The 50,322-nt window shown below is 63.0% G+C and carries 43 protein-coding genes and 1 tRNA gene (1 of these 44 cut by a window edge); 27 read left to right on the forward strand and 17 right to left on the reverse strand.

Translation table 11 applies throughout. The features are described 5' to 3' along the window. On the reverse strand, nucleotides 1–583 hold the 5' portion of the coding sequence (locus tag LPA36_RS16730) for an ABC transporter permease (RefSeq protein WP_228878716.1). The gene continues 233 nt to the left of window position 1, outside the view; the window shows 583 of its 816 coding nt (coding positions 1–583); the start codon lies at nucleotides 581–583; its stop codon lies off the left edge, out of view. Further along, nucleotides 580–1,311 carry an ABC transporter ATP-binding protein gene (locus tag LPA36_RS16735; protein WP_228878723.1) on the reverse strand — a complete coding sequence of 244 codons (732 nt, stop codon included), beginning with the start codon at nucleotides 1,309–1,311 and terminating at the stop codon, nucleotides 580–582. Before LPA36_RS16735 ends, LPA36_RS16730 begins: the two co-directional genes overlap by 4 nt. A 100-nt stretch (nucleotides 1,312–1,411) precedes the next feature. On the opposite strand from LPA36_RS16735, the gene LPA36_RS16740 reads away from it, so the two are divergent. Next, the gene (locus LPA36_RS16740; RefSeq protein WP_228878726.1) at nucleotides 1,412–3,859 is read left to right on the forward strand and encodes an AsmA family protein; all 2,448 of its coding nucleotides are present in this window, start codon (nucleotides 1,412–1,414) and stop codon (nucleotides 3,857–3,859) included. Nucleotides 3,860–3,964: 105 nt separating this feature from the next. Here the strand turns inward: LPA36_RS16740 and LPA36_RS16745 are convergent, their stop codons facing one another. Then, nucleotides 3,965–4,462: a hypothetical protein gene (locus LPA36_RS16745; protein ID WP_228878737.1), complete on the reverse strand. Its 498-nt coding sequence runs from the start codon at nucleotides 4,460–4,462 to the stop codon at nucleotides 3,965–3,967. Between the two features lie 440 nt (nucleotides 4,463–4,902). Between LPA36_RS16745 and LPA36_RS16750 the strand changes: the two genes are divergently transcribed. The 3 genes from LPA36_RS16750 to LPA36_RS16760 all read left to right on the forward strand — a co-directional run bounded on the left by LPA36_RS16750 (nucleotide 4,903) and on the right by LPA36_RS16760 (nucleotide 9,124). Beyond that, nucleotides 4,903–6,513, forward strand: coding sequence for a sensor histidine kinase (locus LPA36_RS16750; protein WP_228878871.1), 1,611 nt, complete (start codon nucleotides 4,903–4,905; stop codon nucleotides 6,511–6,513). A 60-nt stretch (nucleotides 6,514–6,573) separates the two neighbouring features. Further along, complete coding sequence (locus tag LPA36_RS16755; RefSeq protein ID WP_228878740.1) at nucleotides 6,574–7,065, forward strand: response regulator; 492 nt, start codon at nucleotides 6,574–6,576, stop codon at nucleotides 7,063–7,065. Between the two features lie 64 nt (nucleotides 7,066–7,129). Continuing rightward, entirely contained in the window at nucleotides 7,130–9,124 is a 1,995-nt protein-coding gene (locus tag LPA36_RS16760; RefSeq protein WP_228878743.1) for a hybrid sensor histidine kinase/response regulator, read from the forward strand. A gap of 88 nt (nucleotides 9,125–9,212) precedes the next feature. Here the strand turns inward: LPA36_RS16760 and mscL are convergent, their stop codons facing one another. The 4 genes from mscL to mfd all read right to left on the reverse strand — a co-directional run bounded on the left by mscL (nucleotide 9,213) and on the right by mfd (nucleotide 15,708). Continuing rightward, the gene (gene mscL, locus LPA36_RS16765; protein WP_228878745.1) at nucleotides 9,213–9,662 is read right to left on the reverse strand and encodes a large conductance mechanosensitive channel protein MscL; all 450 of its coding nucleotides are present in this window, start codon (nucleotides 9,660–9,662) and stop codon (nucleotides 9,213–9,215) included. A 126-nt stretch (nucleotides 9,663–9,788) separates the two neighbouring features. Beyond that, complete coding sequence (locus LPA36_RS16770; RefSeq protein ID WP_228878748.1) at nucleotides 9,789–10,832, reverse strand: threonine ammonia-lyase; 1,044 nt, start codon at nucleotides 10,830–10,832, stop codon at nucleotides 9,789–9,791. A gap of 57 nt (nucleotides 10,833–10,889) precedes the next feature. Next, nucleotides 10,890–12,116, reverse strand: coding sequence for an acetylornithine deacetylase (argE, locus tag LPA36_RS16775; protein ID WP_228878751.1), 1,227 nt, complete (start codon nucleotides 12,114–12,116; stop codon nucleotides 10,890–10,892). A gap of 115 nt (nucleotides 12,117–12,231) precedes the next feature. Then, nucleotides 12,232–15,708: a transcription-repair coupling factor gene (mfd, locus tag LPA36_RS16780; protein WP_228878753.1), complete on the reverse strand. Its 3,477-nt coding sequence runs from the start codon at nucleotides 15,706–15,708 to the stop codon at nucleotides 12,232–12,234. 118 nt (nucleotides 15,709–15,826) lie between these two features. Here mfd and ispD point away from each other — a divergent pair, with 118 nt between their 5' ends. Then, complete coding sequence (gene ispD, locus LPA36_RS16785; protein ID WP_228878755.1) at nucleotides 15,827–16,537, forward strand: 2-C-methyl-D-erythritol 4-phosphate cytidylyltransferase; 711 nt, start codon at nucleotides 15,827–15,829, stop codon at nucleotides 16,535–16,537. Nucleotides 16,538–16,570: 33 nt separating this feature from the next. Next, nucleotides 16,571–17,050, forward strand: coding sequence for a 2-C-methyl-D-erythritol 2,4-cyclodiphosphate synthase (gene ispF / locus LPA36_RS16790; RefSeq protein WP_228878758.1), 480 nt, complete (start codon nucleotides 16,571–16,573; stop codon nucleotides 17,048–17,050). 162 nt (nucleotides 17,051–17,212) lie between these two features. Here the strand turns inward: ispF and LPA36_RS16795 are convergent, their stop codons facing one another. The 4 genes from LPA36_RS16795 to ompR all read right to left on the reverse strand — a co-directional run bounded on the left by LPA36_RS16795 (nucleotide 17,213) and on the right by ompR (nucleotide 20,716). Next, nucleotides 17,213–17,737, reverse strand: coding sequence for a carboxymuconolactone decarboxylase family protein (locus tag LPA36_RS16795; RefSeq protein WP_228878761.1), 525 nt, complete (start codon nucleotides 17,735–17,737; stop codon nucleotides 17,213–17,215). A gap of 75 nt (nucleotides 17,738–17,812) precedes the next feature. After that, entirely contained in the window at nucleotides 17,813–18,361 is a 549-nt protein-coding gene (locus LPA36_RS16800) for a peroxiredoxin (RefSeq protein WP_228878763.1), read from the reverse strand. Between the two features lie 224 nt (nucleotides 18,362–18,585). After that, a complete protein-coding gene (locus tag LPA36_RS16805; RefSeq protein ID WP_228878765.1) occupies nucleotides 18,586–19,935 on the reverse strand; it encodes an ATP-binding protein in 1,350 nt (449 codons plus the stop codon). Nucleotides 19,936–19,981: 46 nt separating this feature from the next. Then, complete coding sequence (ompR, locus tag LPA36_RS16810; protein ID WP_006048917.1) at nucleotides 19,982–20,716, reverse strand: osmolarity response regulator transcription factor OmpR; 735 nt, start codon at nucleotides 20,714–20,716, stop codon at nucleotides 19,982–19,984. Between the two features lie 227 nt (nucleotides 20,717–20,943). On the opposite strand from ompR, the gene LPA36_RS16815 reads away from it, so the two are divergent. Then, nucleotides 20,944–21,276, forward strand: a complete 333-nt coding sequence (locus LPA36_RS16815; RefSeq protein WP_228878875.1) for a hypothetical protein — start codon at nucleotides 20,944–20,946, stop codon at nucleotides 21,274–21,276. Nucleotides 21,277–21,574: 298 nt separating this feature from the next. Further along, nucleotides 21,575–22,813, forward strand: a complete 1,239-nt coding sequence (locus LPA36_RS16820) for a DUF1501 domain-containing protein (RefSeq protein WP_228878768.1) — start codon at nucleotides 21,575–21,577, stop codon at nucleotides 22,811–22,813. 33 nt (nucleotides 22,814–22,846) lie between these two features. Here the strand turns inward: LPA36_RS16820 and LPA36_RS16825 are convergent, their stop codons facing one another. Continuing rightward, complete coding sequence (locus LPA36_RS16825) at nucleotides 22,847–23,683, reverse strand: squalene/phytoene synthase family protein (protein ID WP_228878771.1); 837 nt, start codon at nucleotides 23,681–23,683, stop codon at nucleotides 22,847–22,849. A gap of 193 nt (nucleotides 23,684–23,876) precedes the next feature. Here LPA36_RS16825 and LPA36_RS16830 point away from each other — a divergent pair. Further along, nucleotides 23,877–23,963 (forward strand) — tRNA-Leu (locus LPA36_RS16830). 107 nt (nucleotides 23,964–24,070) lie between these two features. On the opposite strand, the gene LPA36_RS16835 is transcribed toward LPA36_RS16830, so the two are convergent. Together LPA36_RS16835 and ppk2 are read right to left on the reverse strand one after the other, a co-directional pair. Next, a complete protein-coding gene (locus tag LPA36_RS16835) occupies nucleotides 24,071–25,732 on the reverse strand; it encodes a SulP family inorganic anion transporter (RefSeq protein ID WP_228878774.1) in 1,662 nt (553 codons plus the stop codon). 112 nt (nucleotides 25,733–25,844) lie between these two features. After that, nucleotides 25,845–26,660: a polyphosphate kinase 2 gene (gene ppk2, locus LPA36_RS16840; protein ID WP_228878777.1), complete on the reverse strand. Its 816-nt coding sequence runs from the start codon at nucleotides 26,658–26,660 to the stop codon at nucleotides 25,845–25,847. A gap of 382 nt (nucleotides 26,661–27,042) precedes the next feature. Between ppk2 and LPA36_RS16845 the strand changes: the two genes are divergently transcribed. From LPA36_RS16845 to LPA36_RS16895, 11 genes are all read left to right on the forward strand, one after another. Continuing rightward, on the forward strand, nucleotides 27,043–27,723 hold the full coding sequence (locus LPA36_RS16845; protein ID WP_228878780.1) for a hypothetical protein: 681 nt from the start codon (nucleotides 27,043–27,045) through the stop codon (nucleotides 27,721–27,723). Nucleotides 27,724–28,211: 488 nt separating this feature from the next. Further along, nucleotides 28,212–29,663: a sensor histidine kinase gene (locus LPA36_RS16850; RefSeq protein ID WP_228878782.1), complete on the forward strand. Its 1,452-nt coding sequence runs from the start codon at nucleotides 28,212–28,214 to the stop codon at nucleotides 29,661–29,663. Next, nucleotides 29,660–30,283 (forward strand): response regulator transcription factor, encoded by a 624-nt coding sequence (locus LPA36_RS16855; protein WP_228878785.1) that lies wholly within the window; start codon nucleotides 29,660–29,662, stop codon nucleotides 30,281–30,283. The genes LPA36_RS16850 and LPA36_RS16855 overlap by 4 nt, the downstream gene beginning before the upstream one ends. A 163-nt stretch (nucleotides 30,284–30,446) precedes the next feature. Beyond that, complete coding sequence (locus LPA36_RS16860; RefSeq protein ID WP_228878789.1) at nucleotides 30,447–30,833, forward strand: response regulator transcription factor; 387 nt, start codon at nucleotides 30,447–30,449, stop codon at nucleotides 30,831–30,833. Between the two features lie 215 nt (nucleotides 30,834–31,048). Next, nucleotides 31,049–31,426, forward strand: coding sequence for a hypothetical protein (locus tag LPA36_RS16865; RefSeq protein WP_228878790.1), 378 nt, complete (start codon nucleotides 31,049–31,051; stop codon nucleotides 31,424–31,426). A 16-nt stretch (nucleotides 31,427–31,442) separates the two neighbouring features. Next, complete coding sequence (locus LPA36_RS16870) at nucleotides 31,443–32,771, forward strand: efflux RND transporter periplasmic adaptor subunit (protein ID WP_407674293.1); 1,329 nt, start codon at nucleotides 31,443–31,445, stop codon at nucleotides 32,769–32,771. Nucleotides 32,772–32,784: 13 nt separating this feature from the next. Then, nucleotides 32,785–36,012, forward strand: coding sequence for an efflux RND transporter permease subunit (locus LPA36_RS16875; RefSeq protein WP_228878793.1), 3,228 nt, complete (start codon nucleotides 32,785–32,787; stop codon nucleotides 36,010–36,012). A 1-nt stretch (nucleotide 36,013) separates the two neighbouring features. Continuing rightward, the gene (locus tag LPA36_RS16880) at nucleotides 36,014–37,546 is read left to right on the forward strand and encodes an efflux transporter outer membrane subunit (RefSeq protein ID WP_228878794.1); all 1,533 of its coding nucleotides are present in this window, start codon (nucleotides 36,014–36,016) and stop codon (nucleotides 37,544–37,546) included. Then, nucleotides 37,543–38,826, forward strand: a complete 1,284-nt coding sequence (locus LPA36_RS16885) for a paraquat-inducible protein A (RefSeq protein WP_228878797.1) — start codon at nucleotides 37,543–37,545, stop codon at nucleotides 38,824–38,826. Before LPA36_RS16880 ends, LPA36_RS16885 begins: the two co-directional genes overlap by 4 nt. Then, on the forward strand, nucleotides 38,810–40,429 hold the full coding sequence (locus tag LPA36_RS16890; protein ID WP_228878798.1) for a PqiB family protein: 1,620 nt from the start codon (nucleotides 38,810–38,812) through the stop codon (nucleotides 40,427–40,429). The genes LPA36_RS16885 and LPA36_RS16890 overlap by 17 nt, the downstream gene beginning before the upstream one ends. Beyond that, entirely contained in the window at nucleotides 40,426–41,016 is a 591-nt protein-coding gene (locus LPA36_RS16895; RefSeq protein WP_228878800.1) for a PqiC family protein, read from the forward strand. The genes LPA36_RS16890 and LPA36_RS16895 overlap by 4 nt, the downstream gene beginning before the upstream one ends. Nucleotides 41,017–41,094: 78 nt before the next feature. Here the strand turns inward: LPA36_RS16895 and LPA36_RS16900 are convergent, their stop codons facing one another. Then, complete coding sequence (locus tag LPA36_RS16900; RefSeq protein WP_228878804.1) at nucleotides 41,095–42,018, reverse strand: transporter; 924 nt, start codon at nucleotides 42,016–42,018, stop codon at nucleotides 41,095–41,097. 303 nt (nucleotides 42,019–42,321) lie between these two features. Here LPA36_RS16900 and LPA36_RS16905 point away from each other — a divergent pair, with 303 nt between their 5' ends. Continuing rightward, nucleotides 42,322–42,579 carry an RNA-binding protein gene (locus tag LPA36_RS16905; protein ID WP_228878806.1) on the forward strand — a complete coding sequence of 86 codons (258 nt, stop codon included), beginning with the start codon at nucleotides 42,322–42,324 and terminating at the stop codon, nucleotides 42,577–42,579. A 19-nt stretch (nucleotides 42,580–42,598) separates the two neighbouring features. Next, a complete protein-coding gene (locus tag LPA36_RS16910; RefSeq protein WP_228878808.1) occupies nucleotides 42,599–43,621 on the forward strand; it encodes a hypothetical protein in 1,023 nt (340 codons plus the stop codon). A 149-nt stretch (nucleotides 43,622–43,770) separates the two neighbouring features. Here LPA36_RS16910 and LPA36_RS16915 read toward each other — a convergent pair whose 3' ends face one another. Beyond that, a complete protein-coding gene (locus LPA36_RS16915) occupies nucleotides 43,771–44,355 on the reverse strand; it encodes a hypothetical protein (protein ID WP_228878810.1) in 585 nt (194 codons plus the stop codon). A gap of 100 nt (nucleotides 44,356–44,455) precedes the next feature. Next, on the reverse strand, nucleotides 44,456–44,893 hold the full coding sequence (locus tag LPA36_RS16920; RefSeq protein ID WP_267478576.1) for a YMGG-like glycine zipper-containing protein: 438 nt from the start codon (nucleotides 44,891–44,893) through the stop codon (nucleotides 44,456–44,458). Nucleotides 44,894–45,677: 784 nt separating this feature from the next. Between LPA36_RS16920 and LPA36_RS16925 the strand changes: the two genes are divergently transcribed. The 5 genes from LPA36_RS16925 to LPA36_RS16945 form a co-directional block, all read left to right on the forward strand. Next, nucleotides 45,678–47,057: a glutamate decarboxylase gene (locus tag LPA36_RS16925; protein WP_228878813.1), complete on the forward strand. Its 1,380-nt coding sequence runs from the start codon at nucleotides 45,678–45,680 to the stop codon at nucleotides 47,055–47,057. Further along, nucleotides 47,051–47,281 carry a DUF2964 family protein gene (locus LPA36_RS16930; protein ID WP_228878815.1) on the forward strand — a complete coding sequence of 77 codons (231 nt, stop codon included), beginning with the start codon at nucleotides 47,051–47,053 and terminating at the stop codon, nucleotides 47,279–47,281. Before LPA36_RS16925 ends, LPA36_RS16930 begins: the two co-directional genes overlap by 7 nt. A gap of 462 nt (nucleotides 47,282–47,743) precedes the next feature. Next, on the forward strand, nucleotides 47,744–48,331 hold the full coding sequence (locus LPA36_RS16935) for a BPSL1445 family SYLF domain-containing lipoprotein (protein WP_228878816.1): 588 nt from the start codon (nucleotides 47,744–47,746) through the stop codon (nucleotides 48,329–48,331). Between the two features lie 296 nt (nucleotides 48,332–48,627). After that, nucleotides 48,628–50,040, forward strand: coding sequence for a DUF3300 domain-containing protein (locus LPA36_RS16940; RefSeq protein WP_228878819.1), 1,413 nt, complete (start codon nucleotides 48,628–48,630; stop codon nucleotides 50,038–50,040). A 12-nt stretch (nucleotides 50,041–50,052) separates the two neighbouring features. After that, on the forward strand, nucleotides 50,053–50,322 hold a 270-nt coding region (locus LPA36_RS16945; protein ID WP_228878822.1), incomplete at its 3' end, for a DUF2950 family protein.

A 50,322-nucleotide genomic window follows, 5' to 3' on the forward strand; every position in this document is an offset into this window, starting at 1 on the left:
TCTGGTTGAGCGTCGGAATCATCCCCGCGCGCACGGCCTGGCGCGCCGGACCCTGCGCCGCTTCCCAGCGTGTCGCGCCGAGCGCAAGTGCCATGTCGACGCGATCGCGGCGCGCCGTCAACTCCTCCATCATGCGTTCGATGCCAAGCGAGACGCCCGTCAATGTATTGCCGAGAATCATCCCGAGAATCGGAATCGCATATTGCGGCTCGTACCACGGATGAATGCGGATCACGACGAAAAGCCCGACTGCCGCCACGAGCCACGAACTGATCCAGATCGACACGATGCTGTCCGCGCGTTGACCCGCGTAGGTGCGCAGCCCGCGCTGCGCGCCCGCGAAGCCGGCAATCAGCGTCATCAGGATCATGAGCGGCAGCACCACGAACCAGCGGGCGTACGCGAATACCCAGCCGAGCACGTAACCGATCGCGAGCAGCTGGACGATCGTGCGCACGGCCGCCCACGCGAGCTTGCGTTCGAGATCGAGCTTCAGCGCGACCGATACCGCGCCGTTCACCACGATCAGGAGCGCCGCGATGCCGACGTCCCACAGGCTCAGGTTCTGCAGAGTCTGGCTCATTGCGCGCCCTCCCGGCGATCATCCTGCAGGTCCGGTAACGCAGCGGTCCGGGCGGCTTCGCTGAGCACACCCGCGTGCATCGTCAGGTGACGGTCGCTTACACGTGCCGCCTGGGCCGGATCGTGCGATACCCATACCGAAGCGCGCGCTGCGTCGCCTGAGGCGAGCCATGCCCCTACAAGCGCCTCGATCGCGTGCGAGGATTCGGGGTCGAGCGATGCGGTCGGCTCGTCGAGCAGCAGCACCTCGGGCGCGAGTTGCAGGACGCGGATGAGCGCCGTGATCTGCGCCTCGCCGCCGGACAGATCGCCGGCGGACTTGTCGAGGAAATCGTGACCACGGCCCGCCTGTTCCGCGAACGAAAGCGCGCGTTCACGATCGAACCGCACGTCGCGATAAGCGACCAGCGTGTACGGATAACGCAGGTTGTCTTCGACCGTGCCTTCGAGAACGGCCGGCCGCTGGCGGATATACGCGATGTTGCGCCGGTATTGCGTCATCGTGATCCGCGATACGGGCTTGCCATGCCATTCGATGCGACCTGCATCGAGCGGATCGAGGAGGGCGAGCGCGCGTAGAAATACGCTCTTGCCGGAGCCCGACGGACCCGTGATGGCGACGCGGTCGCCGGCGGCGAGCGAAAACGAGGTCGGTTGAAGCAGCACCTGGCCGCGTTGCGCGTCGCGGCGGGTCAGGCCGAAGGCCTCTACGATCGGAATGTCCGTCATGATGTTTCGGGCGGCGTGTGGCGGTGCATCATGATAGACGGAGCAGGGCGGGCACGGTGTGTGCTGCGCGATCGATAAAGAAAAATGGAAGGGAACCCTCATGGCGGTATCGCGACGGACCGGAAAAATCTTCGCCTGGGTGCTGGCGGTGCTCGCCGTGCTCATTGCGGCGCTGGTGGTTTTTATCCTGACGTTCGACTGGAATCGCGCACGTCCGTATATCAACGAAAAGGTCAGCGAGGCGATCGGCCGTCCATTTGCGATCGAAGGCGATCTGAAGGTGGGCTGGCGTCATCCGGTCGGTGAAACCAGCTGGCGCGCGTGGGTGCCCTGGCCGCGCTTTTCGGCCGAACACATCACCGTCGGCAATCCCGACTGGACGAAGCAGCCGCACTTCGCGACGCTCGATGAAATCGATTTCCAGGTCAAGGTTCTGCCGCTGCTCGCACACGACATCGTGATTCCCGCGATCAATCTCGTGAATCCTTCTGTCGATCTGGAGCGGCTCCTCGACGGCCGCAACAACTGGACGTTCAAGATCGCGTCATCGTCGAGCCCGTCGGAATGGAAACTCGAACTGCACGATATCCAGTTCGCAAAAGGCAATATCGTGTATTCCGACCTGCAGAAGAAGGCCGACGTGCAGATGGTCGTCGATACGCTAGGGGAGCCGATTCCGATCGGCGACGTAATGAAGGCGCAGGAAGAGGCGTCGCGTAATGCGTCGGCACAGGTGGTCGGCAAGCAGGGCGCCAGCAAGCTCGCGAAGCAGGTTGAGGCGGCGTCCAGCGCATCGGCGGCTTCTGCGGCGTCGGAGGCGTCTTCTGGATCTGCGGCGGTTCCGGAACCTGCGGGCGCATCGGGCGCTTCTGTGACGACGACGGCGTCCGGCGCGTCAACGTCTCCCGCTGTTTCCAGTGCGGCGGTCATTGCGTCTGCGTCGGGCGCGAGCGTGCCCGCCACGGCCGGCCAGACGCGGCCCGCGACGACGTATGGCATCGGCTGGACGCTCAAGGGCACCTATAACGCCGCGCCGCTTTCCGGCAGCGGGAAGGTCGGCGGCGTGCTTGCCGTGCAGGACACGACACGGCCGTTCCCCGTTCAGGCGGATGTGCGCGTCGGCGATACGCGGATCGCGGTGGTCGGCACGGTGACCGATCCGGTCCATCTGGCCGCCGTCGACCTGCGGCTGTGGCTGCAGGGCGTCAGCATGGCCCACCTCTATCCGCTCACGGGCGTCACACTCCCCGAGACACCGCCGTACGCAACCGAAGGTCACCTGATCGGGCAGTTCAAACCCGAGGGCGGCGTCTTCAAGTATGAAAATTTTACAGGCCGTGTGGGCGGCAGCGATCTGAACGGCTCGATGACGTACTACGCGCAGAAGCCGCGTCCGCTGCTGGAAGGCGTGCTGGTGTCGAACCTGCTGCAGTTCGCGGATCTCGCGCCGATCATCGGTGCCGATTCCAACGCGAGCAAGGCGAAGCGCGGCGCCGCGCCCGACCAGCCGTCCGCAAAAGCATTGCCGGTCGAGGAATTCAAGACGGATCGCTGGAAGGCGATCGATGCCGACGTGAAGTTCACGGGCCGTCGCATCATCAAGGATCCGGCTTTGCCGATCACTGATCTCTACACGCACGTCGTGATGAAAGACGGCGTCCTCGCGCTGGAACCGCTGCGCTTTGGCGTGGCGGGTGGCACGCTCGACTCGAACATCAACCTCGATGGCAGTACGACGCCGCTCAAAGGACGCGTCGGATCGCAGGCCCGGCATCTGAAGCTGAAGCAACTGTTCCCTACCGTGAAGACGATGCAAACCGCGCTCGGCGAAGTCAACGGCGACGCTGCGCTGTCGGCAACCGGCAATTCGCCCGCGGCGCTTGCGGCGACGTCGAACGGCGAAGTGAAAGCGCTCGTCACCGACGGCACCGTGAGCCGTCTGTACATGGAAGCGGCGGGGCTGAACGTGGCGAACGTCGTGTATGAAAAACTCTTCGGCAAGCGCGATGTGAAGATCAACTGCGCGGCAGCGGATTTCATCGTGACGAACGGCGTGCTCGACTCAAAGGTGTTCGCGCTCGATACCGACGACGCCGTCATCAACATGGACGGCAACGTCAATCTGAAGGACGAGTCGATGGACCTCAACATCCATCCCCACACGAAGGGTTTCCGCGTGTTCTCGCTGCGCTCGCCGCTCTATGTGAAGGGCACTCTCAAGGATCCGCACGTCGGCGTGAACGCGACGGCGCTGGCGGTGCGTGGCGGCGCGATGGTCGGTCTCGGGTTGATCAACCCGTTCGCCGCGCTGATTCCGCTGATCGCGCCGAGCAACAACAAGGCGCTGCCGTGCAACGACCTGCTCGCGCAGATGCGCGCGCGTCCCGACGCACCCCCGGCCGGCCAGAAGATGAGGACGCCGCGCGGTTTGGATGCGGCAGCCTCGGAGGCCAATGGGGCGAATATCGCCGTGCCGTCCGCACCCGCATCGTCGGCGCCTGCGACACGGATGTCGCCCGCCAGCGCGGCGGAATACAAGGGGAGTTGAGCACCGCATTTCACGACGTCCTGGCGCCCATACAGGCAAAACGGCAGTGAGCGCTGCTCACTGCCGTTTTGAAATAACGACCGTCAGAAGGAACAAGCCGAAGCGCTAGCGCAGCGAGCGTGGCGCGGCGTCACCGGCCGCGTCCTGTCTGCGTACACCGCGGCGCGCACCGGCGGCGGCCTTCGCTGCACCGAACTCGGGCAGGATGCGCGCACGCGCACGGCTTGCGAACACGAGAAAGCCGAAGCCGTTTGCTTCGTACCAGTAACCGCCGTTTTCGAGCCCGTCGAGCGGCTGCTCCAGCGCATTCGCAATCGATTCGATACAACGGCGCCGCAGTTCGGCGACTTCCGGATACGGAGGATGTGCACCGCGTACGCTGCACAACAGCACGTCGAGCCCGGGGAGGACATGCGCGTAGAGCACGGGTTCGTCTTGCGCACGGGCCCGCGCGATCTTGGTATCGAGCTGGCCGAACGGCTTGAAATGCCGCAGCACCGCGAGGAACGACTCATCGCCGTCCGCCTTCGCGCGCCTGCGCTTTTTCGGGAAGGACATAAAAATTCGCCTGAAAAAGAATTGCAAAAAACGCAGCGTCCTCATGCGACCACTCCCGGCTTCGCGCGCCGCTCGTCGATCTTTTATAGCATACGACGATGCCGGATTCACGGTGATTCGACGGTTCGTCCGCATCACTCCACCCGCACGATTCATGCCGTATCTGCTCGCCGCGCGCTTTCGCATCTCCGAACATCTAACACCATAATAGACTCAGCCGCCGCGGTGGTGACTCCGGCACCCATAAAAAAGGCATTTTTATGTGGGCTGGCACTTATGGGCCAGCCTCGCGCAACCGTCGCCGTATTGCGTGGCGACGTTGCGAAATCAGGTCATAATGGCCCGGCCCTTAATCTTCAGTGCGCGGACGTGCGAAACGAGCCGTGTCGCTCGCGCCGGTGTATTGCCAGAGCACGGCCGGCGGCGCGGCCAGAAAGCAGCACCCGGCGGCGCATTGCCGCGACTCGACGGACTGCCGGACATTCATGAACCTGTACACCAAAGGCTTTTTGCTGATCGCGATTCCGGGCGCCATTGAACTGGCGCTGCTCGGCGCCGTCTTCCACACGCAGGCGCAGACGGCCGCTGCCGCGCAATCGGTCGTGGGTAGCGGGCAGATCCTGTACCTCGCGTCCTCCGTGATGGACCCGTTGCTGGGCGAAGCGGTGCGCGTTCGCACGGCGCTGGTGACAGGCGATCCGTCGCTCGCCGGTGGCAATGCGGTCGCGGCCGATCTCGCCCGCCGGCTTGCACAACTCGACCGGCTTGTCGCCGACAGTCCGGCAGAGCGCCAGCGCGTGCAGGAAATGCGCGCTGCGCTCGATACCTGGCACGCCCATACGGCGGCGATCGGCGAGGCTTTGCGCGACAACCGCGATGCAAGCACGCGCGCGCTCGCAGAGCGCGACGACGTGCCCGCTCCGATCGCCGTATTCCGTGACCGTCTCGACGCGCTGATCACCGCGGAAACCGCGCGCGACGCGGCCCGTCGGGCGGCGCTCGCGGAGACCCGCAAACGCCAGCAGTTCACGCTGATTGCCGCTATCGTCGGTTCGATGCTGATATGGGCGATGACGGCGCTCGTCGTCGCGCGCCATTTTGGCCGCCGCGTCGCCGTGCTCACGGACAATGCCCGGCGCCTCGGCGACGGTGAGCCGCTGGCCCAACCGCTCCCCGGCGACGACGAGATTTCAGCGCTCGACGCTGTCCTGCACCAGACCGGCGCGCGCCTGCGCGCGGCCGGGAGCGAACACGCGACACTCAAGGCGAAACTGCAGTCGCGCGCGGCCGAACTGGTGAACGTCAACGAAGAACTGCGCCAGGGTACGCAGGACAACGAGATGTTCATCTACAGCGTCTCGCACGATCTGCGCTCGCCGCTCGTCAACCTGCAGGGCTTCTCGAAGGAACTGCAGGTTTCGTGCGACGAACTGCGTTCAACCGTCGAATCGGCGAACCTGCCCGCGCACGAACAGCAACGGCTTGCCGCCGTGCTCGATGGCAACGTGCGTGAATCGCTGCAGTTTTTGCGTATCTCGGTCACGCGGGCTGCGGCCATCATCGAGGCGTTGCTGACGATCTCGCGTGCCGGGCGGCTCGAATATCATCTCCAACGTGTGAGCGTCGGGCGCGTGGTGGCCCGGGCCGTCGACGCGCTGCAGGGCGCCGCACGGGAACGCGCCGCCGTCGTGACGGTGCGCGAACTGCCGCCCGTATGGGGCGATCCGGGTGCGATCGAGCAGATCTTCAGCCACCTGATCGGCAATGCGCTCAACTACCTGGATCCAGCGCGGCCGGGGCAGATCGAAGTCGGCGCGCTCGAACCCGACGCCACGGAGACCCCGCTGCCCGATGGCCGTACGCGCACCTACTATGTGCGCGACAATGGGCTGGGTATTCCGTCGGCTTACATGTCGAAAGTATTTCACGCGTTTCAGCGACTGCACGGCGACATCGTGAAAGGCGAAGGCATCGGCCTCGCACTCGTGCGACGGATCGTCGAGCGTCACGGCGGGCGTGTGTGGGTCGAATCCGCGGAAGGCGTGGGCTCGACGTTCTTTGTCTCGCTGCCCGAGCAGCCCGCGCGAAACGTATGACGAAGCGCCGTGCGCGCACATACGGTGCGTCACGGATGGATGGCGTTACGGGAGGGAAACATGGCACACGGCGAATCGGTGGGCATCATTCTGATCGAGGATGACGACGGCCACGCCACGCTCGTCGAGCGCAACCTGCGCCGGGCCGGGCTGACCAATGGTTTCATGCGGTTTGCCGACGGCCAGGAAGCACTCGACTACTTTTTCGGCGCGCCGCTGGCTGGAGGCACGGCGACCAGCCGGCCGCCACGCGACGACCTCGCGAACTCTGTCGTGCTGCTCGATCTGAAGATGCCGCGCGTCGACGGTTTCGAGGTGCTGCGCCGGCTGAAAGAAACGCCTGCGACGGCCGCGTTGCCCGTCATCGTGCTGACCACAACCGACGATCCGCGTGAAATCGGCCGTTGCTACGATCTCGGATGCAACGTCTACATCTCGAAGCCGGTCGAATATGATGCCTTTATCGAGGCGGTACGGCGGCTCGGGTTTTTCCTTCAGGTCGTAAAGCTGCCGCCGGGCCATCGCATGGTGCATCGACAGCCGCCGCAATGATTCGCGCGAGCGGCCGTTGCGGTCTCGCCAGGACAACGAAGGCATTCGCACACGAAACGCCAGCATGACGGACGAAGCTACACCCCATCAACCTGCCTGCGTGCTCGTCGTCGACGATGACGAGGGCATCCTGCGTCTCGCGCGCAAGTCGCTCGAACGCGCGGGGTGCCGGGTGGGGGCGTGCCGTACCGTTGCCAGTGCGCATGAATCCATCGTGCGGGAGGCGCCGGATCTGCTCGTACTCGACTATCAGCTCGACGGTGCCGAAACGGGCCTCGATTTCTTCCGCCGTCTGCGGGCCGAGGGTGTCCGCCTTCCAGCCATCCTCGTAACGGGCTTCACCGATGAATCGCGCGTCATCGAAGCGCTGCGCGCGGGCGTGTCGGACGTTGTGCCGAAATCCGGCGACTATCTCGACTATCTGCCTGAGGCGGTGGACCGTGTGCTCGCGCAGGTGCGTCTGCAAAAGGCTTCGGACGAAGCGGCGTTGCTGCGTGATCGCGAGCAGCATTACCGCACGCTCTCCGAAGCATTGCCGCATCTTGTGCTGACCTGCGATGCGCACGGCGACTGCGATTTCTTTTCGAAACAATGGTTCGAATACACCGGCCTGAACGAAGCAGCATCGCACGGTCTTGCATGGCTCGACGCGGTGCACCCGGACGATCGCGAGGAAATCCGCCAGACGTGGTTGAAAGCCGTGCGCAGCGGCGCGACCGACTATCGTCATGAATTGCGCATCCGTCGTCACGACGGCGTGTATCGCTGGTTCGCCGCGCGCATCGTCGCCGTGAAGGATCACGATGGCGGTGTCAGCAAATGGTTCGGCAGTTGCACCGACATCCATCCGCAACGCGAGGCGATCGAGGAGCGCGAACGGCTGCTTGCTTCCGAGCAGGCCGCCCGTCAGATCGCAGAAGAAGCGAACCGCGCGAAGGACCGTTTTCTCGCGATGCTCTCGCACGAGTTGCGCACGCCGCTCACGCCGGTGCTGGCCGGCGCGCGCGTGATCGAACTGATGCCTGACCTGCCCGAAAGCGCGCGGGCGGGCCTGCGGATGATCCTGCGCAACGTCGAACTCGAAGCGCGGCTGATCGACGATCTGCTCGATCTCACGCGCGTGGCGAACGGCAAGCTGCGACTTTCGCTGGAGACCGTCGATGTGCACGAGGTGATCGATGGCGTGCTCGAACTGTTTCGCAGCGAAATCCAGGTCAAGCAGCAGGACGTGCACGTCGAGAAGGCCGCGCAACATCACTACGTGCTCGCCGATCGCGCCCGGCTGCAGCAGATGCTGTGGAACCTGATTCGCAATGCAGCCAAGTTCACGCCCGACGGTGGACATATCTACGTGCGCACACACGACGAGCGCATGCAGATCCAGATTTCCGTTGAAGACACCGGCATCGGCATCGAGCCTGAGCAGATCGACAAGCTCTTCAATGCATTTGAGCAGGGCAACCAGAGCACGACGCGCCAGTTCGGCGGCCTGGGCCTGGGGCTCGCGATCACGAAGGCGCTGACCGATGTGCATGGCGGCACGGTCACGGCGAAGAGCCCAGGCGCGCATTGCGGTGCCACGTTCACAATCACGTTGCCGACGGCCGCGAAGCCGTCGGAGTCAGCGTCGATCGTCCCGCTCGCGGGTTCGCATCCGGAAGGCGAGCTCGCCATCCTGCTGATCGAGGATCATGAGGACACCGCAGAAGTGATGGCGCAACTCATTCGCGGGCTCGGACACGATGTGACCGTGGTGGGACGTGTCGCCGATGCCCTGGCGGCGACGCAGGCCGCTTCGTTTGATCTGGTGGTGAGCGACGTGGGTTTGCCCGATGGCACCGGACTCGATTTCATCATGGCGTTTCGCGAGCATTCGGACGTGCCGGCCGTCGCGCTGACGGGCTTCGGCACCGACGACGATGTGCGCCGCTGTCTGGCCGCAGGCTTCACGTCGCATCTGACGAAGCCCGTCAACTTCACGCAACTCGAGCAGATGATCGAGAGCGCCGCGAGCGTGAAGGCAACGGGCGCAAACGGCATTGATGCGGCGTCCGGCTGATTGCGTGCGCACTTCGTGACGCTGCAAAAGACAAAGGCCTGCGTGACGTTCACGCAGGCCTTTTTGCCTGTGACGATGCAGCTGCGGCTTAACGCTGCTGGCTCTTCAACGTATCGCGGATTTCGCGCAACAGGACGACTTCTTCCGGCGGTGCAGGCGGCGGCGCATCGGCAGCGGCGGCGGTCGGCTTGTGCAGGTTGTTGATGAATTTCACCATCAGGAAAATGATGAACGCGAGGATGATGAAGTTGATCAATACAGTGATGAACGAGCCATAGCCGAATACGGCGACGCCGGCGGTCTGCAGGTCTTTGTACGAATCGGGATTGCCCTTGAACGTGGGCGGTATGTGTCCGAGCCGGATAAACATGTTCGAGAAATCGAGGCCGCCGAGGACAACGCCGATGACCGGCATGATCAGATCCTTCACGACCGAATTGACGATCGTCGAAAATGCGCCGCCGATGATCACACCGACAGCAAGATCCATCACGTTGCCCTTGACGGCGAAGTCCTTGAATTCCTGGATCATGCTCATTGGTTGTTTCTCCCTTGAAATCGAGGCACATACCCTCGGTTTTGCGTTTGCGGTCTGGACAATGATAGCCAACGCTGGCGACAAGGGGTAGCGTTTTGCCGCTAAAGAAGCTGCGTCGGCGGGGATTTATGCGTGTGGCGCACGTTGCAGCAGGGCGCGTGCACTGTCGATATGCGCGGTGAACGTTGCGGGGTCTGTATTCGTTCCACTGAGCAGGACACCCACGCGTTTGCCCTGCAACGTTTCGCGCAACGGTCCGAGGAGTGCCGCAACGGGCGCAGCGCATGCGGGTTCAATGGCGAACTTCAGCTGGTTGAACATCGTGAGCATGGCAAGCCGCAGTTCATCGTCGGTGACCGTCACCATGCTTTCGATGTGCCGGCGGCACAGCTCGTAGCTGTATTCCTCTGTGTAGGGTGAGATCAGCGACTCGGCGATGCTGTGCTCGTGATGCAGCTTCACCGTGTGATTCGCCGCGAAGCTGCGGCTCATCGCGCATGCGCCGTCGGGCTCCACGCCATACACCCGCACGCGCGGATTCGCGAGACGCAATGCAGTGGATACGCCCGCAGCGAGTCCGCCGCCGCCGACGGGCAGGACGACCGCATCGAGATCCGGCTTCTGCGCGGCCCATTCGTAACCGAGCGTCGCCGCGCCGAGCACCGTGCGATAGCCGTTGAACGGATGCACGAAATAACGGCCTTCTTCCGCCTCGATGCGGCGGACCACATCGAAGGCCTCAGCGGGGCCACCCGCCATCACGATCTCGGCTCGATAGTGTTCGCACAGCGCGATGCGTGCCGGGTTCGCCGAACGGAACATCACGACCTTCGCGCTGATGCCAAGACGCATCGCCGCGCATGCCACGGCGATTGCATGATTGCCGCCCGGGCCCGATACGCACGTCACGCCGGCGCTGCGCTGGGCGTCATCGAGTGCGAGCAGGTTCGTGAACGCACCGCGCGTCTTGAAGCTGCCGCCCGACTGCAGCAGTTCGACCTTGAAGTTGAGCGTCGTGCCTTCGAGCGACGGAAAATCCTGGCGCTCGAATACTGGCGTGCGCACCACCCACGGCGTCAGCGCAAAGTGCTGCGCGGCGATATCGTCGAGCGTGGGAATCGGCTCGCCGTCGATCGTGTGGTCGGTGTGCCGCGGTGTGGCGGTGGACATGACGTGAGCCCGGTTTGTTTCCCAATGATTCGTGGTGACAGCGCTCAGATGCTACGCTCAATGCGCATGTGCATCGACGGACATGCTGTTGATGAACTTGCCGAGAAATCGTTCGCACGCGACCAGCTGATCGAGCGCGACGAATTCGTTGGCCTTGTGCGCCTGAAGGATGTCGCCCGGCCCGCACACGATGCTCGGAATGCCGGCGAGCGAAAAGAGGCCTGCCTCGGTGCCGTATGCCACCTTGCGCTTGTCCTGATCGGCCGTGAGCGCGCGCACGAGCTGCGTGATCGCCGCCTGTTCCGATGAATCGAGGCCGGGTGCCGCGGCAATCTTCGTGATCTCGATGGCGGCCGACGGATGCTCGAGCAGCATTTTCGGCAGCAGCGTTTCGCGTGCGTAATGGTCGATGCGCGCGAAGATCGGTTCCGGATCGAGCGTCGGCAGGTTGCGGAATTCAAACTCAAACCGGCATTCGGCGGGCACGGTATTGATCGCGTTGCCGCCTTCGATCGTGCTTGTCTGCGCGGTCGTGAAGGGCACGTCGTAAAGTTCGTCGAACGGGCCGTCAGCGCGGAACTGGTCGGCCATGTCGCGGATGTAGCAGATGAGGCGCGCGGCGTATTCGATCGCGTTGAGACCCTTCGGCGTCAGCGACGAATGCGCGGCCTGGCCGCGCACGCAGCACCGATACGCGTTGATGCCCTTGTGCGCGATGATCGGCCGCATGCTGGTCGGCTCGCCGACGATGCAGCCGTCCGGCTTGATGCCGCGCTTCATCAGATCCGCGATGAGCAGCGGGGCGCCGACGCAACCCACTTCTTCGTCGAACGAGAGCGCGAAGTGGATCGGTTTCGCGAGCTTCGTATTCTGCATGTGCGGCAGCAGTGTGAGCGCCGCGCCAATGAAGCCCTTCATGTCGCATGTGCCGCGTCCATACAGCCTGTCGTCGCGGATTTCAGGCTTGAACGGATCGCTGTCCCATTGCTGCCCGTCGACCGGCACCACATCGGTATGACCTGACAGCACGATGCCGCCGTTCGTCTCGCCGTCGTGCGCGGGCACCGTCGCGAAGAGGTTCGCCCATTTGCCGCTATCGTCATGCGTGAGGGTGGCTTCGATGCCCTGCGCGCGCAGATCGTCGCGCACCATTTCAATCAGGCCGAGATTCGGATTGCGGCTCACCGTATCGATCGACACGAGGCGTTTGACCCAGGAAAGCGAAAGCGGGGAAGCGGGTGTCGTGGAGGGTGTGGATTGCGCTGTTTCAGCGACGTGTGACATGACAGAACTCCAGCCTGGTTATCGTTCGATCATACCCAAAAAACATACGTCGGGCCAAAGCCGACAATAACAACAGCATGTTGCGGCGCGTGCATGACGCGCCGCAGCATGGCGCTCAACGCGCGGCGGCTGCTGTACCGCGCGTGGGTGCACCGAGCGCGCGCAACGTTTCTTTCACGGTTGAAACACGCACGGCCAGGTCGGGCGTGCGCGTTTCGATGCGCAGCTTGTCCTGCCCCGCGAGCTTGATGTGCTTGTGCTTCTGGACCATCTCGATGATACGCATCGCGTCGATCGGCGGATTCGGGATGAACTGCAGGCCGATCACCGTTTCGCCGGCATCGATCTTCGAAATGCCAAGCGGTTTTGCGGCGAGCCGCAAGCGATGTGTTTCGACGAGCGCAAGCGCCTGCGGCGGCAATTTGCCGAAGCGGTCGATCAGTTCTTCCTGAATGCCGTCGATGGCATCGCTGTGTTCGCAGTTCGCGAGACGCTTGTAGAGCGACAGCCGTTCCTGCACGTCGCCGCAATAGTCCGCGGGCAGAATCGCGGGCGCGTGCAGGTTGATTTCGGTCGTCGCGGCGAGCGGTGCGGTGAGGTCCGGCTCGCGGCCTTCCTTCAGCGCCTTGACTGCGTCGTTCAGCATGTCGGTGTAAAGCTGGAAACCGATCTCATGAATCTCGCCCGACTGCTTGTCGCCCAGTACTTCGCCCGTGCCGCGAATTTCGAGGTCGTGCATCGCGAGGTAGAAGCCCGCGCCGAGTTCCTCCATCTGCTGGATCGCTTCGAGCCGGCGCTGTGCCTGCTTCGTAAGACCTTGCGGATCGTGCACGAGCAGATACGAGTACGCCTGGTGGTGCGAGCGTCCGACGCGGCCGCGCAGTTGATGCAGTTGCGCCAGCCCGAACTTGTCGGCGCGATGGATCAGGATCGTGTTCGCGCTCGGCACGTCGATGCCGGTTTCGATAATCGTCGTACACAGCAGCACGTTCGCCCGTTGCGCGACGAAATCGCGCATCACGCGTTCGAGTTCGCGCTCGTGCATCTGCCCGTGCGCCACCGCAATGCGGGCTTCCGGCACGAGCGCCTCGAGCATCGCGCGGCGGTTCTCGATCGTCTCGACCTCGTTGTGCAGGAAGTACACCTGGCCGCCGCGCTTGAGTTCGCGCAGCATCGCTTCGCGGATCACACTGTCTTCCTCGCGGCGCACGAAGGTCTTGATCGCAAGCCGCTTCTGCGGCGCGGTCGCGATCACCGAGAAGTCGCGCAGGCCTTCGAGCGCCATGCCGAGCGTGCGTGGAATCGGCGTGGCGGTGAGCGTCAGCACGTCGACTTCGGCACGCAGCGCCTTCAGCGCTTCTTTCTGGCGCACGCCGAAACGGTGTTCCTCGTCGATGATCACGAGGCCCAGCCGCTTGAACTGAACATCGGAGGACAGCAGCTTGTGCGTGCCGATCACGATATCGACAGTGCCTTCGTTGATCTGCTGGATCGCCGCGCTGACTTCCTTCGTCGACTTGAAGCGCGACAGTTCCGCGATGCGCACCGGCCAGTCGGAGAAGCGGTCGGTGAACGTCTGCGTGTGCTGTTCAGCGAGGAGCGTAGTAGGCGAGAGCAGTGCGACCTGTTTGCCGCCGAGCACCGCGATGAACGCCGCGCGCAGCGCGACTTCGGTCTTGCCGAAACCGACGTCGCCGCACACCAGCCGGTCCATCGGCTTGCCGCTCGTCATGTCGCCGATCACGGCGGTGATCGCGGCGGCCTGATCCGGCGTTTCCTCGAAACCGAAGCTTTCGGCGAACTTTGCGTAATCGCGCGGTTCGAGCGGGAACGCGTGTCCCTGACGCAGCGCGCGGCGTGCATACAGGTTCAGCAGTTCGGCGGCGGTGTCGCGAATCTGTTGCGCGGCCTTTCGCTTGGCTTTTTCCCACTGGCCCGAGCCGAGCGAATGCAGTGGCGCGCTTTCCGGATCGGCGCCGCTGTAACGCGAGATCACGTGCAGTTGCGATACCGGCACGTAGAGCTTGCTGTCGCCCTGGTATTCGAGGTGCAGAAACTCGGTGTCGCCTTCGCCGAGATCCATCGTGACGAGGCCCATATAGCGGCCGATACCGTGCTGCGAATGCACGACCGGGTCGCCGATCTTCAGCTCCGACAGGTCGCGCACCATCGAATCGACGTTGCTCGCCTGTTCCTGGCGGCGTCGCCCCGCGCGGCGCGCGAGCGGGCCGTACAGTTCGGTTTCGGTGATGAGCGCGATGCCTTCGGCGGGCAGCGCGAAGCCGTTCGCGAGCGGCGCGACGCCGAGCGCGAAACGCGCGTCGGTGGTGAGCCAGTCCTCATAGCTGTCGGTCGACGCCGGCAACAGATGGTTGTCGACGAAGAGCTGCATGATCGTCTCGCGCCGGCCCGCCGATTCGGCGGCGAACATCACGCGATGCGGCGTTGTGTCGAGATACGCGCGCAATGCGGAGATCGGGTCTTCGGCGTGACGGTCGACCGCGAGGTTCGGCAGCGGCGTCGCCCAGCCGCCGCCCGCGTTGCCCGGCAAGACGAGGCGTGCGAACGGTTTGGCGAGCGTGAAGAAGTCTTCGTCGGAGAGAAAGAGGCGCTCCGGGTCGAGAATTGGCCGGTCGCGATCGTGCGACAGGAAGTTGTGGCGTTGCTTCGTGTCGTTCGTGAAGCGGCGAATCGCGGCGTCCAGATCGCCCAGGAACGCCAGTTGGGCGTTTTCGGGCAGATAGTGGAAGAGCGTCGCCGTTTCGTCGAAGAAGAGCGGCAGGTAGTACTCGATACCCGCCGACGGCACGCCATTGCCGATGTCCTTGTAGATCGACGCGCGGCTCGGGTCGCCTTCGAACACTTCGCGCCAGCGGCTGCGAAACGCGGTGCGCGCCGCTTCGTCGAACGGGAACTCGCGGCCCGGCAGCAGGCGCACGTCACGCACCGGGTAAAGGCTGCGCTGCGTGTCGGGATCGAACGCGCGGATCGAATCGACCTGGTCGTCGAAGAGGTCGATCCGGTAAGGCAGCGGCGAACCCATCGGAAACAGGTCGATCAGCGAGCCGCGCACGCAGTATTCGCCAGGCCGCACGACCTGGCTCACGTGTTCGTAGCCCGCCAGCGTCAGCTGCGACTTCAGCTTCGCTTCGTCGAGCCGTTCGCCCTGGGTGAACGAGAACGTGTAGGCGGCCATGAACGACGCAGGCGGCATGCGGTAGAGCGCCGTTGTGGCCGGCACGAGCAGGATGTCGCAACGGCCTTCGCCCAGGTCGTGCAGCGTCGCGAGCCGCTCGGAGACGAGGTCCTGGTGCGGCGAGAACGTGTCGTAAGGCAGCGTTTCCCAGTCGGGAAGCAGGCGCACGCGCGCTTCGGGCGCAAAGAACGCAATTTCCTGGCTGAGGCGCTGCGCATCCACCGCGCTCGCGCAGACCACCGCGAGGAGCGGCACCTGCTTGCGATAAGCCAGGTGATAGCGGGCGATCAGAAGCGCATCGGACGAGCCGTGCGTGCCGTCGAAGGCGAAACGCTGGCCGGCCTTGACGAGCGCGACGGGCGGGGTGGACTGCGATGAAACGGCGATATCTGGCATAACGAAAAGGCAGCCCTGGCTCACACGTGAGCGGCAAGTTTACGCGCGTCTCGACGTGGACGCGAAGGACCTATTATAAAATCCGTCCTTCACTTTGACTTTCCCGGCGTCCGCCCTCGTGACTTCACGTCTTTTTGCCCTGATCCCATCCGCGGGAACCGGCAGCCGTTCAGGCGCCGCGATGCCCAAGCAGTACCGTACTATCGCGGGCCGAGACATGCTTCACTACTCGCTGGCCGCGTTCGATGCGTGCAGCGAGTTCGCGCAGACGCTCGTCGTCATCGCCCCCGACGACCAGCATTTCGACGCCCGGCGGTTTGCAGGGCTACGCTTCGCGGTGCGCCGCACGGGCGGGGCGTCGCGCCAGGCATCGGTTTTGAACGGCCTGCACGCGCTTGCCGAGTTCGGCGCGAGCGACGACGACTGGGTTCTGGTTCACGACGCGGCGCGCCCCGGCATCACGGCAGCGCTGATCCGCTCGCTCGTCGCGGCGCTGAAGGACGACCCGGTGGGCGGCATCATGGCGCTGCCCGCCGCCGATACGCTAAAGCGCATCACGCCGGACAGCGACAACCGGATCGCCCGCACGGAGGCCCGCGACGGCCTGTGGCAGGCGCAGACGCCGCAGATGTTTCGCGTCGGCATGCTGCGCGAGGCGATTCTGCGCGCACAGCAGGACGGCCACGATCTCACCGACGAAGCGAGCGCGATCGAATGGCTCGGCCACGCGCCGCGCCTCGTGCAGGGCAGCCTGCGCAATTTCAAGGTCACGTATCCCGAAGACTTCGATCTCGCGGATGCGATTCTCAGCAGGCCCGCAGCCTCCTGATTCAATAACGTACGACGACAGGCTAAAGAACATATGGATATCAGGATCGGACAGGGTTATGACGTGCACGCGCTCGTACCGGGGCGCCCGCTCATCATCGGTGGCGTGACGGTGCCGTACGATCGCGGTCTGCTTGGCCATTCGGACGCCGACGTGCTGCTGCATGCGATCACCGATGCGCTGTTCGGCGCGGCGGCCATGGGCGACATTGGCCGCCACTTTCCCGATACGGACGAGCGCTTCAAGGGCGCGAATTCCCGCGTGCTGCTGCGCGAGTGCGCAAAGCGCGTGACGGAAGCGGGCTTTGCGATCGGCAACGTCGACAGCACGGTGATTGCACAGGCGCCGAAGCTCGCGCCGCATATCGATGCGATGCGCGCGAACATCGCCGAGGACCTGAATCTGCCGCCGGAGCGGGTCAACGTGAAGGCGAAGACCAACGAGAAGCTGGGTTACCTGGGGCGAGGCGAGGGGATCGAAGCGCAGGCGGCGGTGCTGTTGACACGCGTCTGAACGCGTTGCGGCGGGCGCGCTTCACGGTTCGCCTGATTTCATCCGCACGCTTTGAGTGAATAAAAAACGCCACGGGCCGAAAACCCGTGGCGTTTTTTGCGCCGGGCGCGCCCGGCAAGGCGGAACGCGCCGGAACGCGCGAGGACGCTACAGCAACCCGGCTTACTTCCCTTCGGCCGCAATCACCAGCGCCGCTGCGTTGATCACGGCAGCGATACGACCGACGTCGCGTAGCTGCGTCGTGCTCATGCCGTCGGCGACCAGATTCTCGGCGTGGGATTTCACGCAGAAGTGGCACTTGCCGATGATCGACGCCGCGAGTGCGTACATCTCGAAGCGACGCTTGTCCACGCCGCCGTGGGACGCGTACGCGTTCATCCGCAGGCCGGCCGGCTGGGTCTTGAGTTCGGCGTTGTCGGCCATCTCGAGATACGGATACCAGACGTTGTTCATGCCCATCAACGCGGCCGCCGTCAGCACGCCGTTCACTTCTTCTGGTGGCAACGCGCCCGAATTGCGGATCGCATCGACAATCACGTGGCTCTTCGCCGCGAACGCCGCGGCCAGCGCGACGCCAACCGCGTCCGTGCCTTCCAGCGACGAGCGGGCAATCGTGCCGTCCAGATTCAGGCGGATATCTTTCGCGTAATCGGGAACGAGTTCTTTAATCGAAGCCAGAAATTCCATTGATATCTCCTATCAGATTGCCGATAAAAAAGCCCGCCGGCTCTTTCAAGCTTAGCGGGCTTTTCACTGCAATGCTTACAGCGTCGAGCCGCCCACAGCACGGTTGCACGGGCACAGTTCGTCCGTTTGCAGACCGTCGAGAATACGCAGCACTTCTTCCGGATTACGGCCGACGTTCAGGTTGTTCACCGAAACGTGCTGGATCGTGTTGTCCGGGTCGACGATGAACGTCGCGCGCAGTGCCACGCCGGCTTCCTTGTCGCGCACGCCGAGCTGGTCGATCAGCTCGCCCTTCACGTCGCCGAACGCGTAGTGGTTCAGCTTGCTCAGGTCCTTGTGTTCACGGCGCCATGCGAGCTTGACGAATTCGTTGTCGACGCTGCCGCCGAGCAGGACCGCGTCACGTTCTTCGAAGTCCTTCGCGAGCTTGCCGAATTCGACGATTTCCGTCGGGCATACGAACGTGAAATCCTTCGGGTAGAAGTAGATGATCTTCCACTTGCCCGGGAACGACTGTTCGGTGATGTCTTCGAATGCCGACACGCCGTTCTCTTCATGATTGTTGAAGCCCGGCTTGGCTGCGGTGACGGTGAAAGCTTCGAGTTTATCGCCCACGGTTTTCATGCAAATACTCCTGTGTGTTGGAAAAACAATCGGTTCAGGCTGCCTGCTCGCTGTAACGGCTAAGACGCTACATGAGAATCACTATAACTCTATTAATCAATAGAATCAATAGTTTTTAACTAATACTCCGGATAGGTTTTATTCACTGGCCCGATAGACCAGGCCGTGAGTCTCCGTTTCCTGGTGTCTTGCCCGGAACTCCGCACGACGAGCCCGGAAGGCGATCACACGCCTTTTGCAAGCGGGAAGTCGATCGTGACTTCGAGTCCGGGCCCCGGCGTCCGGTTACGCAGGCGCAGCGAGCCGCGATAACGGCCCACCAGCCGCTGCACGATCGCCATGCCGAGCCCGGTACCGTTTGCCTGGCTGCGCGCCGAATTCACACGATAGAACGGTCGTGTGACAAGTGCGAGCTGGTCTTCGGGAATGCCGGGCCCTTCGTCGACCACGGACAGCTCAACGCGCGAATGCGATACGCGCGTTTCGATGACGACGCGCGGAATGCCGTCGCCGTCGCTCAGGCCGTACTTGCGCGCGTTCTCGACGAGATTGCCGACGACGCGCCGCATGTCCGTTTCATCGGCCTCGACGACCGCCGAAGGCGCGAGCCGCGTGACGAGTCGCATGCCGTCTTCGCTCGTCATGCGCGCCGCCACTTCTCCTGCGATCACCGAAAGATCGACGGGTTCCGTCATTCTTTGTACGGGCCGCGCGTAATCGAGGAAGCGGCCGATGATCATGTCCATCTGTTCGATGTCGTCGACCATCGCGTCCTTCGTGGCCTGGTCCGACGGGCTCATTTCCGTTTCGAGCCGCAGGCGCGCAAGCGGCGTGCGCAGATCGTGCGAAATACCGGCGAGCATCAGCGCGCGATCGGCCTCGAGCTGTTCGAGGTCGGTCACCATCTGGTTGAAGCTTCGGTTCGTTTCGGCGGCCACGCCCATGCCGCGCTCGGGCAACGGCTCGGGCGACTGACCGGACCCCACCTTGCGCGCGGCCATCGCGAGCCGCGCGAACGGTCTGTTCACGAGACTCGTGATGAACGCCGCGCCGAAGAGCGATAGCGCGAGCGCGAAGATGCCCCATCCGGCCCACTGCAGGCCAGTGACGTTATCGAGCTGGTCGCGATCGAGCGCGACCCAGTAGTCGTCATCGTCGATCTTGAAGCTGATCCAGACGCCTGGAATATCGTTGACTGTCTGCGCGATGATCGTGTCGTCGCCAAGACGGCCGCGGATGTCGTGCTCGATCAGCCGGTTGAGCGACTCATCCGGTTGAAGGCGGTACTTGTCTGTCGTTTCGCGCGGGTACACGCGCACCCCTTCGTTGCTCTCCAGATCCTGCAGCAGTGCGCGCCGCAAGTCGGGATCGGAATAAAGGAGGGCGGTGCGCGTGAGCTTCACGATCGCGACGAGCTGCAGCGCCACGCGCTGCGCGCGCGGTTCGCGTTCGATCACCCGGAAGCTCTGGAACCATGCGGCGAGACTGACCGCGATCAACAGCGCGATCAGCAGGAAGGTCCGCCAGAAAAGGCCGCCGAACGCGAGCGTCAGGAGGCGCCGGTCGATCCGCATGGGCCCTTCTCGTCAGAAAGCAGGCGCGACAACCTCGGGGAGACCGTCAAGCCGCGCCGTCGGGAATGAAGACATAGCCGAGACCCCACACCGTCTGGATGAAGCGCGGGCTGCCCGGGTCCGGTTCGATGAGCTTGCGCAGACGCGAGATCTGCACGTCGAGGCTGCGGTCGAACACTTCGTATTCGCGTCCGCGTGCAAGCTCCATCAGCTTTTCGCGCGACAGCGGCTGGCGCGGATGACGCGCGAATACCTTCAGCACGGAGAACTCGCCGGTAGTGAGCGGAATTTCCTGGCCGGCTTTCGTCAACGTGCGGGTCGCGAGGTTGAGTGCGAATTCGCCGAACTCGAAGACCTCGGTGGTTTCGGACGGTGCGCCCGGCAGTTCCGATGGCGACTGGCGACGCAGCACCGCATGGATGCGCGCGACGAGTTCGCGTGGATTGAATGGCTTCGGCAGGTAATCGTCGGCGCCCATTTCGAGCCCGACGATACGGTCGACGTCTTCACCCTTCGCCGTCAGCATGATGATCGGTGTGCGATCGTTGCTGCCGCGCAGACGCCGGCAGATCGAGAGACCATCCTCGCCAGGCAGCATGAGGTCGAGCACGAGCAGATCGAAGCGCTCACGGACCCACAGCTTGTTCATTGACGGTGCGTTTTCGGCGACATAGACATTGAATCCCTGTTCGCCCAGATAGCGGCGCAGCAGATCGCGCAGACGCGGATCGTCATCGACGACGAGGATTTTTGAAGGGTTTTTGGTTTCCATAGTCGGCATCTTAGCGCGATTACAAAGCGGTGCCTGTTCGCACCATTTATCGGGTTACAGTCAGTTACAAAATTTACCCTGCTCGTGGCACGACGTAAAGCATGCGCGCTTACACTCCTTTACTGTTTGCGGCTGTTCGGTGGATACTTCACTCGACAAAAATTCTCGCTCCCGGTTATTGCCGGGGTCTGCACACGCATTTGAGGTACCGGTTGCCGCGCCACGAAGGGAAAAAAATGAAGGGAGGGGTTTGGCCGAATGTGCGCTTGCGCGTGATTGCACTGGCGGTTGCCGGCACGCTCACAGGCACATTGGCTTCGATGCCCACCCATGCCCAGCCTGCGCCAGACCGGATGGCGAACCCCCGCTCGTCCGGGCATGGCGGAGCCAAACCGCCGCATTCGCCGCACGCCGCAATCGCCGATCCGCCAGCATCGGACATCATGATGCGCACCGCAGTTCCCCCCGATCTGGATCAACGTCGTCGCGACGGGCACATGACGCCAGAAGAGCGACGCCTCCTGCGTCAGCACATCGAAGATGCCGTGCGTGAGCTTTACAAGCGGTAAGGCGGTTTGATCTGCCGCTGCCCGTACGCGTCAAAAATTTTCTGGCTTCTCTCACATCAACGAATCGCACTGAATGCCGTTGAGCGTGTAACGTATTAGCTCACCGCCAACGCGAACGTATGATGCATGCACGCGATACTCAAGTTGCGCCCGCAACGACATCGCGGCCTGCGCATGTCGGCGGAAATGAACTGCCGTAAGCGGCGCGATTTCGATGAAGCCGCGAGATCGCGAAGCGCGCGAACCGCGTTGAGCGGCATTGAGGGGAAGAGAGACCAAGCGACAAACGAGGTGCGCCATGAAGCGACGCGATTTCCTTGCGATGGCATCCGCAGCCAGTGCTGCTATGTGGCTGCCGGCGACGCGCATCGAGGCGTCGACACCCCGCGCGTTCACAGCCTCGGCTTACTCCCCCGGTTATCGCAACCTGTTGATTCTCGTCGAGCTGAAGGGCGGCAACGACGGCCTGAACACCGTCGTTCCCTACGCCGATCCAGCGTATTACAGGCTGCGCAAAAACATCGGTATCAAACGCGGCCAGCTGATCCAGCTCGACGGACGCACCGCGCTGCATTCAGCGCTGCAACCGCTGATGCCGCTCTGGGAGGCCGGCGAACTTGCCATCGTTCAGGGCGTGAGCTACGCGCAGCCGAACCTGTCGCATTTTCGTTCGATCGAGATCTGGGATACGGCTTCGCGCGCGGATCAGTATCTGCGGGAAGGCTGGCTTTCACGCGCGTTTGCGCAACGTCCGGTACCTGTCGGATTTGCCGCCGACGGTGTGTTCATCGGCAGCGCGGAAACCGGCCCGCTCGCACACGGCTCCCGTGCGATCGCGCTCGTCGACCCGATGCACTCCGTGCTCTTGTCACCGCGTGTTGCGCGAGGTTCGGCGCAAGCGCGCAAGCCCGGAAATGCCAGGATTTCCAGCCTGGGGAATGACATCGCCAAAGCGGGCTCGGCTGCTCGTCCTGAAGCCAGCTCTGATCATGAACGACCGGAACCCGACACGGCATTTCCTTCCGGCGCGTTCGGCGCATCGATCAGGGCGGCCATGCAGGCGCTGGACGGGCATAACGCCGCCAAAGGATTCACGTTGGGCGGCAGGGACGTCGCGGTGATCCGTCTTACGCTGAACGGTTTCGACACGCATCAGAACCAGTCCGGGCGGCACGCGGCGCTTCTCGCGCAACTGGCGGAAGGTCTGGCGGCGATGAAGGCGGCGCTCGTCGGCATGGGCCGTTGGGACAGCACGCTCGTCATGACGTATTCGGAATTCGGTCGGCATCCGCGCGAGAACCCGGGCAAGGGCACCGACCACGGCACTGTGGCGCCGCACTTCGTGACGGGCGGCCGGGTGCGCGGCGGCTTGTATGGTGTGCCGCCGCTCCTCGCGCAACTCGACGGCAATGGCAATCTGCCGGTCGGCGTCGATTTCCGGCAGCTATATGCGACCGTGCTCGAATTGTGGTGGGGCCTCGATTCGTCGAACGTGCTCGGCGAGCGGCTCGCACCGCTCCCGTTGCTGCGCGTCTGATTCTGCCTGCCTTGCCGAAAAGACCCGGGCGCACTAGCTGGATTTACGCGCTGCGCGCCACGCGATCCAGAGCTTGCGAACAGGCGTCAGCGCGATGCGTTGATGCAGAACCTGGTAGCCTTCGCGTTCGATCTCGTCGAGCACGGCGAGCGAAAGCGCCGCCTGCGCGCGCAGCGTGCGCTGTGTCGGGCGCTCGTCTGGCGGGATGGCGGCAAGCGCGGCATGGATCGCGTCGCGTGCGCGCGTGGTCTGGAAGCGCATCAGTTCAGTGAACGCGTCGCTATAACGGCGGTTGATCACATCCGCGGCCGTCACGTTGAAGCGCTGCATTTCGTCGATGGGAATGTAGATGCGTCCATGGCGCGCATCGTCGCCGAGGGCCTCGACGAACAGCGCGAGCATCAGCGCCTGACCGAGTGCTGGAGCCCAGTTCGAGACCCGCGCCGGATCGCGTGCGGTGGCGCGCGCGACGAGCGTCGCGAACGTGCCGCCGACGTTCGTCATATAACGCTGCAGGTTGGGATAGTCGAGATAGCGGGCCTGATCGAGATCCATCTCGTAGCCTGCGAGCAGTGCCTGCAGCGACGGATAGCTGCCTTCGATGTCGCCCAGATAGGCGGCGAGCGCCTTCGACACAGGATGGGACGGTTCGCCCGCAGCGAGCGAGGCCATTTCCTTCTGCCACCACGCGAGCTTCGTGCGACCGATCGTCGGATCACTCGTTTCCTTGACGGTCTCCTCGAATTCGCGGCGCAGCGCGAAGAGGGCGGTCAACAGCGGCTGGCGGGCGACAGACGCCTGACGAAGCGCGTAATAGGCGCTGGAGCCGGGCGGCGCGGCTTTCTGCTGGCAATAGTCGTCGAAATTCACTGGATTGGGGCGTGGGGAATCGGATGCAGACGGCGCGCACCGTGCGGCGCGGCAAGCCGAAAATTGTAGCATCGCAACCGGTTTCGCAGATGCAGACAAGCGTTGGCCAATCGGTTAGAATTTCGCGCTTACGCTTTCGGGCGCAGCTTCGGCGCGTTAAATACGCTGAACTTCCGGCCAGGTATAAAGATTCGCGTGAGTGGCGAAATTGGTAGACGCACCAGGTTTAGGTCCTGACGGGAGCAATCTCGTGCCGGTTCGAGTCCGGCCTCACGCACCACGAAAATAAGGTCACGTTCCCAAAAGGTACGTGGCCTTTTTTTGCATCTGCAGGAAGCGCCGCCAGCCGGCGAGCCACGTCGCGCGCACCGGGTCGCCCGGCAACGGTCAACCGCGAGCGTAGTCGGTCTGATATCGGGCAACCGCCGTGTCCAGGTTGAAAAACATCCTGTCGTTTCCGAGTGCGGCGCCGAGCGGAGCGCGCCGCACCATCGCGAGCACGCTGGGATTGAGTCCGACAAGCCAGAGCATGACGCCTTCTTCCTCGCGCATTTTCTTTTCCGCTTCCGTCAGCATCTTCAATGCGGTGTACTCGAAGTCGAATACACCGGAGAGGTCGAGCGCCACGACCTTCGGTTTTGCCGCTGCGTTGAACGACCGCAGCTTCTCGCCGACGCGCGTCGCATTGGCAAAGAAAATCCGGCCTTGCGGGCTCACCATCAGAAGGCCGGGGAAGGTCTCGTCGTCGGGATTGTCAGTCGATTGCGGGCGGAAGACGTTCGTGCCGCGCTTCCTGCCCATCACATAGACGGGCGGGTCCGACATCTGGTGGGCGAGCGCGACGAGCGACACGATAATCGCGACGATAATCCCCTTGAGCGTGCCGACTACCGCCACGCCGACCAGCGCGACCAGCGCCCAGATGAACTCCGTGCGACGCACCTTGAGGATTTCGCGGAACTCGACCGGCTGGATCAGCCCGACCGAATAGACGATGACGACCGCAGCCAGCGTTGCTTCCGGCATCAACCCGATGAGCGGCGCCAGAAAGAGCAATGTGCCGAGCGCTGCAAGCGAAGTGATCAGTCCGGAAAGCTGGGAGCGCGCACCTGAGAGCCGGTTCACGGCGGTTTGCGTCGTTCCGCCGCCTGCGGCCATGGCGCCGAAAAACGCGCCGCCGAGGTTGGCCAGTCCCGTCGCCAGCAACTCCCGGTTGGGCTGCGGCGTCGGCTCGCCGCTACGTGCGAATGCGCGGCCCGCCGCGATGGTTTCGGTGAAGCTCATCAGTGCGATGCCGAGCGCCGGCGGGCAAAGCGTCATCACCATCTGCAGGTCCGGCGGCGTAAAAGGAGGCAGTCCCGTCGGAACATGGCCCACCGTTGCGAGCCCATACGCCGGGAGGCCGAACAGTTTCACGCTTGCAATGCCGGCCACCACGGCAATCAGGGGGGCGGGCGCGCGCGGAAGCAGGCGTTCCAGCGCGACCAGCAGGCCGATCATGACCGCGCCGACTGCCACGGTTACGAGGGACGCCTGAGGGATCTCATGAACGATGGCGAGCAGGTTGTGAAGCAGCGAGCCTTTGTGAAAATGGATGCCAAGCAGCTTCGGCAACTGGTCGACGACGATCACGATCCCGATGCCGGCCTTGAAGCCGATGAGCACGGGTTCCGAAATGAAATTCGCGACGAAGCCGAGCCTCAGCAGTCTCGCCACGATCAGGGTCACCCCGACCATGCATGTCAAAGTCGCCGAAGCCGTCAGCAGGTTCGCCGTATCGCGGGTGGACGCAACGCTGTCGAGCGCCGTCGCGACGAGGATGGCGATGGTGGTCGTCGTGCTCACGCTGAGGACGCGCGAGGTTCCCAGCAGCGCGTAGATCAACATGGGAACGAAGGCGGTGTAGAGACCGACCTGAACAGGAAGGCCGGCGATGGTCGCGTACGCGAGCGCCTTCGGAATCACCACTGCGGCCACGGTCAGGCCGGCAATGACGTCGGGCCTGAGCCACGTTGTCGTGTAGTTGCCAAGCCATTCTGGAAAGGGCATGCGAACGCTGCCCGTCGAACGCCGTCGCGACGGACCCTGCCGCGCTACCCGGCGGGACGCATGTTCCTTTTTCATGACAACGATGGTTTTGGTCTGCAGTGAGGCGCCGGGCTCAGAACCGCGCGGCTATGTACTTGAACGGATAGTCCGGTTCCTCATAGCCATCCGGCTTTTGCCGCTTCGGCAGCGTCACCTTCCTGCGCGGCATGGCTTCGTAGGGAATCCTGTCGAGCAGATCGCGGATGATGTTGAGTCGCGCACGCCGCTTGTCATTTGAATTCGCTACGTACCACGGCGCGATCACGGTGTCCGACGCCTTGAACATCGCGTCGCGCGCCCGCGAATAGTCGTACCACCGGCTATACGACTTCAGGTCCATATCCGTCAATTTCCAGACCTTGCGTCCGTCGTGGATACGCGCCTCGAGGCGGCGGGTCTGTTCCTCGGAGCTGACCTCGAGCCAGTATTTGAGCAGGATGACGCCGGACCCGACGATCGCCTGCTCGACAAGCGGCACCGCCTTGAAGAAGCTCTGCACATCTTCGGTGGAGCAGAAGCCCATCACGCGTTCGACGCCCGCGCGGTTGTACCAGCTGCGGTCGAAGATCACGATTTCCCCTGCGGCCGGCAGGTAGGGCAGGTAGCGCTGAAGGTACATCTGGCTTTTTTCGCGCTCGCTCGGTGCAGGCAATGCGACGACGCGAAATATGCGCGGACTCACACGCTCGGTAATGGCCTTGATGGTGCCGCCTTTGCCCGCGCCATCGCGTCCTTCGAAAACGATGCAGACCTTGCTGCCCGTTTGAACGACCCATTCCTGGAGCTTGACGAGTTCGACATGCAACTGGAACAGCGCTTTCCGATATGCCTTGTAAGACAGTGTCTGGTCTTCCCCGGACGGGTCTTTTTTTGCCTTTGTCTTCGCCATATCCATGTCTTCACACGTACGTTAGCCACGGGGCGTCTCGCGCCAGTCCTTTCACAGTATAGGACGCGGTATGGGGCGCAACCATGCGACCTTGGTCCAATACCGTCCCCCGGTTGAACGCCGTATGCTGCACATTTCCGGCGATGGTCAGACGATCGGCTGGTCGTTGCCATGTCACTGGAATGCGCGGGTTCGATGCCGGCATCGCCCTGGACACCCAAGCCGGTTAGAGAGGCATCGTGCGTGTCCGCAGCGCGTTTGCAACCGGCGGGAAGAGACCCTTGCCGGCCAGAGGCGTCCATTTGGCAGCCGGTGTTCAATGTCACGCGCGGCGGCGACCCGGCAATGAATACATCACATGCCAACCGCAGGGGGAGGCCCCATGTACGCTACCGACCGGACGGAACAGGAAGACATCGAAACGCGCGAGCCGGTTCTGGATGTCGTCGATCGGGTTTCGGAACTGTGTTTTGGGCTCTTCATGGCGCTCACGTTCGTCGGCGCGGTGTCGGTCGCCACGGCAGGCGAAGATCCCGGGCGGAAGATGTTCTACACCGCGCTCGGCTGCAACCTTGCCTGGGGCCTGGCCGACGCAGTGATGTTTATCGTACGCACCCTGACCAATCGCGGCAGGCGGCTCTCGTTTGCGTTGAGGGCGGGAGCAGAGCCGGACGCAACCGCTGGCGTTCGCGTGCTTCGCGACGCCATGCCCGCGTGGTTCAAACCCCTGATCACCGATACGGAACTCGAGACCATCCGCGCGCGCCTCGCCGCCATCACAAATCTGCCGCGTCGACCGCGGCTTGTGCGCGATGACATCAAGGGGGCGGTGGGCATTTTCCTGATCGTCGTCATCTCGACGTTCCCGGTTGCGTTGCCGTTCGTCGTGTTGAAGGACGTTCCGACTGCCTTGATTGTCTCGCGTGCACTGACGCTTGCCATGCTGTTTGGCTGCGGCATCGCGCTGGGCCGGCACTCCGGGTTTGGCGGATTGAGAACGGGATTCGCGATGATGGCGCTCGGCGTCCTGCTGACCATGGCGATTATCGCGCTTGGTGGGTAACGACCCGCGCGTTGTGCGAACGAAGGAAGCATGTGCTTCGGTGTCCGGATACCCGAATCCTGGCCGGACAAAAGCCTGCAGGCGGGGCGCACAGAAAGAATGGCCGTGCCGCGACGAAAGCTGAGACCCGGGTATACCCACAATCCTGATGAAAACGATGAGGTCGCACCAGGCGCGTGTGGGGGCCGTCATGTTTACATACGTCAAGCAGGTCGACAGCGGGTCCTTTACGTAAGCGGAAGATTGAATGCACGCGTGCCAACATTAATCCGTGCCGCTAAATCCAGATTGCATTCAATATATGACGAGCGGGTCGACCGGAATAAATGACATACATTCCCCGGTAATTAATTCGCGATCGCCTATACTGGTTTTGCAATTGCGAGTTGTTCGAGGCAACGATCGCCCGGTCGGTCCGGGTCATTCAATTCACCGCGCCAGGCGTGGCGACAGCGTCGAATCCTCACAAACTGGGTACGGAGATACCGATGGTCAATCTGATCGTGCAGGGCAGAAACCTGGCGATAGACGCAGCGGCAACTTCAATAGCCTGGTTCGTGCAACAACGCTATTTTCTTCGAAGGTTCTCTCCGGATTTACATTTTTCACGAACGGGCGGCCGCCCGGTTCGCGAACGACGTCATTGGCGTTTAACGACAACGAGACACATTCCACTCCCGCTTCCTCTTCGTGGCACGGATATCTCGGGCAGCGCGACTGCGTCTGGCTCGCGCGAGCCTGCCGGTTCAGGGCCGGGGCGAAAAGGGCGTGTAGCCGCATGCGTGTCGTGGTTACGGGGCCGTGGCCGCGGTACGCGCCTTGACGCAAGCATTCCCCTGAGGGAAGCACTTGAAATGATGCCGGTTCCGATCATCACGGTCGACGACCGGAACCGGATCACCTTCGCGAACGCCAGAACGATGGAACTGTTCGGCTACACGAGGGAAGAACTGACCGGCGCGTCGGCCGATATGCTGTTCCCGCTGCGTGGCGTGTGTGACGACCAGCCGGGCGTCGATGGCCACGCCGAGGCGAACAACGCTTCCGGCGCTTCAACGACACAGGTCCTGGTCGCGCGCCGGCGCGACGGTGTCGATTTTCCCGCGGAAGCCACTACCACTCGATACACGGATCTCAAACGTGTATTGCAGATCACCGCGATATCGGATCGCAGTGGTGTCCGGGAAGTCGATCGAAACCGGAAGGAACTCGCCCATCTGGCGCGCGTTTCATCTCTCGGGGAGCTTGCCGGATCGCTGGCCCATGAGTTGACGCAGCCGCTCACCGCCATTTTGTTCAACGCGCAGGCGGCGCAGAAATTCCTCGAATCGGAGACGGCCGACCGGGCCGAGCTTCGTGACGCGCTGGAAGATATCGTCACGGATAACCGTCGCGCGAGCGAAGTCATCCAGAAGATCCGGACCCTGGTGCGCAATGGCGATATTGAATTGCAGCCGCTCGACGTCGGCGATGTCGTGCGCGATGCTGCGCTTCTTGTGCATAGCGATGCAATCGCTCGCGGCGTTCGCACCCGCTTCGACATTTCCGGCAATCTGGCGATGGTGTGCGGTGACAGGGTTCAACTGCAGCAGGTGGTCCTCAACCTGCTGCTGAACGCATTCGATGCGCTCAAGGAGAGCGCGCCTGCGGACCGGGTAGTCGAGACAACCGTGCGCGAAGAACCGGCTGGAGGCGTGCGGATTACCGTGAAAGACCAGGGCCTGGGCCTGACGGTCGACAGGATGGACAAGATATTCAGGCCGTTTTTCACGACGAAACCTCAAGGGCTCGGGCTGGGTCTTTCTATCAGCCGCACGATCATCACTGGTCACGGAGGCAGACTATGGGCGGAGAACAACAATGTCAGGGGAGCGTCGTTTCACGTAACGCTGCCAAAGGGAACCCACTCGCGACAGGGCTCCAGCCCCCCGTCGTCGTGAGCGAAACCGCCACCCGTGTCTTTATCGTGGACGATGACGAACGCGTGCGAAGCGCGCTCGCCCGCTTGCTGCGCGCGTCGGGCTATCGCGTCGAATGCTTTGACAGTCCCGAAGCCTTTCTGGACAGAGCCGATCTCGCGAGCGCACCCGCATGCCTCCTGCTCGATCTGCAGATGCCCGGCATGACGGGGCTCGAGGTGCAGCGGAGGCTCAACCAGCTCCTTCCAATCGTGTTTCTGTCGGGGCATGGCGACGTCGGCACGAGTGTCGATGCGATGAAAGCCGGCGCACTCGACTTTCTCGTCAAGCCGGTGTGCGAATCGCTATTGCTCGCTGCGGTAAATCGCGCGCTCGCCCGCGCATGCACGGAGTTCGCAGACAGAACGCAGAAGGCGGAGATCGAGGCGCGCGTCAATCATCTCACGCGCCGCGAGCGCGAAGTCATGGCGCTCGTCCTGACCGGCCGCCTGAACAAACAGGTCGCGAGCGACCTGGGTGCCGCCGAAAAGACGATCAAGATTCACCGGGCCCGCGTGATGGAGAAGATGAAGGCGAGATCGATCGTCGAACTCGTCCGGCTTGCGGAAAAAGCCGGCGTGCACGCGGCCGACGAGGAATAGGCGCCCCGGCGCCGATCGACCTGTCCTGAGACCCTGTTCGAAATGATCCGCTGCGGCGAACGCCGGTAGTGGACCAAAGCCCTATATCTCATTTCGCCATCTCCCGTTAGGCTAAAGCTGCAAGGGTCTACTAATGGGAGCGACTGCGCGTTCGCGTCGTCATATGGTCAATCTCAACCAAATCGTTGCTGTGGTCGACGACGACGAATCGGTTTGCCGCGCTATCAAGCGCCTCCTGCACTCCGTCGGAATCGCGGCGGAAACTTTTTCCAGCGGTGGCGAGTTTCTCGATACGCTTGCGGCGATTCCGTCATATCGGCCTGCCTGTGTGATCCTGGATGTCCAGATGCCTGGAATCAGCGGCCTGGAAGTCCAGCGTCAGCTTGCGCCGACGGGATTGCCTGTCATCGTGATTACGGCACACGACGAGCTTTCCACCCGTCAGACCGCGCTCGCATCGGGCGCCGTCGCCTATCTGCGCAAGCCGTTGAACGGCGCCATCCTGATCAAGGCCGTGGAAATGGCGATTGGCGGTACGCTGCGGCCTTGAACCACTTTCGCACGGTCGGGCGATATGAGACTAAGGTCCGATTGTCTCCCTTTCTCACGGCCACCAAACTGAATCAGGTCAACGTGTCAGCGGGAAGGCCAGCTGTCTCGCATTGCTTGCGCGGCCAGACGGGCTGGGCACGTGCATGATTTCGGCGCGCGCGCTGGGCGGTGCGTTGCGCGGCCGCGTCCAGAAAAAATGCGGGAGCGTACGTGATGAAATCCGGATCCGTTTTACTCACGGTTTTGCTCGGGGTTGCAGCGCTCGGCGCGTCGGCGGCCGGCTTCAATGGCAGCAGGCCGCTTGTCTGCGCGACGATGACATCGCACGCATGCCGTCCGGGGAGTGGGTGTAACCGGTCCTTGCCGACAGACATCCGGGCGGCCCGACTCCTTTCCATCGACTTCGAAAAGAAAGCCATCAACCGACCCGCGCACGCGACGGACCAGTATGCCGTCGACAGGGACCCGGGCCGCATCGTCGCTGAGGGCATCGCGACTGGAGCCGGATGGGCACGCCACGATTCGGGGGCGTCGATGATCGCGAGCAGCCGGGATGCATTCGTGCTGTTCGGCAACTGTATTGCCCTGTGATCAGGCGGGTCGCGCGATGAAAACCGTCTCCGTCTTCTCCATCCTGCCGTGGCCCGGTTCTGCCGGGTCCGTGGCGAGGGCAGTCCTCTATCGCAGCGCCTTGCGCGCGCTTGACGGGCGAACGCTGCTACTCGCCGTCGCCGCTGTCGCGTTACTTGCTTCCTGCAAGAAGCCACCCGCCGCACCGGCAGCGGCCGCGCCGGAGGTGACCGTCACGACGGTGGCGCAGCAGGATACCCCGGTCGATTTCGAATTTACTGCGCAAACCCAGAGCTCCCGCGAGGTCGAGATTCGTGCCCGTGTAGATGGCTTCCTCGACAAGCGCATGTATGTCGAGGGGCAGGTGGTCAAGGCCGGGCAGACGATGTTCCAGATGGACAAAAAGCCGTTCGAGGCCGCGCTTCAGACCGCCATGGGACAACTCGCGCAGCAGCAGGCGCGGCTCGAAGTGGCAAAGGCCAATCTCGCGCGCGTGCAACCTCTGGCGGCGCAAAACGCATTGAGCAAGAAGGATCTGGACGACGCGGTCGGTAACGAGAAGCAGGCCGCTGCCGCGGTGATTGCCGCGAAGGGAGACGTCGAGGCGGCGCAGCTCAACCTCGGATACACGACGATCAAGTCGCCGCTTCTCGGCCTGTCGAGTTTTGCGCGCCAGCAGGACGGCAGCTACGTCACGGCGACGGCGAACGGCTTGCTGACCTATGTGTATCAACTCGATCCGATGTGGGTGAATTTCAGCATTTCCGAAAACGAGATGCTGAGGTACAGGGACCAGATTGCAGCAGGGAGACTGAAATTCCCTGCGGGCAACGACTTTGTCGTCCAGCTGATTCTGGCGGACGGGTCTGAATTTGCGCAGGAAGGGCACATCGACTTTGCCAATCCCGCGTTCAACACCGAAACGGGGACCTTTCTGGTGCGGGCGAGCTTCGACAATCCGAAAGGTGTCTTGCGTCCAGGCCAGTTCGTGAGGGCTCGCGTCGCCGGGGCGATACGGCCCAGGTCCATTCTCGTGCCGCAGCGCGCCGTCTTGCAGGGTGCGAAGAGCCACTTTGTCTGGGTCGTCGACGACCAGTCGAAGGCGCACCAGCGGGTCGTCGAAGTGGGCGACTGGCACGGCGACGACTGGTTCATTTCAGACGGACTCAAGGCGGGCGAACGCATCGTGGTGGACGGCGCAATCCGTGTCACGGCCGACTCGCAGCTCAAGATCATCAAGGTCCTGGCGCCAGGAACCGGCGCGGCATCGTCTGCGGCCGGTGCCTCGGACACTGCCACGCCGCCGCCGGCCGCGCAGGCGCAGGAACTGCCGGGGCCCGCACCCGCCAGTGGAGCGACCCAGTGAGAGGCCGACCGACATGAGTATTTCGCACTACTGCATCGATCGGCCGATTTTTGCGTCGGTCATTTCGATCGTCATTACGCTGGGCGGCGCGCTGGCGATGTTCTCGCTTCCGGTCGCGCAATACCCTGATATCACGCCGCCGCAGATCACGATCGCCGCCACCTATCCAGGCGCCAACGCGGAGGTAGTGGCGAACAATGTCGCCGCGCCGATCGAGCAGCAGGTGAATGGCGCAGACAACATGATCTATATGAACTCGTCGAGTTCATCGACGGGCAACCTGACGATCAACGCGTACTTCCAGATCGGCACGAACCCTGAACTGGCCCAGGTCGATGTGCAAAACCGCGTGAACCTCGCGCTGCCGCAGCTCCCGCAATCGGTGCAGGCGCAGGGTATTCAGGTTCAGAAAAAATCGTCCGCGTTCATGATGGTGATTGCGATCTATTCGCCGACCGATCGCTACGATTCGGTCTACATCGCGAACTTCGCCAACATCTACGTGCTTGACGCGATCAAGCGGATTCCCGGCGCAAACCAGTCGAGTATTTTCGGCAATCCGGATTACGCAATGCGTGTCTGGCTGAAACCTGACCGCATGGCACAACTCGGCGTGACAGCCGCCGACGTGCAGCGGGTGGTGGCGAACCAGAACCAGCAGTTTGCCGTCGGCAGCATCGGGCAATCGCCAACGGGACAGGCGGTCGAGCAGTCATTTGCGGTCACGACCACCGGCCGCCTGACGTCGCCAACCGAGTTCGACGACATCATCGTGCGCGCCGCAAGCGGCGGCGCGGCAATCGTGCGACTCAAGGACATCGGCCATACCGAACTGGGGCAAAAGGACTACTCCATTCGCACCCGGTTCCAGGGCAAACCGGCGACCGTCCTTGCGGTTTATCAGCAGCCGGGCGCCAACGCGCTCGACGTTTCGAAGCGGGTCCGCGCGACGCTCGAGGAACTGAAAAAGTCCTTTCCTGAAGGCATGACGTACGAAATCGCCATGGACACGACCGAGTTTACCCGGGCCTCCATCTCCGACGTCATTCACACGTTCTTCGAAGCGCTCGTGCTCGTCGTCATCGTCGTGTTCGTGTTTCTGCAAAGCCTGCGCGCGACGCTGATCCCGATCGTGGCGGTGCCGGTCTCGATCGTCGGGACATGCATGTTCATGCTGCTGCTCGGCTTCTCGATCAACATGCTGACCCTGTTCGGGATGGTGCTTGCCATCGGGATTGTCGTGGACGATGCGATCGTTGTGATCGAAAACGTCGAACGCAACATGACGGTGTACAAACTCAATCCCAAAGACGCCGCCAAAAAGGCCATGGACGAAGTGGCGGGGCCGGTCATCGCCATCGTCCTCGTGCTGTGCGCGGTGTTCGTGCCGGTGGCGTTTCTCGGCGGGATCACGGGACAGATGTACAAGCAGTTCGCCATTACGATTGCGATTTCGGTGGTGCTGTCGGGTATCGTGGCACTCACGTTGTCGCCGGCGCTCGCCGCCTTGCTGCTAAAGAGTACACACCACGAAAAGAAGGGCTTTTTCCGCTGGTTCGACAACATGTTCCTGAAGATGACGGCGGGCTACACAGCGGCGGTCAGGGTGGTGATCAAGCGGTCCATCCTCGCGCTGGTGTGCTTCGTCGGCATGATCGTGCTTTCGGTACTCATGGTGCGGTCGATTCCCGGTGCGTTCCTGCCACCGGAGGATCAGGGCTATCTGCTTGGCGCCGTTATCATGCCGGACGCGGCGAGCCTTGACCGTACCGGAGAGGTGTCGCAGCAGGTCACCGAGTACTTCAAGAAGCAGGCCGCGGTCGGGAGCATCGCGGTCGTCGATGGATACAGCCTGCTCGACAACCAGAACAAGAACAACGCGAGCACGTTCTTCGTCGGCCTCAAGAGTTTCGAGGACCGCTACACATCCGCGAACATCAGGACACAGAACGCAAAGGCAGTGCTGCTCGACGCGTACCGCAACTTCGCGAACGTGAAAGAGGGCGTCGTGCTGCCGGTGAATCCGCCGTCGATTCCGGGGCTCGGCACGACGGGCGGCACGGAGGTGTGGATCCAGAGCAAGGGCGACGCCAGCATTGCGCAACTCGCGGAAGTCGCGGACGAGTTCGTCCAGAAGGCGAAGAAGCGCCCGGAACTCACCGGGGTGACCTCGACGTTCAACGCGTCATCGAGGCAACTGCTGGTTCAGGTGGACCGCGACAAGTCCGAGACGCTGGGTGTGCCTGTCGAAGACGTGTACAGCGCCATGCAGACGATGTTCGGGTCGCTCTACGTATCACAGTTCAACCGGTCGAGCCGGCTCTGGCAGGTGATCCTGCAGGCGGAGCCGTCGTACCGGTTGAAGCCCGAGGACCTCGACCAGATCTTCGTGCGCAGCAAGACCGGCACGATGGTTCCGATCAAGTCGGTTGCGAGCTACCAGTACGTGACCGGTCCTGACCTGGTCACGCGCTTCAACAATTTTCCGGCGATCAAGATCACGGCCAATGCCGCGCCTGGATACAGTTCCGGGCAGGTGATCGCCACGCTCGAAGAGCTTGCGACGCAGATGCCGTCCGGCTACGACGTCGCATGGAGCGGTGAAGCCTACGAAGAACGGCAGTCGGGCGGCACGTCCGGGCTCGTCTTCGTGTTCGGCCTCGTGATGGTTTTCCTCATCCTTGCTGCGCAGTACGAAAAGTGGTCGCTGCCGTTCGGCGTGCTGATGGCGGTGCCGTTCGCGCTTTTTGGCGCGCTGCTCGCCATCCTGTTGCGTGGACTGAGCAACGATGTGTACTTCCAGATCGGGCTGACGATGCTGGTCGCGCTCGCCGCCAAGAACGCGATCCTGATCTTCGAATTTGCAGTGCTGAACCGGGAGACGGGCGCGTCCGTGTTCGATGCCACGATGACGGCAGCCGAAGAGCGCCTGCGTCCTATCGTGATGACGTCTCTGGCGTTCATTCTGGGCTGCGTACCGCTCGCGATTGCGCAGGGCGCGTCGGCCAACAGCCGCCATTCGATTGGCACCGGGGTGATCGGCGGCATGCTCGGCGCGACAGCCATCGCCGTGTTCTTCATTCCGATGTTCTATTACCTGCTCGAAACATGGTCCTCGCGCTCCAGCGGAGGCAAGCAGACACCGGACCCGGGACCCGCCGACGCGGGTCCCGATTCGACGGCGGCAACAGGGCCTGGCGCGTCACACCGGGCGCCGTCCGCACCGCAGGAAGGTGAATGACATGCACGGGACAGTACTGGCGCGTTTGCTCGCTTCCGCCATGCTGCTTTCGCTGGGCGGCTGCCTGCTGGGCCCCGACTACGTACGGCCGGCAGTGGACGTGCCTGCCACCTATCGCTTCGCCCAGGGCGAAGCCGCGAGCATCGCCAACACGGCGTGGTGGCAGCAGTTCCAGGACCCGGTGCTCGACCAGCTGATCTCCACGGCGCTGCTGGAGAACCGGGATGTCAAGGTTGCGGCCGCACGGGTCGACGAGTTCCGCGGTCAGTTCGTGACGACGCGTTCCGGGCTCTTCCCGCAGGTGTCCGCAGGTGCTGATGCGTCTCGCCAGCGCGTCTCGCAATCCGCCGGGGTGCCGATCCCCAATGGCATCAATCCCGTCTATAACCAGTTCGACGCGAGCGTGTCCGTGGCGTGGGAAATCGACCTCTTCGGCAAGGTCCGCCGGCAAACCGAGGCTGCGCGGGCCAACCTGCTGGCAAGTGAAGAGGGTCGCCGGGCCACCATTCTGACGCTGGTCAGCGCCGTCGCCTCCGCGTACATCAACTTGCGCGATCTCGACCGGCAACTCGAAATCGCGCAGGAAACAGTGACGAGCCGGGACGAATCGGTCCGCGTCTTCACCGCGCGATTCAAAGGCGGTGAAGTCTCGCAGATGGAGCTTGCGCAAAGCCAGTCCGAGTACGAGGCCGCGAAAGCGACCGTCCCGCAGATCGAGGCGCAGATTGGCCAGCAGGAAAACGCGCTCTCCGTCCTGATCGGCAGGAATCCCGGCGCCATTCTCCGAGGCCGCGAAGTGTCGGCACTGGGTACGCCGCAAATTCCGGGCGGCCTGCCTTCGGAGTTACTCGAACGCCGTCCCGACGTCCTGCAGGCTGAGCAGGCGCTGATCTCGGAGAATGCGCTGATTGGCGCCGCCCGGGCGCTGTACTTTCCTTCGATATCGCTCACCGGACTGTTCGGATCGGTCAGCACGCAGTTCTCAAGTCTCTTCACGGGCCCGGCGCGGGTATGGTCGTTTGCCGGCACCCTCGCGCAACCGATCTTCACCGCGGGCAATATCTCAGGTCAGGTGCACCAGGCCGAGGCGCGCCAGCAGGAAGCGCTGTACACCTACGAGAAAGCCATTCAGGTCGCGTTCCAGGAGGTTGAAGACGCGCTCATCTCCGTGCAGAAGACGCACGAACAACTGGATGCGCAGAACAATCAGGTCGAGGCGTTGCGTACCTACGCAAGGCTCGCGCGTCTACGCTACGAAGGCGGTTATACGAGCTACATCGAGGTGCTCGACGCGGAACGCAGCCTCTTCAATGCGCAGCTGGGCTATACGCAGACGCAGGGCGCCGTGCTCACTTCGTACGTCAACCTCTATAAGGCGATGGGCGGCGGCTGGGTGCTCGATGCCGAAAAGATGACCGTCCCGCAGCCCGCACCCGCGCCCGCACCCGCACCGCAAACGCCGGCAGCCCCCGAGCCGGTTGCGCGGAGCGCGTCTCCGGCACTCGCCCAGCCGATGGCGATGGAGGCGAAATGACGCATCCGGAGATCATCGCCTGTGAAGAGTGCGATCTGCTGCAACGGGGCGCGCCGCTCACGCCCGGCAGTTCATTGCGCTGCCATCGGTGCCACGCCGAGCTCAGACGGGGGCGAACGAACGGCCCCGAATATGCGCTGGCATTTGCACTGGCGGCGATCGTGCTGCTCGTCATTTCGAACGTGTATCCAATTGTCGGCCTGTCGGTCAACGGCAATCTCATTCAAACGACGCTGGCGGGCTCGGTTCGCGTGCTTTACGTCGATGGCGCGTGGCCGCTCGCGCTGCTTGTCGGCCTTACGACGATTCTCATGCCTGTCCTGCAGACCGTTTCGATGCTGTGGCTGCTCCTGCCGCTGCAGCTGGGACGCGTGCCGTGGCAGCCCGCGGCCGGCTTCCAGCTGTTCCGGCTGGCGCGTCCGTGGGGCATGACCGAGGTGCTGATCCTCGGGCTGCTCGTCGCGCTCGTCAAGCTGGCGCACATCGCGAAAGTGGTGCCGGGCACCGCACTGTGGTCATTCATCGTGTTGATGCTGCTGCTCGCGGCCGCGTCGGCGGCGTTCGATCCGCACGAAGTGTGGGGGCGCATCACCACCGGGCGAAATGCCGGTCGTGCATTGCAACTGGCGCCCATCAGGTTCCGCCGCGCCGCGCGGACGGCATCCGCATACGGACTGGTGCTGTGCGAGGGATGCGGCCTGCTGCTCCGGCCGCCGGCACGATCCGGTCCGCGCGATTGCCCGCGGTGCGGCTCCCCGTTGCATATGCGCAAGCCCGCGAGCCTCTCGCGGACGTGGGCGTATCTGTTGTCCGCCATCGTGCTGTACGTCCCGGCGAACGTGCTGCCCGTAATGGACACCAGTTCGCTTTTCGGGGCACAGAAGGACACGATCATGAGCGGCGTGGTCTATCTGTGGGTATCCGGGTCGTGGCTGCTGGCCGTCCTGGTTTTCGTGGCGAGCATCATGGTGCCGATGCTCAAGATACTGGGCCTCGCGTATCTGGCGATCTCGACGCAGCTTCATTCGCAATGGTTTCCCGAGCAACGCACCCGGATCTATCGCGTGATCGAACTGGTGGGCCGATGGTCGATGCTCGATATCTATGTCATCACGATGCTCGTCGCGCTCGTGCAATTCCAGGCACTCGCGACGATCAAGGCGGGCCCCGCATCGATCGCGTTCGGGGCGGTCGTCGTGCTGACCCTGATGGCGTCGATGTCTTTCGATCCTCGCCTCATTTGGGATGCAGCGGAGAAGGATCATGCCCGGGTCAAATGACGAGCCTGAGATTCCCGATTTCCCCGCAGCCGACCCGATGCCGCGCTCGCGCTGGCGCATGCAGCTGGTGTGGCTCGTACCGATCGTGGCCGTGCTGATCGGCGGGGGGCTCGCGGTGAAGGCCGTGCTGGAACGAGGCGAGAAGGTCAGCATCACCTTCAAGACGGGCGAGGGTCTGGAAGCGGGCAAGACCAAGCTCAAGTACAAGGATGTCGATATCGGCGTGGTGGAAGCGGTCATGCTTTCACCCGACCAGAAACACGTGGTGGCAAGGGCGGAGGTCGCCCGCGACGTGGCGGGCCTCCTCGTCGACAATACGCGCTTCTGGGTGGTTCGCCCGCGCGTGTCGGGCGGCACGGTCTCCGGACTCGGCACGCTTCTGTCGGGCTCCTACATCGACGTCGATGTCGGCAATGCGAAAAAGGCGCGCCGCGATTTCATCGGGCTCGAAGAGCCGCCGGTGTTCGCGAGCGACATGCCGGGGCGCGAGTTCACATTGAAGAGCGCGGGGCTCGGCTCGCTGGACGTGGGCTCGCCCGTCTATTTCCGCAGGCTCCAGGTTGGCCAGATCGCTTCCTATCAACTGGATAAGGACGGCAAAGGCGTCACGCTGAAAGTATTCATCAACGCGCCCTACGACCGCTTCGTGAAAATCGACACGCGCTTCTGGCACGCGAGCGGGATCAACATGGCCTTCGACAGCAACGGCGTGCGTGTCGAAACCCAGTCGATCGTGTCCGTCATCATCGGCGGTGTTGCATTCGAGTCGCCGCCGGAATCGCAGGAAGAAACCGACGCCGAGCCTCACGCCCAGTTCGAGCTGTACCCGTCGCGTACCGACGCGATGAAACAGCACGACCGCATCATCGACAAGTACGTCGTGAACTTCACCGATTCGGTCCGCGGATTGACAGTCGGCGCCCCGGTCGACTTCCGCGGTATTGTGATCGGCGAAGTGACGGCCATTTACACGCGATTCGACCCCACGCAGCGTCGTTTCAGTATTCCCGTCGAGATCCAGATCTATCCGGAGCGCTTCACGTCCCGTTTCCAGAACGGCCGCGCGGAGGGCCGTCTTGGCGACGACCCGCGCAGGACTGCGAATGCCCTGGTGGAAAACGGATTCCGCTTCCAGTTGAAGAGCGGAAATCTGCTCACGGGACAGCTTTACATTGGAATGGATTATTTCCCGGATGCGCCGAAGGCGACGATAGACTGGTCCAGGTCGCCGCCCGAACTGCCTGCGGTGCCGCGCACGCTGCAATCGGTACAGGACTCCGTCACACGACTCCTCACCAAGCTCAACGGCATTCCGTTCGAGGCGATCGGCGAGGACGCCCGGACGACGTTGCGCACCGCCAATTCGATGATCTCCCAGCTCAATACCGACGTCGTTCCGCGGGCTCACGACACGCTCACGTCGGCGCAAACCATGCTCAATTCCGCGAATTCCGCGTTGCAGCCGGATTCGTCGCTGCAGCAGTCCACGGAAGAGGCGATGCGCGAGATGACGCGCACGGCGGCGGCGCTGCGTACGCTCGCCGACTACCTGTCGCGGCATCCCGAATCGCTGGTGCGCGGCAAGCCGGAGGACAAACAATGAGATCCGCGCGCGCCTGTTTCATTCTCGGCATGGCCATCGCCGGGCTCACGGCGGGATGTGCGTCGCCGTCGGCCACGTTCTATACGCTGAGCCCGGATCCGTCGCTCACCCGCGCCGGCACGACACCGCCCGTCTCCGTGGTGATCGGGCCCGTCACGGTGCCGGACATGGTCGACCGGCCGCAGATCGTGACGCGGATCGGTGACAACGAAGTGGCGCTCAACGAGTTCGCGCGCTGGGCGCAACCGTTGAAAGGCGATATTGCGCGCGTGATTGCCGCCGACCTCGCCACGCTGCTGAACTCGCAGCAGGTGTCGGTCTACGATACGGCGTACGACCCGCTGACTGCGTGGCACGTGCGACTCGACGTCGTGGGCTTCGAGTCCGTGCCCGGGCGCGACGTCACCGTCGACGTGCTATGGGCCGTGCGCGCACCGGGGAAGGCGCGCCCGGTCACGGGCCGCTCCGTTGTGCGGGAAGCCGTTTCCGGCCAGGGTTTCAATCCGATCGTCGCGGCTCATGATCGGGCGCTGGCGTCGGTCAGCCGCGACATTGCGGCGGCGGTACAGGCAGGCGGCGCCCAGTAGCACGCTTGCCACAGGCGCGCACATCGCAATTGCACACAGGCGCGGTGTGAGTCCGGAGCGGCGAGGCGTGACCTGTCATCAGCGATCGAACCAGCGATATTGCAGCGTCAGGGCGACAGCGGTGAAGTCGCCCCCGGCGCGCGTAACGAGACCGTGCGAAAACGCGAATTTCGTCGACCAGCCACGAGAAACCGGCAAGGAAAACGTGAAGCCGTACCGCACGTTGGCCTGACGATCGTCAGCCGGCGCATCGTTCACCGACGTGCGGCCGCCAGAGGCATATCCCAGGTCGACCGCGATCCAGAATCCGGGGCGGAAGGTGTAGCCGCTGTGCAACTGGAGCGTCATCAGGGGTGCCTGGGAGCGCTGGTTGCCACCGAAGAAGTCATCGTTGTCCATGAAGAACCACACCCCTGCGGACGCGTCGACAAACCAGTTTCCGAGCGGCTGCGACACCCCGATCTCCGGCTTGAACGACCATCGGTTCACGCCGATATTCACGAGCCGGGAGCCGACGTACTGGCCGGTGGGCACAATCATCGTGAGGCTCGTTCCGACCGACGTTGTCGACTCCGGCCTGACGAACGCCTCGACGGGCAAAGGCGGATTGCCGAAGAGATTGAAGGCAAAGCGCAGCCGGATGTCACCTGGGCCCGCGCGATACACCTCGGTCGGTGCGTCGATCACATTGCCGCTGACGTTACCGCGTACGTAGGGCAGTGCGATCCCGAACGATGCAGTGTGATCCAGGAGGGGAAAAGTCGACACATATCCGAGCGAGTAGAGGTCGAAGCGGGCCTCGACGCCTGAGATCGGCAACGATGTATCGGTCAGGACATCGCCTGAAAGATGGGACCAGGTTGCAACCAGGAAGTGGGTGCCGATGGGCGATGGGGAATAGGTGCGTGGCTCGAGTTCCTGGGCGCACGTGGCGGCAACCGGAAACAGAAGTCCGAGTGCACTGTAGCGCAGTGGCGCCCAACGGCATGGACGACGCCTCATGGTCGACCCGGACCCGCAATCGCGCGCGCAACTGAACGCGCAACCGCACCTGAAGGATGGAGGAGGGATTGGCGTTGAGCCTACCTGCAGCCCCTCAGCGGCGGAATACGACCATGGTCTGATTGCCGGATATCGAGGCCCCCCACACTATAAAAATAGAGTCGGATAGTGCGGCCTGAAGTCGCTGCGCGTCCCCATGCGGGCTCGCGGTGAAGGCGGCGGAAATTGTGTTGCGGCTCCATGTTGTGTATCGACGGTGTACCGGGCATCATGACCTGGAGCACCTGTCACGGAGCACCCATCATGACTGAAATGCTGCTTGGAAACGTGGAAGAAACCGTCTCTGACGAGGAGATCGGCGAGTTCCTGGCAAAGTATGGATTTCCCCCGTTCAGTTCGATCCAGCGAATTGCCGGCGCCGGGTCGCGGCCTGCGGCGCTGCTCATCTTCAACGACGTCACCGCCGACGGGTTGCGGACACTGCAGCCGCGCATCCACAACCTGTACTGGAAGAACCACACGATCACCGCGCTGATTATTCCGCACCGCGACGAATCGTAGATAACGACGGGAGCCGGACATGGGGCTGCTGTCGTGGTTGTTCCCGGGGAATCGCGCGCCTGATGGAGCCGATGCCCGGCAGATGAAGGAAATCGTCGAGCGGATCGTGCAGCTCAATCCGCAACTGCGTCTCGTGCGCGAATGCGACGCACGTGTCGCTGCCGCGGCGCGCAGGGCGATCGACTATCTGGAGCGTCTCGTCGCAGAAATGCCCGCCGCGTGTGAAGCAAGCGCCGACACCTGGGCAACGGACCCGCACATTCACGCTTTTTTTGCGGGGCCCGACGACGTTTGCGAGGCCTTTAGCCGTTCGGATGAATTGCGCACGTACTTTCGCGATCACCCGGAGGCAGATGAAGTCTTCGCCGTGCTCGGTATGGCCATCGTCGAAAAGCGGACGTTCGGTGTGGCGCAACACGGTGCATCGGTCCGCTCCGACGTCATGCAGACGACGGTCAGCTTTAGCGACCATCAGGTGCGTGGTTGCAGTGCGTCGGAAGCGGCGCTTCGGCGGGAAATCGTTCTGCGGGTCGTCGATCAGCTTGCGCTGGAGGGAATCGCCAGAATCGAGGCGGACGAATCGCGGCGTGGCGCGCTCGAACAGGAGCGGGCGCTGCTCAGGACACGCCTCGCGCTTCTCGAGCGGCAGGGGGCAGGCATGCACGCGCTGGTGGGCAGCGAAGCGTCGTGCAGTCCGGTGGACGTTGCGCGCCTCCAGGCGCAGATCGACGAGAACGATCGGGCGCTGGCAAGCCTTGGCCTGAAGACCGAAGCGCTGGAGCGGGAGCTGGATGTGATCTGCGAAGAGCTGTCGTCACCGGACGCGCATTTCTACGTCACGAAGAAGACATTCCGGCTGGACCTCCTGAATGTCGTTGTCGAAGAAGACGACACCCGCCCGGCGGAAAACATCACGTTTCGGATCGCCCGTTTGCCTGCGCGTCCAGATGCAATGCGTGCGTATGCGATGGTGTGCTTTCGGCGTAGCAACCTTCTACTGGCCCGCAACACGCTGCCGGAAGCGGGGCGTTTCCTGATCTGACGACGCAACGCCTTTGATGCCCTGTACGCGTCGCGTTTGAAATGCCTAGGGGGCTGACTGATCGCCCCGGGCAAACGCTCTTCGTGCGCGCACGTACCGCAGAACTTCAGGAGACAGCTTTCAGGCAGGCGCGGATCGCGCCTGCAAGGCTACTTGGCTTCAGGTTCGACGGAAACCGCAACCGCCTCGTTGTAGACCACTTCCATGTGATCCCCTTTTTTGATCAGCTTGAGCTGCTCGGGATCCTGCACGACGATGTCCACGGAATTGCCCTGCGGCCCCTTCAATGTCACGACGCCAGAATGCGTATTGACCGCCGTGACAACGGCCATGACGGTGACTTCCCGGGCAGCCGTGCCGCCTGGCTTTGCGCCGGCGGGCGCACGTTCCAGCGTCTCGTTTTGTTTGGCGGCGAGCGGCGCGCCACCTTTCTTGAGCGTGACCGTGAGCGCCTGCGTGTATTCGGCTGTCACCACGTCACCCAGTTTCAGCTGGTCGAAGTTGCGCGCCTCTTCACCCACCACGAGCTGGACGACCTTGCCCTTTTCATCCTTCAGCCAGACGGTTCGCGTGCCCGGCTCGATCCCGACGACCGTCGACTTCGTCTTGATCGTTCCCGTCACCGTGACCTTGCCCGGTGTGCTCGTGACGCCCACTTTCGGCTCGGTCTGTGCGAAGCCTGTATTCGTGAGCGCCACGAGCGCGGCCACGACGATGAGTTTGCTGTTCCTCATGCTGCTCTCCTTTGACGCATACGCGCACACTGTTTTTCGGCCTGACAGGCCGCCTTTTCTTTCATGACGCAGGCGCGTCGCACTGCCTTTGCGGCGTCACTCACTTGATCGTGTAGCCACGGCCTTCCATGCAGGCTGCATAAGCACGGTTGAAAGTGTCCATTGCGCCCTGGGCCTGTTGCTGGGTCGATGCCTGCGCATTGCGCCGGTTCTGCCGCGCGCGCGACCCGCCCGCCATCGTTCCCGCCGTCGCGCCAATCGCCGCGCCTTTTCCTGCATCACCCGCTACGGCTCCGATGACAGCACCACCGGCAGCGCCACGCGCTGCGCCCTGAACGCGTTCACCTCCGCCCACCGCGGGTCCGGAAGGCGGTGGCGGGGCGTTCGCCACGGCAGCTGGATCCACGCCAGTGTTGGTTTTGGCCCACGAATAACAGGCTCCGTCGTCCTGCTGCTGTTTCGTCTGGCTTTGTCCTTTGGCGGGATAGGCGATCGGTTTTCCCTGCGCCACGCAGTCAAACGATATCGATGCAGCCAGAAGGAAAAGAGCGCAGTGCTTCGTCAACGTCTTCAAGACCACTCCTTGCTTGAGCCCACGCCAATGCAGGTTGCCGGCTACCTGAACGTGATGCCTGTACCAGAACTGCCGGTTATGGCGGCGCTGCCGGAATCCCGCGCGGCACGATGCGTGTGCAGCAGCGGCGGGTTCGCTTTCATCATTGCGTTCCCGTCATGGCGTGCGCAATCGGACCAAGGTCGTATTTGCCATCGGGCATTTCCGCTGGTGCCAATGGCCGTCGATTGCCGTCGTTCGGACAGGCGGAAGGGCCACGTGGCCGCGCAACGCAAAACGCTTCTCGTGGAGCATTTGGCTATGTCGTGGGCGCGCGAGCGCCTGCACGCCAGTCAAGCGGCTTCGGATGTGCTGGTCGCTCGTGCCGAGGCGTTCTTCCTTACTTCGATGCCGCATGCATGGGCCGTTGGACAAGAGAATGCGGCGAAAGGATGCGCGCCTCAACCGGGTGGCCCGACATCTGACCGGCGGCCTGTCCGCCTTGCCGGTTGCGGTTCGGGGCTGTGGGACCAAGGTCGTATTGTCTCGTGCCACGAGAAGAACCATCGTAGCGGAGGAGAGACCGATATGCGCAGTAGACCAGGCTCTCAACAGGAGTTCAGCGACCTTGTCGGGCGCTACGACGTAACGTCTCGACCGCGGCAGGTTCGACAGAAACGGCGTCCTGCACATTGACTTCGCACACGCTGCGGATCTTGACAGTCACTGCCGCTTTCGCACGAAACCTATTTCCATTGAGGATTGCCAGATGAGCACGTCAATTGAAAAGATCACGCCCTACGACGAATTCAACTACTCCATCCCGGAGACCGAATTCCCCAAGGACGGGATGTCGGCCCGCGCGGCGGCCGCAGTCGTTATCAGCGCCGAGTGGACCGATGCGAATCCGATGCTGAACATGTCGTCGTTCGTCACGACGTGGGCCGAACCGGAGGCCGCGGAGACGGCCAAACGTAACATCTTCAAGAATTACATCGACCACGACATGTATCCGCAGGTGTTCGCGATGGAAACGCGCATGGTCAAGTGGCTGCATCAGTTGTGGAACGGCCCGGCTGGCGTGGAGCCTTACGGCACGGCGACAGTCGGCTCATCCGAGGCCTGCATGCTGGCCGGCCTCGCACACAAGTGGAACTGGCGAAAGAAACGGGAAGGCGAGGGCAAGGATTCGACACGCCCGAACATGGTGACGGGCGGGAACGTGCAGATCGTGTGGAAGAAGTTCTTCCGCTATTTCGACGTTGAACCGCGCATCGTCCCACTGAGTCCTGGCAACTACCGGCTAACGGCAGAAGATCTCGACAAGTACGTCGACGAAAATACCATCGCAGTCGTGGCCATTGCAGGACAGACGTTCACAGGCGAGGACGACGATATTCAGGGTATCCATGACTGGCTCGACGATTACGAGAAACGGACCGGCATTTCGATTCCGATGCACATCGACGGCGCGTCGGGCGGATTCGTCAATCCCTTCCTTTATCCCGACTACAAATGGGACTTCCGGCTGCCACGTGTGCAGTCGATCAACGCGTCGGGGCACAAATATGGCCTTGTGCCACCCGGGCTCGGCTGGATCATTTTCCGTGAACGCAAGGTGTTCAACGAGGAACTGGTTTTCTACGTGAACTATCTGGGCGGCGAAATGCCGACCGCGACGTTGAACTTCAGTCGCAACGCGTTCCAGGTGGCCGTGCAGTACTACATGTTTATCCGGCTTGGTTTCGAAGGCTACCGGCGAGTCATGCAGCACACACTGGACAATGCGATCGCGTTGCGGGGCATTCTTGTCGATAGCGGCTATTTCACCGTCATGAACGAAGCGCAGCGGATTCCCGTGGTGGCGGTCACGCTCGACAGCAAGTTCAAGAATTTCAACGAATTCGATGTCTCGAACAAGGTGCGGGAGAAAGGCTGGGTGCTCGCCGCGTACACGATGCCGCCCAACGCCGAGTCGGTCACGAGCCTGCGTGTCGTCGTGAGGCCGCACATCAATCGCAACGTGTCGAAACTGCTTGCAGGCGACATCGTCGATGCGTGCAGGTTCCTCGAGAAAAATGGCGGAAACGCCACGCCGCCGACGTTGCACACGCATGCCTCAGGAAAGGCGACGCCGACCAAATGCTGAGGATGACCGGCGAACAGACGGGAGAACGCATAATGGCGCGCGCGGAAAGCAGGATCGTTCTGGCAGCGATTGCTGTGTTCGTTGCACTGTTCGGCATCGGGTGGTCGATCCGCGGATTGCTTTACGAAAGACCGGTTCTCGTCCAGATCGGGGCGGTTGCGATGGTGATCGGCGTCGCCTGTTTCGTGATGCTGCTCCGTCCGCGTAACAAGGGCGGCAAGTAAGGCGGGCGTGTGGAGGCGCCCGTAGTGATGGAATGGTGAAGCCGGTGGCCGTGACGCTCGGGTTCATGCGGGCTATTGCTGTAAGACCAAAGTCCGATTTCGCCCACCTGTCGCCGTGACATCATGTATCGGCGCACATAGTGGGCGTTGTCGGCCGGATGACGGTCTGTACTTTTGCATATGACGCTGGCTGCCGGAGGGCCTCAGGTCGAAGCGCTATCAAGGACGTAAACCGATGCGTGCGCACTGGCCAGTCGCACGACAGCGATCCAGCAGCGGCATAACCGCAGACGGTGTGAGTTCGCGTGATGCAGCAGGCAATCCGGGAAGGACGTGATATCGACCCGTGTGGCCCATCGTATCGCGCCCGGTTGCCTGAAAGCGGGATCGACGGAATCGAAGAATGTGGCGGCCAGACTCATGCGCCGGGGATTCGCCTCGGAAACACGATGGAGGTCGAAAATGAACAGACGGAATTTTGTACTTAATGTAGTGACTACCGGCGCCGCTGCGGGTTTGACGCTTGCGGGCTGCACCACGACGACAGGCAGTGGCGCGAGTCCGGCGACCGATGCCTCGAAGCGCCAGGCGATCGACGCGAGCGTGGAGGGTACGTTGAGCCGGCTGTACGCGCAGGTCGGAGGCTCAAGGGAACTCGCATTGAAGGCCCAGGGTCTCCTGGTGTTCCCGGATGTGAAGAAAGCGGCCTTCATTGTCGGCGGGGCGTACGGCGAAGGCTCGCTGCGCGTGGGCAAGACGACGGTTGGCTACTACAGCACGGCGGCTGCTTCATTTGGATTCCAGGCCGGCGCCGAGTCGACGGCGATCATTTACATGTTCATGACGCAAGACGCACTTTCGAACTTCCGTAACGCATCGGGCTGGTCGGTGGGTAGCGACGTAGCAGTATCGCTCCTCAAAGTTGGCGCGAACGGTTCAATCGACACGAAATCCGCCTCCTCGCAGGTCGTGGCCATCGTGCTGACCAATACAGGTCTGATGGCGGACGCCTCTCTCAATGGCGCCAAGGTGACCCGGCTGAATCTGTGAACGTTCGGCCCGGCTTGCCTGACACACGTCAGATTGTCTGAGCGGTGACGGCAGGCGCGAGGCAAGCGATGTGCGCGGAGTGTGGATGACCCGGGTACGGGGGCGCACGCCCGGAGGTTTTCGCCGGTTTGCTTTAGCTCGCCCAGTGCGGTTTGCGCCGGGCGACCCGGCACCCATCGATGAAAAACGAAAAGCCCACGGCTTCGACACACGACGCAGTGCCAGGCATGGACGCGCAGGCGGCAACAGGAAAGTGACGCGCCACCCGGCATCGGGACAAGTTGGAAGGAGCAGCCATGAATCGGTGGAGTGGGAGACTGTCGCAAGCGGTCTGCGTGTGGTTCTTCGTGGCGCTGACAATGGCTTCGGGCAACGTGAGCGCCCAGAATGAATCGCAACAGCCCACGTTCAAGCCGGAGGAGATCGAGGCGCTGGTTGCACCGATCGCACTCTATCCGGACTCTGTCCTGTCTCAGGTGCTGATGGCGTCCACCTATCCGCTGGAGATCGTGCATGCCGCGCGATGGGTCAAGGCCAATCCGAACATCAAGGGCGACGCCGCGGTGAAGGCGGTGCAGGACCAGACCTGGGATGTCAGCGTGAAATCGCTGGTGGCGTTTCCGCAGGTGCTCGAGCCGATGAACGAGAAGATCGACTGGACCCAGAAGCTGGGCGACGCCTTCCTCGCGCAGGAAAAGGACGTGCTCGCGGCGGTGCAGCGATTGCGCGCGAAGGCGCAGGAGTCGGGGAACCTGAAGTCGAATGAACAGCAGAACGTGATCGTGGAACCCGCGCCGGCGGGCGCCCAGACCACGACCCAGACGATCGTGCGTATCGAACCTTCAAATCCAGAGGTCATCTACGTGCCGGCGTACAACCCGACAGTGGTGTACGGCACGTGGGGCTACCCGACCTATCCTCCGTACTACTGGCCGCCGTCTCCGGCTTATTACCCTGGTGCCGCGCTCGCCACCGGCCTCGCCTGGGGCGTCGGTCTTGCCGCTGCGGGCGCGATCTTCGGTAACTGCAACTGGGGTGGCGGGGACGTGAATATCAACGTCAACAAGGCCGCCAACATCGATCGCAACTTTGATCGTACGAAAGTTCAGGGCGGCAAGTGGCAGCATGACGGAAGCCATCGACAGGGTGTTGCGTATCGCGACAACGCGTCCCGCGAGAAATTCGGCAACAACGTTTCCGGTGCCGACCGGCGTAATGACTACCGTGGCCGCAACGGCGACGTGGGCGACCGGGGTGGCGCCGGCAACCGGCAAGGCGCAGGCGACCGGGGTGACGCAGGTAACCGGCAGGGCGCAGGCGACCGGGGTGGTGCCGGCAATCGCGCAGGGGGCGCGAACAACGCTGGAGTGGCAAACCGGGCCGGCGGCGCAAACAATGCCGGTGCGGGTAACCGCGGCGGTGCGGGCAATGCAGCAGGCGTCTCCAATCGTGCTGGTGGAACGGGTAATGCCGGTGTCGGCAATCACGCCGCAACGTCCAATCGGGCCAGTGCCGGAGGCAGCCGCGACGGTGCCTTCCAGGGTGTGGGCGGCGGTGGCGCCTCACAGCAGGATTTTAATCGGGGCCGAGCGAGTGCACAGTCTTCAACGCATAACAGGCCGAGCGGTAGTGGGGGAGCGCGTGCGAGCGGCGGCGGAGCACGGGCGGGCGGAGGCGGTGGTGGTGGCGGTGGACGCGGCAGGCGCTAAGGAGAGACGGGCATGAAGTCACCCCTACGGTTTTGCGCGGCGCGACTCGCCGCGATCGGCACTTCAGTCGCGGTTGCGCTGGCGCTCTGCCTTGCGGCGCCTCCTGCGGCCTGGGCACAGAAAGAGTTCAAGTCGCCTGAAGAGGCGATGACCGCGTTTGGCGATGCCGTCGCCGATAACGACGAAGCTGGCTTGAGGTCTTTGCTGGGCGAGAACTTTCGGACGCTCATCCCGCCGGTGGGCGCGGAAATCCGCGACCGCTTTCTGACGGAATGGAAAACA

Origin of the sequence: Paraburkholderia saeva, from assembly GCF_907164555.1 — a bacterium.
Classification (GTDB): domain Bacteria; phylum Pseudomonadota; class Gammaproteobacteria; order Burkholderiales; family Burkholderiaceae; genus Paraburkholderia; species Paraburkholderia saeva.

What these genes read in the sequence shown, in the direction of transcription:
- LPA36_RS16735 (WP_228878723.1), bottom strand. Translation starts at nt 1,311, where the DNA reads ATGACGGACATTCCGATCGTAGAGGCCTTCGGCCTGACCCGCCGCGAC.
- LPA36_RS16740 (WP_228878726.1), top strand. Translation starts at nt 1,412, where the DNA reads ATGGCGGTATCGCGACGGACCGGAAAAATCTTCGCCTGGGTGCTGGCG.
- LPA36_RS16745 (WP_228878737.1), bottom strand. Translation starts at nt 4,462, where the DNA reads ATGAGGACGCTGCGTTTTTTGCAATTCTTTTTCAGGCGAATTTTTATG.
- LPA36_RS16750 (WP_228878871.1), top strand. Translation starts at nt 4,903, where the DNA reads ATGAACCTGTACACCAAAGGCTTTTTGCTGATCGCGATTCCGGGCGCC.
- LPA36_RS16755 (WP_228878740.1), top strand. Translation starts at nt 6,574, where the DNA reads ATGGCACACGGCGAATCGGTGGGCATCATTCTGATCGAGGATGACGAC.
- LPA36_RS16760 (WP_228878743.1), top strand. Translation starts at nt 7,130, where the DNA reads ATGACGGACGAAGCTACACCCCATCAACCTGCCTGCGTGCTCGTCGTC.
- mscL (WP_228878745.1), bottom strand. Translation starts at nt 9,662, where the DNA reads ATGAGCATGATCCAGGAATTCAAGGACTTCGCCGTCAAGGGCAACGTG.
- LPA36_RS16770 (WP_228878748.1), bottom strand. Translation starts at nt 10,832, where the DNA reads ATGTCCACCGCCACACCGCGGCACACCGACCACACGATCGACGGCGAG.
- argE (WP_228878751.1), bottom strand. Translation starts at nt 12,116, where the DNA reads ATGTCACACGTCGCTGAAACAGCGCAATCCACACCCTCCACGACACCC.
- mfd (WP_228878753.1), bottom strand. Translation starts at nt 15,708, where the DNA reads ATGCCAGATATCGCCGTTTCATCGCAGTCCACCCCGCCCGTCGCGCTC.
- ispF (WP_228878758.1), top strand. Translation starts at nt 16,571, where the DNA reads ATGGATATCAGGATCGGACAGGGTTATGACGTGCACGCGCTCGTACCG.
- LPA36_RS16795 (WP_228878761.1), bottom strand. Translation starts at nt 17,737, where the DNA reads ATGGAATTTCTGGCTTCGATTAAAGAACTCGTTCCCGATTACGCGAAA.
- LPA36_RS16800 (WP_228878763.1), bottom strand. Translation starts at nt 18,361, where the DNA reads ATGAAAACCGTGGGCGATAAACTCGAAGCTTTCACCGTCACCGCAGCC.
- LPA36_RS16805 (WP_228878765.1), bottom strand. Translation starts at nt 19,935, where the DNA reads ATGCGGATCGACCGGCGCCTCCTGACGCTCGCGTTCGGCGGCCTTTTC.
- ompR (WP_006048917.1), bottom strand. Translation starts at nt 20,716, where the DNA reads ATGCCGACTATGGAAACCAAAAACCCTTCAAAAATCCTCGTCGTCGAT.
- LPA36_RS16815 (WP_228878875.1), top strand. Translation starts at nt 20,944, where the DNA reads ATGAAGGGAGGGGTTTGGCCGAATGTGCGCTTGCGCGTGATTGCACTG.
- LPA36_RS16820 (WP_228878768.1), top strand. Translation starts at nt 21,575, where the DNA reads ATGAAGCGACGCGATTTCCTTGCGATGGCATCCGCAGCCAGTGCTGCT.
- LPA36_RS16835 (WP_228878774.1), bottom strand. Translation starts at nt 25,732, where the DNA reads ATGCCCTTTCCAGAATGGCTTGGCAACTACACGACAACGTGGCTCAGG.
- ppk2 (WP_228878777.1), bottom strand. Translation starts at nt 26,660, where the DNA reads ATGGCGAAGACAAAGGCAAAAAAAGACCCGTCCGGGGAAGACCAGACA.
- LPA36_RS16845 (WP_228878780.1), top strand. Translation starts at nt 27,043, where the DNA reads ATGTACGCTACCGACCGGACGGAACAGGAAGACATCGAAACGCGCGAG.
- LPA36_RS16850 (WP_228878782.1), top strand. Translation starts at nt 28,212, where the DNA reads ATGGTCAATCTGATCGTGCAGGGCAGAAACCTGGCGATAGACGCAGCG.
- LPA36_RS16860 (WP_228878789.1), top strand. Translation starts at nt 30,447, where the DNA reads ATGGTCAATCTCAACCAAATCGTTGCTGTGGTCGACGACGACGAATCG.
- LPA36_RS16865 (WP_228878790.1), top strand. Translation starts at nt 31,049, where the DNA reads ATGAAATCCGGATCCGTTTTACTCACGGTTTTGCTCGGGGTTGCAGCG.
- LPA36_RS16870 (WP_407674293.1), top strand. Translation starts at nt 31,443, where the DNA reads ATGAAAACCGTCTCCGTCTTCTCCATCCTGCCGTGGCCCGGTTCTGCC.
- LPA36_RS16875 (WP_228878793.1), top strand. Translation starts at nt 32,785, where the DNA reads ATGAGTATTTCGCACTACTGCATCGATCGGCCGATTTTTGCGTCGGTC.
- LPA36_RS16880 (WP_228878794.1), top strand. Translation starts at nt 36,014, where the DNA reads ATGCACGGGACAGTACTGGCGCGTTTGCTCGCTTCCGCCATGCTGCTT.
- LPA36_RS16885 (WP_228878797.1), top strand. Translation starts at nt 37,543, where the DNA reads ATGACGCATCCGGAGATCATCGCCTGTGAAGAGTGCGATCTGCTGCAA.
- LPA36_RS16890 (WP_228878798.1), top strand. Translation starts at nt 38,810, where the DNA reads ATGCCCGGGTCAAATGACGAGCCTGAGATTCCCGATTTCCCCGCAGCC.
- LPA36_RS16895 (WP_228878800.1), top strand. Translation starts at nt 40,426, where the DNA reads ATGAGATCCGCGCGCGCCTGTTTCATTCTCGGCATGGCCATCGCCGGG.
- LPA36_RS16900 (WP_228878804.1), bottom strand. Translation starts at nt 42,018, where the DNA reads ATGAGGCGTCGTCCATGCCGTTGGGCGCCACTGCGCTACAGTGCACTC.
- LPA36_RS16905 (WP_228878806.1), top strand. Translation starts at nt 42,322, where the DNA reads ATGACTGAAATGCTGCTTGGAAACGTGGAAGAAACCGTCTCTGACGAG.
- LPA36_RS16910 (WP_228878808.1), top strand. Translation starts at nt 42,599, where the DNA reads ATGGGGCTGCTGTCGTGGTTGTTCCCGGGGAATCGCGCGCCTGATGGA.
- LPA36_RS16915 (WP_228878810.1), bottom strand. Translation starts at nt 44,355, where the DNA reads ATGAGGAACAGCAAACTCATCGTCGTGGCCGCGCTCGTGGCGCTCACG.
- LPA36_RS16925 (WP_228878813.1), top strand. Translation starts at nt 45,678, where the DNA reads ATGAGCACGTCAATTGAAAAGATCACGCCCTACGACGAATTCAACTAC.
- LPA36_RS16930 (WP_228878815.1), top strand. Translation starts at nt 47,051, where the DNA reads ATGCTGAGGATGACCGGCGAACAGACGGGAGAACGCATAATGGCGCGC.
- LPA36_RS16935 (WP_228878816.1), top strand. Translation starts at nt 47,744, where the DNA reads ATGAACAGACGGAATTTTGTACTTAATGTAGTGACTACCGGCGCCGCT.
- LPA36_RS16940 (WP_228878819.1), top strand. Translation starts at nt 48,628, where the DNA reads ATGAATCGGTGGAGTGGGAGACTGTCGCAAGCGGTCTGCGTGTGGTTC.